Consider the following 53,546-nt stretch of genomic DNA (forward strand, 5'->3'; position numbering starts at 1 on the left):
CACGCCGGCGATGCGGTCGGCGGCGGGCGAAGCGAAGGTCACCGCGCCGTTGCGGGCATGGCGGGTGATCAGGTCGGTCATGTGCTCGGCCAGCAGGCGATAGCGCCGCTCGCCGATGGAATGGACCTCCTCGCCGGCGCGGCTGACCATGGCGGCCGAAAGCGCCAGGCCGAGCGCGTAGATCACCGCCGAGGCGAGCGAAACGAAGGCCGCGAGTTCGACCGTACGCGCGCTGATGCGCGAGACCGGCAGCAGATCCCACAGGCCGAAGAAACCGATGACGCCGACCGCGCCGACGACCATGGCGCCGGAGGCGGCCACGACCTTGCGCGAGCCCGACAGCACGGCCTCCGCCGGAACCAGCGCGAACCAGACCACCACGAAGGAGGTGACGCCGCCGGACAGCGCGGCGACCAGCGCGACGATGCCCGTGAGCGCCGCCGCCGAGAACAGGTGCGCATTGTCGTAGCGGCCGGTGCGCGACAGGTAGAAGGCAATCGCGATGGGCAGGACCAGCCAGCCGAAGGTGATCGCCTCCAGCGGCCCCGGCACGCCCTGGAAGGCGAGATAGAGCGGCAGGGCGGACAGCGCGATCAGGCCCGGCATCAGGCGCGTGGCGATAAAGGCGCGATGGCGCGTGAACACGACGGGATCGACCGTCGCGGCCGGGTGGACCAGGCCGTCGAGGTACGATCTCACCGAACCGATCAACGCGCTTTCACGCAACGCACTCACCCCATTCGCGGCCGACGCCGTTCTGAATGCCGAGAGGATCGCACCCGGCCGTGAAGGAAACCCTAAGTCGGGTCTGGCTCCCGGGCCGGTTCAGCCGCCCGGCGGCGTTTTGCCCGGCATGGTGAACGAAGGCTTAGCCAGGGCTGGGGTCGGCGCCGGCCGGGCGAGGGCGATCGTTACAATTCGCGTAAACCTTAATTCAATTGCATGCGGGTTTGCGGCGGATTCACCTTGTTCGCCAAGGCCCTGTTCATGGCCTCGCGGGATGATCGGCACGACCGGAGCAGCGCCCGTCGAGGCGGCAAGACTGCCCGGCACAGGGTTCGACAAGACCGGAAACGGCGTCATGCGCTTTCTCTTCAAGGCCGCCTTCTGGCTCGGCCTCGTGTTCCTCCTGCTCCCCGACAACTCGCCGCCTCCGGCGGGCGGGCGGACGGCTGCCAGCGCCGCCCAGACGCCGGGTACCGAAACCCTCGCGGGTGCGGCGATCGAGGCCGCCGCCGCGCTCTGCCGCTCCCATGTCGAGACCTGCGCCCGGGGGGCTGCGGCCATCGGCGAGACGGCCCAGCGCGAACTGATCCGCGCGGTCGTCGCGCCGACGACGGACCATCGCGCGCCCGCCACCGGCTCGGCTAGCCGAGACACGCTGACCCCGGCCGACCTCGCGACGCCCTTCGGCGGCGTCGCGGCTCCCGCCGGCAATGCGCCGCGCCGCGCGCCGCTGCCGCCGCGCCGGCCGGCGTGACACCGCGACAAACCGACCGTCCCGGCTTTGTTTCGGGCCGACCGCGGCTTATATCGGGCTCATGACCGACACCATCGTCCCGCCCATCGACGAGATCACCGACGCCTTCGCCCTGATCGACGACTGGGAGGAGCGCTACCGCTACGTGATCGAACTCGGCAAGCAGTTGCCCGCCCTGCGGCCGGACCAGCGCAACGAGGACAATCGCGTGCGCGGCTGCGCCAGCAATGTCTGGCTCGTCACCCATGTCCGCGACCCCGGCCCCGACGCCGTCGTCAGCTTCGAGGGCGAGAGCGACGCCCATATCGTCAAGGGTCTGGTGGCGGTCACCCTCGCCTATTATTCGGGCCAGCGCGCGCGCTGGATCGTCGATCACGACGCCTTCGACCTGTTCCGCTCCTTCGGCTTCGAGCAGCACCTGACGCCGCAGCGTTCCAACGGCGTGCGCTCGATGATCGACCGGATCCGCAAGGATGCGATCAGGGCGCTCGCCGCCTGACGATCCCTTGTCAGCCTCCGAGGAAGGCCGTGGCGAGACCGGAGAGATCGGGCAGCGCCGCGACGGGATCGCGACCCGGATATTCGTTCGGCATGCCCGTCCGGTTGATCCAGACCGGCACCATGCCGAAGCTCGCGGCGCCCGCTATGTCCCAGCGATTGGACGAGACGAAGACGATCTCGTGCGGCGCGCCGATGCCCACTTTCGTCATGGCGTGGTGATAGACCGCCGGCAAAGGCTTGTAGGCAAGCGCCTCCTCGACGGTCACCACATGGTCGAGCAGTGAGCCGATGCCGGCGGCGGCGATGGCGGCGTCGACCATCGTCTTCGTGCCGTTGGTGAAGACCGCCGTCGTCTTGCCGGCCGCCTTGAGGCGGGCCAGAGCGGGGGCGACATCGGGATAGGCGCCGAGCGTCTGGTAGGCATTCATGAGCGCGGTCTTCAGCGCGGGATCGGCGACGCCGTAGCGGGCGAGCGCGAAATCGAGGCCGCGCTCGGTCAGCGCCCAGAAGTCGTCGAAGCCCTGCATCAGCGTCAGCGTCCAGGAATATTCGAGCTGCTTGGTGCGCCAGAGCTGGGACACCGGTTCGGCCAGCGCGCCGAGCGAGGAGCCGGCCTCGCGCACCGCAGAATGGACATCGAACAGCGTGCCGTAGGCGTCGAACATGAAAGTGTTGGCGGCCATGGGTTCCTCCCGCCGGCGCAGTCTCCGCGCGGTTCCGGCGCGGCGCAACCATCGCTGTGCCTGAAGCTGCCGATCAGCACATTTGATGATGACGGCGGGCGCGGCGGCGCTAGATTTGCCGCCAAACAATGCGGGAGAAACTCATGCCCACCTGGTCGAAGACCTGGACCTATGTCGATGGCGAATGGCTGGAAGGCAATCCGCCCCTCCTTGGGCCGCGCAGCCATTCCTTCTGGCAGGGCTCCAACGTCTTTGACGGCGCGCGGGTCTTCGACGGCCGGATGCCCGACATGGACCTGCACGCGGCGCGGCTCAACCGCTCGGCCGGCGCGCTAGGCCTGAAGGCGACGATGGGCGTCGAGGAGATCGTCGGCCTCGCGCGCGAAGGCGCGAGGAAGTTCGACGGAAAGACCGCGCTCTACGTGCGCCCGATGTACTGGGGCGAGGCCGATGGGCCCAGCGCCATCCTGCCGGACCCGGAGAGCACGCGCTTCCTGCTCTGCCTCTACGAGGCGCCGATGGGCCAGGGCGGCGGCATGTCCGTCACCCTGTCGAAATTCCGCCGGCCAACCCCGGAGAATGCGCCGACCGACGCCAAGGCCGGCTGCCTCTACCCGAACAACGCCCGTGCCCTGCGCGAGGCGCGCTCGCGCGGCTTCGACAACTGCCTCGTGCTCGACATGGTCGGCAATGTCGCGGAAACCGCCTCGTCCAACATCTTCATGGCCAAGGACGGCGTGGTCTTCACGCCGGCGCTGAACGGCACGTTCCTCGCCGGCATCACGCGCCTGCGGACCATCGCGCTGCTCAAGGCGGCCGGCGTCGAGGTGGTCGAGAAGAGCCTTCGCTACGGCGATTTCGAGACGGCGGACGAGATTTTCTCCACCGGCAACTATTCCAAGGTCGTGCCGGTGACGCGGATCGACGACCGGGCGCTGCAACCCGGCCCCTTCGCGCGCAAGGCGCAGGGTCTCTACATGGACTACGCGGCGGCCTCCGCGCCGGTGTGAGCGGCCTCGGCCATGCGTCGGCGGCCCGAGGCCGCCGACATCGCTCGCCGCTCTCACCCCCCGACGTGGGCGCGGAACTCCTTGAGCGAGGTGAAGCGCGTCGTGCCCGCTTCGAGATCGGCCTCGATCGTGCCGTCGCCGTAGAGACGGAACGGGATGTTGGCGATGACGCCCTCGCGCAGCAGCGGCGCGGCCGGCTGGGCGGGAGCTGCCGGCGCCGGCGCTGGCGGAACGACAACCGGTTCCTGGCGCGCGGGCGCGGCTCCCGCCTGCGGCTCGAAAATGCCTTTCAGATCCTCGATCAGCGAATCCGCGGGGTCCACGGCCTTCTTCTTCGGCGCGAGAAGGTCGTTCAGCTCCGGGAAGTCGCGGACCAGCGAAGCCATGGCGTCCTCGCGGCCGCCAGCCGGCTCGGCGCGCTCCACCGTCACCTCGGGAGCCGGCCGCAGGGCGGGCTCGGGGGTCACGCGCAGTTCCGGCGCGGGCGGCGGCATGGGTTCGGTCGCCTGCCGCGAGCCGGGTGAGGCATAGGCCGGCGGTTCGGGCCTGACGCTGCCGACATCCGGCGCGCCGATCGGCTTCTCGTCCAGCGACGCCTTCAGCGCCTTTTCCAGTTCGTCCTCGATGGAGAAGGACGGCTCGGCGGGCTCCGGTTCCACCTCACGATGCGCGGCGGGCACGGGCTCGGGCGCGGCCTCCCCGGCCTTGTCGGCCACGGCCGGCTCCGGCACGTCCTCCGCCGGCGGCGCGGGCGGGCGCGAGAAGGTGTCGCGCAGCCGCGCCATGAAGCCGCCGGGCTCGCGCTCGTCGGCCGGCGCGGGAGCGGGGGTCCGGGCGGGCGTATCCCCGAGCAGCAGTTTCTCCAGCGAGGCCATGGGGTCGTGGGCTTCCGGCGCGGCGGCCTTCGTCTCCGTGTCGGCGGCGGGCGGGGCGATGTCGGCCTCGGCGGCGCGCACCTCCTCCTTCAGGTCCTCGAGCGCCTGGGCGAGATGCTCTTCGAGCGCATCCAGATGCGGCACGGCCGCAGCCTCGGCCACCGGCTCGGCCTCCTCGACATCGCGCCTGCCGTCCACGACGGGTTCGACCGCGACCGGTTCGAGCAGCACGGGTTCCGCGACCTCGACCCTGACCGGCTCCGGCATTTCCTCGCCCTTGCCGGCAGCCTGCTCGGCCGGCGGCGGCGGCAGCGGCGCCTTCTCGCCGGCCGGCACGACGGGAGATGCGGCCGCCGCCGATGCAGAGGCGACGCCCGCGGCAAGGCCGGTGGCCGCGCCGATGGCGGCAGCGGTCCCAAGCGGCCGCAGGCCGAAGCTCTCGCGCGAGGGCGGCGTCACGACGGGACGGGACGGCGGGGCCGGCGAAATCTCCGCTGCGGGAGCCTCGACCTTGGGCGCTTCGACCTTGGGCGCTTCAACCTTGGGTGCCTCGACCCTCGGAGGCTCGACGGCCATTGCGGCCGTCGCCGGCTGCTCCGGCAGGCCCTCGCGCCAGAACGGCGAGGTGTCGGGCGACGGTTCGGCGGGAAGCGCGGCGTGGGCCGGGGCGCCCGCGGGTGCTGCCATCGGCTCTGCGGCGGGCGCATGGCCGGCGGCCCAGCGCAGGTCGTCCAGTTTCGCCGCCAGAACGCCAAGCTGCCCCAGGACAGCAGCCAGACCGAACAGGATGATGCCGGCCGCGGCGATGACCGCGCCGACCACCATGACCGTATTGCCGAGACTGAGGAGGCTGGGCGTCGTGCCCCAATAGAGCGTCCCCGCGCCGAGCACTGTGAGCGCGGCGGCCACAACCTGAAGAATGAGGGCCATGGGACGTCCTTTCACCCCGCGGGACTTCTTGCCCGCTCCCGGCTTTTTCAGAGCCGACAAAAAGCGACCTATCAAAGGCAAGTCGCCAGATTCTCGCAACTACCCTACCCGGGGATGCCCGGGCAATTGCCCAGTCGGAACGGGCGGACTATGTGAGACGGTGTTGGTTCCGCAATGGCAGGTCTGCGCCCCCACAGCGCCGGCTGTCGCACCAGGAGAGTGGTCATGACCTTCAAGCTCGACGATCTTCCCTACGCCCACGATGCCCTGCAGCCCTACATGTCGAAGGAAACGCTCGAGTATCATCACGACAAGCACCACCTCGCCTATGTGAACAACGGCAACAACGCCATCAAGGGCACGGAATTCGAGGGCAAGAGCCTGGAAGAGATCGTCAAGGGTTCCTATGGCAAGAGCCCGGCCATCTTCAACAATGCCGGCCAGCACTACAACCACATCCATTTCTGGAAGTGGATGAAGCCGAATGGCGGCGGCAAGATCCCGGGTGGCCTCGAAAAGGCGATCGTCGATTCGTTCGGCTCGGTCGACAAGATGAAGGAAGACTTCGTCGCGGCCGGCATCGGCCAGTTCGGCTCGGGCTGGGCCTGGCTCGAAGTGAAGAATGGCAAGGTCGGCATCACCAAGACGCCGAACGGCGAGAGCCCGCTGGTTCATGGCGGCGCGCCGATCCTCGGCTGCGACGTGTGGGAGCACTCGTACTATATCGACTACCGCAATCGCCGCCCTGACTATCTGAAGGCCTTCGTCGAGCATCTCGTGAACTGGGAATATGTGGACGAGATGTTCCAGAAGGCGACCGCCTGAGGCGCTCGGATCTGCTGACTGACGGAAACCCCGGCCTAACAGCCGGGGTTTTTCGTTTAGGGGTGTATCGCCAGTCGAACCCGAAGAGGCCGAAGGTCCGCCCTAACCGCGTCATGTCCGGCACAAGGCCGGGCATGACGTACTGTGAGACGGCCCTTCAATATGATCCCCCTCACGCGATCTCGGTCACGATCTTGCGCCTGACCGCCTCCGCGAACGACCGGTTCGCGTCCGCCACCTCCACGAAGGCGCCGGTCCCGCCGATCACCGCGTCGCGGTAATAATCCGACAGCGGCTGGCCCAGCCGGGCGGGCACGTTGCCGCCCGGCCTGACGATGGCCAGCGCATTGACGGTGATGCCCTTGGCCACCGCATCGTCCCGCGCCGCCTCCACGGCCCGGCCGCCGATATTCGGGCCGTCGCCGGACACGTCGATGACCCGCCTGAGGCCCGCATAGGCATTGGTCTCGATCAGGTTGACGCAGAAGTCGATGGCCGCCGAAATGGAATTGTAGCCCCGCGCCGCGCACGGGCTTGTGATGAGCTTTTCGCCGAAGGCGCGGGCGCTGGCCTCGTCGCGGATCAGAGCCCAGTCGGCGATGACATGCTGGGAGTGCGGCCCGCCCCATTCCGTATAGATCACCGCGAGGGAGCCATGCGTGCCGTTGCGGATGGCCGAGAGCACTTCAGGCGCGGCGAGCGCGGCCGCATAGCCCTCGCGCTGGAGCCTCAGCTCGTCGTCGTCGATGGAGCCGGAGCCATCCGCCGCCAGCGCCAGTTCAACGTCCACGGGCTCGCGCCGCTGGGCCCAAGTCGGAGAGGGTAAGGCCAGCGACGGCGCCGCCAGTCCAAGCCCGACCGCCAGCCGCCGTGTCCACCGCATCGCAGCCATGACGCCCCCTGCCTGTCCTGCCATGTTGCGGGCAGGCAGCCGCTATGACCAGCGACAAGATCGTGAGCGGGCATCTGCTCGTATAGGGTGCGCCTCCCGTCCCGAACCCTGAAATGGCATGCCCCTTCTCGTTCTGCTCTCCGTCGGCACGCTGATCGTCGGTTTCGGCGCTTTCAGCGTCATCGGCGTCATCTCGCCCATGACGCGCGACCTCGCGCTGACGCCGGTCGGCGCGGGCTGGATCGTCAGCGCCTATGCGCTCGCCTATGCCATAGGCTCGCCGCTTGGCACCTCGCTCACCGGGCGCTTCGACCGCCGCACCGTTCTCGTCTTCGGCATGGTGCTGCTCTCCCTGGGCGCGCTGCTGACGGCGATCGCCACCTCCCCGGTCCTGCTCTATGCCGGCCGGGTCGTGCTCGCCTGTGGCGCCGGCATCTATTCGCCGACGGCGGCCGGCGTCGCCATGGCCACCGTCGCGCCCGCCATGCGCGGCCGGGCGCTGGCCACCGTCTATGCCGGCCTGACCATCTCGCAGGTCATCGGCATTCCCGCCGCCAGTTCCATCGGCTTCACCATCGGCTGGCCCTGGCTGTTCCATGGCATAGCCGTGGCGGGAGTCTTGATGGCGATCGCGCTCGCGCTGCGCGTGCCCGCGCGCATCGCCGTCGCGCCTGCCACGCTTGGCGACCTGTTCCGCGCCATGGCCGATCCCCGGCTGGCGCTGGCCGTATCGGTGACGCTGACGGTGATGGGCGCGGCCTGGATTCCCTACACATTCCTTGCGCCGATCATCGAGGAACGGACCGGCGGCGGCGCCGGCATCGTCGGCACGCTGCTGATCGTCTACGGGATCGGTTCGGTCGCCGGCAACGTTCTGGGCGGTTTCCTGGTCGACCGGATCGGCGCGGGGCGCACGCTGCTGCTCTCCGCCACCGGGCCGCTGCCGTTCATGGCGGCGCTGTGCTTCCTCGCCTGGGATGCCTGGCTCGGCGGTTTCCTCTTGTTCATGTGGGGCCTGCTCGGCTGGTCCATCGGCGTCTCGCAACAGGCGCGGCTCGTCGCGCTCGATCCCGCCCGCACGCAGGTCCTGCTCTCCCTGAACGCCGCCTGCATGTATATCGGCGCCGCCTTCGGATCGGCGGTGGCGGGCTTCGCCAAGGCCATCGGCGGGACGCCGGCCATCGGCGTCGCCACGCTGGCGCTCGGCCTCGCCGGCGTCGCGCACGTCCTCCTGTCGCTGCGCGTCGGCGGGCGGCGGCGGAGCTAGGCGAGCTTCTCCGGCGCGCCCGTCACCGCCACGGCGAAGGCATAGGAGCGCGCCACCTCGGCGAGCCGGTCGAAGCGGCCGGCCGCGCCGCCATGGCCGGCATCCATGTTGGTGACCAGCAGCACGGGATTGGCGTCGGTCTTGGCCGCGCGCAGCCTCGCCGCCCATTTGGCGGGCTCCCAATAGGTGACGCGCGGGTCCGAGACGCCGCCGAGCGCGAGGATCGGCGGATAGGCCTGGGCCGCGACATTGTCGTAGGGCGAATAGGCCAGCATCCGCCTGAAAGCCTCGGCATCCGCGATCGGATTGCCCCATTCGCGCCACTCCGGCGGGGTCAGCGGCAGGGTGTCGTCGAGCATGGTGTTGATCACGTCGACGAAGGGCACCTCCGCAAGGATGCCGGCGAACAGTTCGGGGCGCATGTTGGCGACCGCGCCCATCAGCATGCCGCCGGCCGAACCGCCCTGCGCGACAATGCGGCCCTTGGCGGTGAAGCCCTTGGCGATCAGGTGCTCGGCGGCCGCGATGAAGTCGGAGAACGTGTTGACCTTGTATTCGCGCTTGCCCGTCCGGTACCAGCGATAGCCCTTCTCCATGCCGCCGCGGACATGGGCGATGGCGTAGACGAAGCCGCGGTCGACCAGCGACAGCCGGGCGGTCGAGAAGGATGCCGGCAGGGAATGGCCGTAGGAGCCGTAGCCGTAGAGCAGAACCGGCGCGGTGCCGTCGAGCGGCGTTCCCTTCGCATAGACCAGCGACACCGGCACGGTCTCGCCATCGGGCGCGGGCGCCATCAGGCGGCGGGTGACATAGGCTTCCGGGTCGTGGCCGGAGGGCACTTCCTGGCGCTTCCTGAGCGTGCGCGTGCGGGCGCGCATGTCGTAGTCCCACGTCTCGTTCGGCGTGGTCATCGAGGAATAGACGAAGCGCAGCGTGTCGGTGTCGAACTCGTAGCCCGAGATGACGCCGAGCGAATAGGCTTCCTCGTCGAAGGCGATGGCATGTTCCTCGCCGCTCGTCAGATTGCGGATGACGATGCGCGGCAGGGCGTTCTCGCGTTCTAGACGCACCAGCCAGTCCCTGAGGACCGTCGCGGACAGCACCAGCACACCCGGCCGGTGCGGCACGATCTCGGTCCAGTTGGCCTTAACCGGGTCTGCGAGAGGCGCCGCGACGATGCGGTAGTCCTCGGCCTCGTCATTGGTGCGGATGAACAGCGTCGGCCGCCCCTGCCAGCCCGGGTGGTAGTCGGGATAGGACTTCACGTCGTCCGCGCGCGGCAGGATCAGGCGCGGCCTGGCGCTCGCATCCGCAAGGTCCAGCACCCAGGTCTCGGTGGAATCGCTCTGTGCGCCCGAAATGATCGCGAGGCCGCCGGCCGTCGTCTCGCCCATGCCGACGAAGACCGTCGTGTCGGTCTCCTCGAAGACCAGCGCGTCCGCCGCCTGCGGCGTGCCGAGGGCGTGGCGGAAGATCTTCAGGGGACGATGGTTGTCGTCGAGGCGGATGTAGAACAGGCGAGAGGCGTCGCTCGACCAGACCGCGTCGCCACCGGTCTCGGCGAGTTCATCGGCCAGATCCTCTCCCGCCGCGAGATCGCGCACCTTCAGCGTGAAGAATTCCGATCCCTTGTCGTCGTGGCTCCAGGCCAGCAGCCGATGGTCGGGGCTGTGGACCGCGCCGCCGAGATCGAAGAACGGCCGGCCCTCGGCCAGCGCGTCGCCGTCGAGCATGATCTGGTCGGCGCCGCCGCCGCGCGGGCGGCGGCTGACCAGCGGATGCTGTCCGCCCTCGCGATAGCTCTCGAAATATTCCCACGGCCCGTCGGGCGAGGGCACCGATGCATCGTCTTCCTTGATGCGGCCGCGCATCTCGCCGACCATCGCCTCGATCAGCGGCTTGACCGGCGCCAGCACGGCGTCGGAATAGGCATTCTCGGCGAGGAGATGCGCCCGGATGTCGGCCGGCAGGACCGCCGGGTCGCGAAGCGCCTCCTGCCAGTTCGCCGCGCGCATCCAGTGGAATTCGTCGGACAGTTCGGTGCCGTGAACTGTCATCTGCTGGACACGGCGCTCGGCGGCGGGCGGGACTGCGGCGGCGGGATCGAGACGCATGAAGGGGTATCCGGCGCTATCGGGAAACGGCTTTCAGTCCGTGGCAGAACGGCGAGGCCGCGCGGCGGCCTTGTCAGAGTGCCGCATGGAGCCCGTCAGTTAAGGGCACGCCGATGCCAGCGCAATGGCGGCAACTGGCATACAAGTCGCAGCTACCGCAGAGAACTATGGTTGCAAATCGTTTCAAGCCGCACGTTTTCGGAAACTGTGAAACGAAAAATGCACAATGGCCTGCATCACAACTCGGCATACAGCATCATTTTTACTTTCCGCTCATGTGAATGGCCTTGCAAGTCCAGTTCAACGGCAGTATCTGCCTCGCACAGACGGTTTTCCGAGTCGCACCGCCTCTGGGTGATGCCGCTCGGGCCAGCGTCGAATTCAGCAAATCGAGCTGATCGCTCAAGTGTCGCGGCCTCTTCAGAAGGCCGCCTGTCAGAGGATTTCCGGACCATGGCCGACTCGTCGAACGCCAACAACTATATCGAGCTCGCCGCCGATATTGTCTCGGCTTACGTCAGCAACAATTCGGTTTCCGCCAATGACCTGCCGGGCCTGATCAACAGCGTCCACAACGCCCTGCTCAATGTCACGACTGGCAAGGTCGAGGTTCCGGCCGAGCCGCTGAAGCCGGTCGTGCCGATCAAGAAGTCGATCACGCCCGACTACATCGTCTGCCTCGAGGACGGCAAGAAGTTCAAGTCGCTGAAGCGGCATCTGCGCACCCAGTACAACCTCTCGCCGGAGGATTACCGCGAGAAGTGGGGCCTGCCGGCCGACTATCCGATGGTGGCCCCGAACTATGCCGCCGCCCGCTCGCAGCTCGCCAAGCAGATGGGCCTCGGCCAGCAGCGCCGCCGGAGCAAGGGCCGCTAAGCCCAGCCGACACGGCACGGGACAAGAGGCGCCGCGCGGTCATTCGCGCGGCGCTTTTTCTTTGCCCGGCGCATTCTCTTTGTCCGGCCGTTTTCTGCCCGGCGGCCGACGCGCGAGCGCTCGCACGAGGGCAGCATGCCGCGCCAGATCGTAGCCCGCCCCCTCGCCCGCGCCGAGCACACGCTCGCGCCGGAGCGCGCGTGCGAGGCGCGGCCCCTCCCCGCTTCCGGCGGACGGAAAGAGGCGCTCGGCCGCCGCCGACGGGCCGTCAATGCCGCCGGGCGTCCCAAGAGAATCCGAGCGCCAGGACCGGATGCGGCCGGAAACCGGCCTGCCTTGGCGCTGCTGCCGGGAATGCGAACCCTTCGGATGGTCCATGACGAGCCTCCTTCGACGAGGCTCGAGCATCGGTTCGCGTGAAATGATGGGGACAACTTTTGCGCTTTATTTTCTCGCAATGGTTGTGGATCGGATGCTGAAGCATTTGAGCCGGCTCGGCTTTTCCGCCTCCTGACACGATAGGGACAGTTCAGAGGAATAAAAACTTATCCTCATTGAGCGCCCGGCATATGAGGATTATTGTCCTCATTCAGGAGGTTCATCCATGTTGCTGCGCCCGTTGCCGTCGCCGCCCGTACCCAGCCGCATGCCCTGCGCTCCCGCGCGCCCGGCAACCATCGACATCGCCATCGCGCTGGCCGCCTGGGACAGCGGCGTCGAACTGGCGGATATCGGCGGCGACCGCCGGGGCGAAGCCCAGGTCGCGGGCGCGCGCCAGCTGGCGATCTATCTTGCCCATGTCGCGCTCGGCCACGATCTCAGCCGCCTGTCGCTGGCCTTCGGGCGCGACCGCGCGACGATCCGCCACGCGCTGCGCCGTGTCGAGGACGACCGCGACGATCCCGATTTTGACCGGCGCGTCTCGCGGCTCGAGGCCATCCTCCTGCTGGTCCGCCCCGTGCTCGCGGGCGAGGTGCGCGCATGAGCCGGAACGCGACCCGCGCCACGGCCGACGATGACAACGACCGCTTCCGCCGCGCCCATCAGGAGCGCGCGCGGATCGAGACCCCGGACGGCCCTGTCGAGATCGACCTCTCGGAAAGCCCGCTGCGCTGGCTCGCCAGCCGGCGCGATGCGGCGGGACGGCCATTCCTCTCGGCGGCGGAGGTGGATGCCGGCGAGCGGTTCCGCCGCGACTTCACGCAGGCGGGGCTTTCTCCGCGTCTCGGCGCCCAGTGGGCGGCGCCAGTGGCGCGCGGCGGCGCGGAAGCCTCGCTCGACTATTCCGACATCGTCGTTGCGGCCCGCCGGCGCCTCGCCCGCGCGAGCGATGCCGTCGGGCCGGACTTCGCCTCGCTGCTGCTCGACATCTGCGGCTTCCTGAAAGGGCTCGAACAGGCCGAGCGCGAGCGGCAATGGCCGGCGCGCACCGCCAAGATCGTGCTCAAGCTGGCGTTGGGGGCGCTCGCCCGGGCCTACGGCCTGGACGAAGCCGCGCAGGGGCCGGCGCAGTCGCGCGGCATCCGCGCCTGGAGCGCCGCGGCGACGGGAGACCCGCCGCCGCGGTGAAGGTCAGGCCGCGATGGCGTCGAGGATGCGCACCCAGGAGCGAATGCCCTTGTGGAAGCTGGTCAGGTCGTACTTCTCGTTGGGCGAGTGGACGCGGTCGTCCTCGAGGCCGAAGCCGACCAGCAGCGAGTCGAGGCCGAGATCGTCCTTGAACGCGCCGACGATGGGAATGGAGCCGCCCGAGCCGATGGTCACTGCCTTGCGGCCCCATTCGGCGGTGAGGGCTTCGCGCGCCTTGCCGAGCACCGGCATGTCCCACGGCAGGGCGATGGCGGGGCTGCCGCGCGAACCGAAGAACTCGGCTCGGCAGTCGACCGGCAGCTGGCAGCGGATATGGGCCCGGAACGCCTCGCGCACCCTGGCCGGGTCCTGCTTGCCGACAAGGCGGAAGGTCACCTTGGCCCAGGCTTCCGACGGAATGACGGTCTTGGAGCCCTCGCCGGTATAGCCGCCCCAGATGCCGTTGATGTCGCAGGTCGGGCGCGAGGAGATCATCTCGATCAGCAGGCGACCCTTCTCGCCGATGGGCTGGGACAGGCCGATGGGGCCGAGATAGTCCTCGGGCGTGAGGTTCAGCGCCTTCCAGTCCGCGAAAATGTCCGGCGGCAGGTCCTCCACACCGTCGTAGAAGCCGGGAATGGCGATGCGGCCGTCCGCGCCGTGGATCGAGGCGATCGCCTTGGCCAGCATGTGGATCGGATTGGCGGCGGCGCCCCCGTACATGCCCGAGTGCAGGTCGCGATTGGCGGCGACGACCTTGAACTCCTCGACGGCGATGCCGCGCAGGGCGGTGGTGATGGCCGGCGTCTGCTTGTCCCACATGCCGGTGTCGCAGACGAGCGCGACATCGGCGGCCAGGTCCGCCTTGTTGGCCTTGACGAAGTCGAACAGGTGTTTCGACCCGCTCTCCTCCTCGCCCTCGATCAGCATGGTGATGCCGACAGGGAGCGAGCCGGTGACCGCCTTCCAGGCCCTGCAGGCCTCGACGAAGGTCATCACCTGCCCTTTGTCGTCGCAGGCCCCGCGCGCGACGATCCGCTTCGAACCATCCTCGGCCACGGCGAGGCGCGGCTCGAAGGGCGGCGTCTCCCACAGATTGAGCGGATCGACCGGCTGGACATCGTAGTGACCGTAGAACAGCGCGTGCGGCCCCGCCCCGCCCGCGCTCTTCGCGACAACGGCCGGATGGCCGCCCGTGGCGCGCGCTTCCGCCGAGAAGCCGAGGCTCTCGAGGTCCTTCACCAGCCAGTCCGCCGCCTCCACGCAGTGCTTTGCATAGGCGCTATCGGTCGAGACCGAGGGAATGCGCAGCAGCGCGAACAGGCGTTCGAGGCTCTGGTCGAGGGTGCTGTCGACAGCGGCGAGCACCTGCTCGACGGGACGCGGTGAGGTCATGGCTGCTGATCCGATTGCTGGAGCGCTGGACGCTAGCAATCCTTCCGCTCTTTGCAACCGCGCGGGCGCCGGTCAGCCGCCCGGCACTGGCACATCGACCGGTTCCGCGGCCCTGGCGCGGCCGAGACGACGCACGCGCTGCATCAGCGCGCCAACGCGGCGATAGATCAGCCGGGGGCCGGAATCGGCCGCCATCACGGCCGCGAAACCCGCCGATGTCGCGGCGCGCGCGCCGGCACGCGACATGCTGGACAGGAGCAGCAGGCAGGGAATGCCGGCCTTGACCGCCTCGGCAGGCGGCTTGACCGCCGCCTCCGCCTCACCGGCGAGATCGGGCGGCAGATGCCTGTCCGCGAGGACGATCACATCGACCTTGTTGTCGGAGATATGCACGGACAGTTCGGCGATGCTGGTGACGCCGAAGACATGCGGCAGCCCGAGACGCTTCAGGCCGGCAGCGGCCTCCTCGGCTTCAGCACCATCCAGACGCAGGACGACCACCCGCGCCGTCTGTATCTGCTTCACGCCCGCCATGCTTCATTCCCGATGCCTGCGGGACCGCACGATGCAGCATTCACCGAACGGATACAATATACCCAGTTACCAGTGAACAACTGCAGGTCCCGGGGGTGGCTCAATACCTGCCGGGCGTTTCGGAGCCTCTACGATTTTCCCTTCAATTGAACGGATTTGGCGCTTTTTTCATCACCGCCTGGTAAAGCCGCCAAGCACGCCACGCATGATGGCCCTGCCGATCTGGGTGCCGACCGAACGGGCGAGCGAGCTGCTCGCATTGCGGATAATCACCTCGGTCGTCGACAGCGGCGGCCGCCCACGGCCCTTGCCGCCCGGCGCGGGTCCGCCGCCGCCGAGGATCGAGCCGAGCAGGCCGCCGAGCCCGCCGCTATCGGCCTGCTGGCTCTGCTGTTCCGCCTGAACCTTCTCCTGCGCGCGCTTCTGGAGGATCTCGTAGGCCGATTCCGAATCGACCACCTCGTCGTATTTGCCCTTGAACGGGCTCTTCGCGAGGATCTGCCGCCGCTCCTGCTCGCTCACCGGGCCGATCCGCGCGAAGGGCGGACAGACCAGCGTCCGTTGCACGATGGAGGGCACGCCGTTGCCCTCGAGGGTGGAGACCAGCGCCTCGCCCTTGCCGAGCTGGGTGATGACCTCCTCGGTGTTGAGGCCAGGATTCTGGCGGAAGGTGGTGGCGGCCGCCTTGACCGCCCGCTGGTCGCGCGGGGTGAAGGCGCGCAGCGCGTGCTGCACGCGGTTGCCGAGCTGGGCAAGCACGGTTTCCGGCACGTCCAGCGGGTTCTGCGTGACGAAATAGACGCCGACGCCCTTGGAGCGGATGAGGCGGACCACCTGCTCGATCTTCTCGACCAGCGCCTTCGGCGCATCCTTGAACAGGAGGTGCGCCTCGTCGAAGAAGAAGACCAGCTTCGGCTTGTCGACATCGCCGACCTCGGGCAGCTCCTCGAACAGTTCGGAGAGGAGCCAGAGCAGGAAGGTCGCGTAGAGCTGCGGGCTCGCCATCAGCTTGTCGGCGGCGAGAAGGTTGATGGTGCCGCGCCCCTCCCGGTCGGTCTTCATCAGGTCCTTCAGTTCGAGCGCGGGCTCGCCGAAGAACATGGAGCCGCCCTGATTCTCCAGCGTCAGGAGCTGGCGCTGGATGGCGCCGACCGAGGCCGGCGAGACATTGCCATAGGCCGCGCGCAGTTCGTTCTGGAGTTCCTTGTTCGAGCCGAGCTCCTGCAGCATGGCGCGCAGGTCCTTCAGGTCGAGCAGCGCCAGGCCGTTCTTGTCGGCATAGTGGAACAGGATGCTGATGACGCCTTCCTGGGTCTCGTTGAGATCCATCAGGCGCGACAGCAGCAGCGGTCCCATCTCGGCGACGGTCGCGCGGATCGGGTGGCCCTGCTCGCCGAACAGGTCCCAGAACACCACCGGAAACTGGTCGGGCGCCCATTTCAGGTCGACCTGCTTGGCGCGTTCGAGAATGAAGGGCTTTTCCTCGCCCATGGCGGCGACACCGGAGAGGTCACCCTTGATGTCGGCGGCGAAGACCGGCACGCCGGCATTCGAGAAGCCTTCGGCGAGGACCTGCAGCGACACGGTCTTGCCGGTGCCGGTGGCGCCGGTGATCAGGCCGTGGCGGTTGCCGAATTTCAGCGCCAGCCATTCCTGCTTGGTGCTCTTGCCGATGAGAATGTCGCCGTCGGCCATGGTCCGTCCCTGCGCTGATCTGCTGCGGTGCAAGGTTGTAGCAACCCGGCGCGCCGCCGCAAAGCCGAGCAGGCAGTTGACGCCGATCAAGGCGGCGGGCCGGCCGCACCGGCAGTCTCCCGCGCGACAATTCGAGGAGACCGCCCATGACCGCCGACCTCTATCTAGCCCTCGTCCTGTTCGTCTTCGTCGCCTTCGGCTCGGTGCTGGCCTGGGTCGACTTCTCCGGGCGCCACCTGCGCCCGAAGCCCGGCTTGCCGAAGAAGGACTGAACCGTCGCGGGCGCTAGTCGCGCGCCCACAATTCCTTCACGACGATGCCCGCCTTCTTCTCGATGGCGACGGCGGCGTCGAGACAGACGTCCTCGCGATAGCGCGAGGCAACGATCTGCACGCCCACCGGATTGCCCTTGACCAGCCCGACCGGCACGACCGCCGCGGGCAGGCCGAGCAGGTTCATGACCGACATGAAGCGCAGGTCGTTCCAGAACAGCTCCTTCACGCGCGCATCGCCCTTCAGGTCCTCGTTGGTCGGCGGCGTCGGATTGACCGACAGCGGCGTCAGCAGCACCGGATAGTCCTCCAGGAAGGCCAGCCAGTTGCGCAGCACGCGCGAGCGCTGGGCGATGGCCTTCATGTAGGCCTCGCCGTCGAGCATGGTCGCCGTCTTCAGGAAGCCTTCCATCGTCTGGACGAAATCCTTGCCGCCGGTCTGGCGCATGACCTTTTCCTGCAACACGTGCAGCTCGGTCATGATCAGGTCGCACCAGAGCTTCCAGGTGCCGTCGAGGTCCGGCACCTCGACCTCACGCACGTCGTAGCCGGCGTCGGCCAGGTGGTCGGCCGCCTTGCGGACCAGTGAAATGACCTGCCGGTCGGCCTGCATGTCCTTCGGGATCTTGGCGACCGCGACCTTGATCGGCCCCTTCAGCTTCGGGCCCTTGAGGGGTGCCGGCACCCACCAGGGGTCGCGCATGTCGCGCTGGGCCATGACCTCCATGCCCAGCCGCACGTCGGCGACGGAGCGCGCCAGCGGCCCCTGCGAGGACATGAACTGCGCCATCAGGCCACGCTCCTCGCCCTTCAGCATGGACGGGTTGAAGGCGGGGATGCGCCCCAGCGTCGGCTTGATGGTGGCGACGCCGTTGCAATAGGCCGGCCAGCGGAGCGAGCCGCCGATGTCGTTGCCGTGAGCGATGCAGCCGATGCCGGCCGCGACCGCCGAGCCCGCGCCGCCGGACGAACCGCCGCAGGTGATCTTGTCGTCCCAGGGGTTCAGCGTCAGCCCGTGCAGCGGGTTGTCGGTGAAGGCGCGCATCGAGAATTCGGGCGTGTTGGTGAGGCCCACGATCACCGCGCCGGCCTTCTTCAGGTTCGCGGTCACCGGCGAATCGCCCGGCGCGATATTGTCCTTGAAGGCGACGACGCCGTTGGAATTGGCCTGCCCCTCGACGTCGAGATTGATCTTGATCGTCACCGGCACGCCGTGCAGCGGCCCGACGTCCTGGCCCTTGGCCAGCGCCTTGTCGGCGGCTCTCGCGGCCTTGATGGCGTCCTTCGACAGGTCGACCACGACGGCATTGAGCTTCGGATTGACCGCCTTCATCCGGTCGATATGGGCCTTGGTCACTTCCTCGGACGAGATCTTGCGACTGCGGATCGCCTTCGCCGTCTCGATTGCGGACCACTGCCAGATCGGTGCTTTTGCCACTGTGCATTCCCCTGCTGCTAGACGGCAGGAGTGAACAGCGAAGGCGGTGCGCCGGGAAGGGCGAAACTGCGGTTCAGCTATGAGCGGCGGCAACATTGGCCCGACCGCCGCCAAGAATGGCCCGCCAGCGCCCCGCTCAGAGGCCCAGAACGCCCGCGATTTCCTCGACGGCCACCATCGGCGCCACCCGGCCGGCCGCGACCTCCGCCTCCAGCGCCGGCAGCCGCGCTTTCAGCTGCGGATCGCGCTTCAGCCGCGCGGCGACCCGCTCCTGCAGCATGGTCCACATCCATTTGACGCCCTGCGCGCGACGCTTGGCGGCGAAATCGCCCGACGCTTCCGTCTTCGCCCGGAAAGCGCCGATCTGCTCCCACAGTCGATCCAATCCATCATTGGCGAGACCGGAGATCATCAGCACGGGCGGCGACCAGACCTGAGACTTCGGCGCCATGATGTGGAGCGCGGCGCGATATTCGGCCGCAGCCGCCTTGGCGCGCAGCGCGCCGTCGCCGTCCGCCTTGTTGACCGCGATGATGTCGGCGAGTTCGAGAATGCCCTTCTTGATGCCCTGCAGCTCGTCGCCGGCGCCGGGCAGCATCAGCACGAGGAACAGATCGGTCATGTCGGCCACCGCCGTCTCCGACTGGCCGACGCCGACCGTCTCGACGAGGATCACGTCGAAGCCGGCCGCCTCGCAGAGCAGCATGGTCTCGCGCGTTTTCGCCGCCACGCCGCCGAGCGTGCCGGACGAGGGCGACGGACGGACATAGGCGCGGTCGTCGTTGACGAGGCGGGCCATGCGCGTCTTGTCGCCGAGGATCGAGCCGCCGGTGCGCGAGGACGAGGGGTCGACCGCCAGCACCGCGACCCTGTGGCCGGCCGCCGTCAGGTTCGAGCCGAACGTGTCGATGGTCGTCGACTTGCCCGCGCCGGGAACCCCGGTAATGCCGATGCGGATGGCCCTGCCCGTCTCGGGCAGCAGTTTCTGCACGAGCGCGCGCGCCACCGCCTGATGCTCGGGCTTGGTGGATTCGACCAGCGTGATCGCCCGCGCCAGCACGGAACGGTCGCCGGCGCGGATCGCCTCGGCCAGCCTGTCGGGATCGGGAGGGGAGCGCATGCCAGCGTGGTATCAAAGCCACAGCCGCGAGGCGAGCGATTCGGCGAACGCGCCGGCCCACGCGCCAGCCGCCTTGCCGCCCCATTCTGGCCATGGCGCGACTTTACGCGGCAGGGACGGTCCGGCGGATATCGGCGCGGCCGTTCATCTTTCGGTAACCCGCGCCGGGCCTTTTCGCCGGGCGTTCCCAAATTCGCCCGTCGAGACCCATGTTCCAGCCGTCGACCCTCACCGTCGCCGTCTTCCCCCGTTCCGTTCGCCTGCTGGCGACGGGCGCGATGGCGCTTGCGCTCGGCGGCTGCCTCGGACCGAGCCTGTCGGGGATTACCGGCTCCGTCGCCTCGCTGGGCGCGTCATCCGGCGCGCCGCAGGTGGTCAACGTCTATGTCGCCTCGACCCGGCCGGCCTTCCAGGGCGACCGGCTCGGCGCGCCCTCGGCGGAGCGCGGGCGCTTCTACCGGCAGGTCGTGTCCATGCCGCCCGGCCGCGCCGCCGGCACGATCCCGCGCCCGCAGATCGGCGGCGAGAACCCGCGCCGCCATGCCGTGCTGACCGGCCGGACGGCGCTGCCGCAGGCGGCCTTCCGCGAGCAGGTCGCCGAGGCCGTCGCCTCGCAGCCGGCCGACCGGCGCGACGTGCTGGTCTATGTCCACGGATTCAACACCGACTATGACGAGGCGGCCTTCCGCCTCGTGCAGGTCGCCGCCGATGCCGGTTTCCGCGGCACCCACGTCCTGTTCACCTGGCCGAGCTACCGGCGCGTGCTCGCCTATTCCGGCGACCGCGAAGTCGCCACCGCCTCGCGCGACGCGCTGGAGAAGCTGCTGACCGATCTCGGCCGGACGCCGGGCGTCGGCCGCATCCACGTCATCGCCCATTCCATGGGCGCGTTCCTGACCATGGAGGGTCTCCGGCAGGCCGCCATCGCCGGTCGGGGCGAACTCGACGGCCGCCTCGGCGAGGTGATCCTCGCCGCGCCCGATCTCGACGTCGAAGTGTTCCGCCAGCAGGTGGCGCGCGTCTCGCGCCCCTCGCGCATCTCGCTGTTCGTGCAGGCCGACGACCGGGCGCTCGCGGCCTCCTCGACCGTCGCCTGGGACCGCCAGCGGCTCGGCTCGCTCGACGTGCGCAACGCCCAGCACCGCGAGATCATCTCGACGCTCGGCGTGCGCGTCTTCACCATGCAGTCGGGTGGCTGGACCGACCTCGTGCGTCACGGCACCTTCGCCGAGGCGCCCGAGATCGTCCGGCTGATCGGCGGCAAGATCGGCCAGCCGCCGGTGATCGAGGATTCCCTGCCCGGCGCGCCGGCGGAAGCCCCTGCCCTACCCGCCGAACTGCGTCCGCCCCACGAGCAATCGCCCATGGCCGGCCAGCCGGAAAGCGCGCGGGCGGTGACGTCAGAGGCGCTGCCGCAGCCGGCGGCAGCCGCCTCCGAGTGATCACGCCGCCGCGGCTGCCCCCTGCGGCCGCTTCCGGTAGAGCCAGACCGCCAGCGGCCAGACCAGGAGGCCGATGGTGATGGCGGCGAGGATGGCCGAGACCGGGCGCTGGAAGAACGGCAGGATCGAGCCGTCCGACTTGATCAGCGACGTGATGAAGTGGGTCTCCACCATGTTGCCCATGACGATGCCGAGCACGAGGGCCGCAACCGGGAAGCCGTTCTTCTCCATCATGTAGCCGATGACCCCGAAGGCGGCGACGGTGACGACGAGGAACAGGTTGTTGCCGGTCGCGAAAGACCCCACCGCGCAGAGCAGCACGATGACCGGCATGATCGCGTAGCGCTTGGCCTTGAGGATGTGCGTCGCGAGCCGGATCATGATGATGCCGAGCGGGATCATGATGATATTGCCGAGCATGAAGATGATGTAGAGCGCGTACATGCTCGACGCCTTCTCGGTGAAGAGCGTCGGGCCGGGATTGAGGCCCTTCATGTAGAGCACGCCGATGGCGATGGCGGTGATCGTGTCGCCGGGAATGCCGAACAGCAGCGAGGGCACCCAGCCGGAGGCGAGCGAGGCATTGTTCGAGGCGCCCGCCTCGATCAGCCCCTCGGGATGCCCGGTGCCGAATTTCTCCGGCGTCTTCGAGAAGCGCTTGGCCATGGCGTAGGACACCCAGGCGGCCATGTCGGCGCCCGCGCCCGGCAGAACGCCGATGATGATGCCGACGATGTTCCCGCGCGTCTGCTGCTTGGGATATTCCTTGGTCAGCTGCCACTGGCCCGCGAGGATCGAGCCGAACTTGCGACGCGCGAGCGGCGGCGGCTCCGGCACCGACATGGCGCGCATGACCTCGGCCACGGCGAAGCAGCCGACCAGCGCCGGGATCACCTCGATGCCGCCGAGCAGATCCGTGAATCCGAACGTGAAGCGCGGCGTGCCTGCCGGGTTCTCGATGCCGATGCAGGCGACGAGCAGGCCGAGCAGCATGGCGGCCAGTGCCTTGATCGGCGAGGATCGGGCGACCACCGTCGCGCACATCAGGCCGAGAAAAGCCAGCCAGAAATATTCGTAGGTCGAGAAGGACAGCGCGAATTCGGCGAGCAGCGGCGCCATGATGATCAGCGACAGCGTGCCGAAGACGCCGCCGAGCGCCGAGAACCACAGGCAGATGCCGAGCGCCAGCTCCGGCTGGCCCTTGCGCGTCATCGCATAGGCTTCGTCCGTATAGGCGGCGGAGGCGGGCGTGCCGGGGATGCGCAGGAGGCAGCCGGGAATGTCGCCGGAGAAGATCGCCATGGCAGATGCGGTGATGATCGTGGCGATGGCCGCGATCGGCGACAGGTAGAAGGTGACGGGCACCAGCAGCGCCGTCGCCATGGTGGCGGAGAGGCCCGGCAGCGAGCCGACGCAGAGCCCGTAAATGGCGGACAGGAGGATGGCGAGCAGCACGTCCGGCGCCAGCACCATCTGCCAGGCTTCGATGAAGGTCGACATCGGCTCACCAGGGCATGGGCAGGAGGCCGGCGGGCAACGGAACCCGCAGCAGCTTGCCGAAAACGAGATGCACGGCCGGCGGCGCGAGGATCGCCAGCCCGATGGCCGTGCGCACCGTGCCGCCGAGGGCGAAGCAGGTCGCGGCCACCATGACCGCCGCGGTCGGGATGAAGCCGAGGCTGTCCACGGTCAGCGCGTAGAACAGCAGCAGGATCGGCGGCACCGCCGTCTTGAGCGCGGCATAGGGAACCGGCGGCGGGGCGGTCTCGGCCGGCGCGTGACTGCCGTCCTCCGCCGCGACCACCTCCTCCGGCTGCTCGAAGGACGAGCCTATGCCGCAGGCGATGGCGATGCCGCAGGCCACCAGCCCGAGGCCGATCAGCACGGGAAAGACGTTCGGCCCGACCTGCTGGCCGGGGACGGGCGGCAGGAGCGATCCGCCATAGGCGGCGGCCGCCCCGAGGACGGCGATGGCGCCGCCCATGATGGGGTTGGGGATGTGCATGGTGCCTCGCGCGGGAGGGGCCCGCGCCTGTCGGCGCGGGCGACCGGGTCAGGTCGGCTTCACGCCGATTTGGCGAGGCCGGCGGCCTTCATGGCGACGCCCATGGCGGCGTTGCCGTCGGCCATGAACTTGGCGAAGCCGCCGGCATCCGCCCATTTGATGCCGAAGCCGCGCGCCGACATGAAGTCGCGGAACTCCTTCGACTCGTTGATCTTCTTGAGCGCGGCGGTATAGCGCTCGGCGATCGGTCCGGGCAGGCCCTTGGGAGCGGCGATGCCGCGCCAGGCGCCGACCGAATAGTCGATGCCCATGGCCTCCTTGAGCGTCGGCACGTTCGGGAATTGCGGATTGCGCTCGCCCGCCATGATCGCCAGCGACCTGGCGCGGCCGGCATCCAGCATGGCCTTGGCCTCCGGCACCGAGCACGTCACGAGATCGATGCCGCCGGCCGCGAGATCCTGCATGGCCGGCGCCGCGCCGTTCGACGGCACCCATGGCACCGCATTGGCCGGCAGGCCCATGGCGCCGAGCCAGCCGACGAGGGCGAGATGCCAGATGCCGCCCTGCCCCGTGCCGGACGCCTTCAGCTTGCCGGGATTGGCCTTGATCGCCGCGGCCAGCGCCTTCACGTCGGCATAGGGGCTGGTGTTGATCACCTGCACGCCGGGCGGATCTTCGTTCATCAGCGCGAGCGGCGTGTAGCTGTCCGGGTTGAGCTGGGTCAGCCCCTGCCAGTGCATCATGGTGATTTCGACGGTGATCATGCCGATCGTGTAGCCGTCGGGCGCGCCGCCCGAGATCGCCTGATGACCGACGACACCCGAGCCGCCCGTGCGGTTCACGACATTGACCGGCTGGCCGAATTCCTTCTCCAGCAGCGCGCCGACGATGCGCGCCGTCGCATCGGTGCCGCCGCCCGCGCCCCACGGCACGATGAGCTGGATCGGCCGCGCGGGAAATGCCTGCGCGATGGCCGGAGCCGACAATTGCGAGACGAGGCCCGCCCCCGCGGCGCCGGCCATGAGATGACGACGAGTGAGTTCTGCCACGATGATCCTCCCTGAGATCGAGCAGGCCGGTTGATCCGGTCCTTGTCTGTGATCACAGAAGGCTGCACTGGAATGGCAGCCAGTTCAACCGTTTCGATTGCCCGAAATGTGGGCGTGTGGGGAGGGTTGCAGGCTTTACACCGAAAACGGTCACGCGCCAGCGAGGATGGCACCGAGCTCATTGTCCGAACCTTCGTAACGCGTTGCGATGGCCCCCGGTCAATTCCCTGGCCGGAGTTCGTCATGCCAACCGCCGCCCAGCGCATGAAGGCGATGCGCGACCGCAGGCGCAGCCATGGCTTGCGCGAGTTGCGTTTGTCGGTACCTGACAGCCGTATTCGCGCCGTGCGGCAGCGCATTGCCGCGCAGGTCGCGAGGCTGAATGCCCGCGACGAGCGGGCGGCAATGGACTGGATCGAAGCCGTTAGCGAGTTTGACGGCGACCATGAGGCGAGGTGACGTTGTTCTGGTCGCCGTCGCCGGCGACTACGGCACGCCACGTCCCGCCGTCATCGTCCAGACCGACGCTTTTCCACTCGGCCACGGATCGATGGTCATCTGCCGGATGACAACCGTGATCGTCGACGCAGCGGACTTCCGGATCACGGTCGAGCCGAGCACGAGCAATGGCTTGCGGTCGATTTCGCAGGTCATGGCGGACAAGCCGGTCACCGTGCGACGCGACCGGCTCGGCGAGACCATAGGACGCCTCGCCCCCAACGAAATGGCGCGCGTCGGCGTTGCTCTGGCCTTCGTGCTGGGCCTCGCCGACTGAATTGCCCTATTCCGCCGCCTGCACGTAACCGAGCTTGGCGTTGAGCTTGTCCATCAGGTCGATGGCGGCATCCGCGATCGGCGTCCCCGGCGGGAAGATCGAGGAGGCGCCGGCCGCGTAGAGCGCGTCGAAATCCTGCGGCGGGATGACGCCGCCGACGACGATCATGATATCCTCGCGGCCCTGCTTCGCCAGCTCCGCCTTCAGCTCCGGCACCAGCGTCAGGTGGCCGGCGGCGAGCGAGGAGACGCCCACGCAATGGACGTCATTCTCGATGGCCTGCTTGGCGGCCTCGGCAGGCGTCGCGAACAACGGTCCGATATCGACGTCGAAGCCGAGATCGGCAAAGGCGGACGCGATGACCTTTTGCCCTCTGTCATGGCCGTCCTGGCCGACCTTGGCGACGAGGATGCGCGGGCGGCGGCCCTCGTTCTCGGCGAAGGTCTCCACCATGTGCTGGACCTTCGAGACATTCTCGTTCATGGCGCCGACCTCGCGCTTGTAGACGCCGGAAATGGCCTTGATCTCGGCCTTGTGGCGGCCGAACACCTTCTCCATCGCATCCGACATCTCGCCGACCGTCGCCTTGGCGCGCGCGGCATTGATGGCGAGCGCCAGAAGGTTGCCGTTGCCCTGCGCGCCTGATGTCAGCGCGTCGAGCGCCGCCTGCACCTCGGCCGGATTGCGCTCGGCGCGCAACCTCTTGAGCTTCTCGATCTGCGAGGCGCGCACGGCCGAATTGTCGACCTTCAGCACGTCGATCGGCTTCTCGCCGTCGGGGCGGAACTTGTTGACGCCGATCACCGACTGGACGCGGGAATCGATGCGGGCCTGCGTCTTGGCGGCGGCCTCCTCGATCCGGAGCTTGGGTATGCCGGCATCGATGGCCTTGGCCATGCCGCCGAGCGCCTCGACTTCCCTGATGTGCTCCCACGCCTTGGCGGCAAGGTCAGCGGTCAGCCGCTCGACATAGAGCGAGCCGCCCCAGGGATCGATGATCCGCGTCGTGCCGCTCTCCTGTTGCAGGAACAGCTGGGTGTTGCGGGCGATGCGGGCGGAGAAGTCGGTCGGCAGGGCCAGCGCCTCGTCGAGCGCATTGGTGTGCAGCGACTGGGTGTGGCCCTGCGTCGCCGCCATGGCCTCGATCTGCGTGCGCACGACATTGTTGAACACGTCCTGCGCGGTCAGCGACCAGCCGGAGGTCTGGCTATGCGTGCGCAGCGGCAGCGACTTGTCGCTTTTCGGCTCGAACGGCTTCAGCAGCTTCGCCCACAGGAGGCGCGCGGCGCGCAGCTTCGCCACCTCCATGAAGAAGTTCATGCCGATGGCCCAGAAGAACGACAGGCGCGGCGCGAACTGGTCCACCGTCATGCCCGCCGCGATGCCGGCGCGGACATATTCGACGCCGTCGGCCAGCGTATAGGCGAGCTCGAGGTCCTGCGTCGCCCCGGCCTCCTGCATGTGATAGCCGGAGATCGAGATGGAATTGTATTTCGGCATCTCCTTCGCCGTATGGGCGAAGATGTCGGAAATGATCCGCATCGAGGGCTTCGGCGGATAGATATAGGTGTTGCGGACCATGAACTCCTTGAGGATGTCGTTCTGGATGGTCCCGGAGAGCTTGGCCTGCGGCACGCCCTGCTCTTCCGCCGCCGCGATATAGAGCGCGAGGATCGGCAGCACCGCGCCGTTCATGGTCATGGACACGCTCATCTGGTCCAGCGGAATGCCGGAGAACAGCGTGCGCATGTCGTAGATCGAATCGATCGCGACGCCGGCCATGCCGACATCGCCGGCGACGCGCGGATGGTCACTGTCATAGCCGCGATGGGTGGCGAGATCGAAGGCCACCGACAGGCCCTTCTGGCCCGCCGCGAGATTGCGCCGGTAGAAGGCGTTGGAATCCTCGGCCGTCGAGAAGCCCGCATATTGCCGGATCGTCCAGGGCTGGTTCACGTACATGGTGGGGTACGGACCACGCAGGAACGGCTTGATGCCCGGATAGGTGTCGAGGAAGTCGATGCCGGCGAGGTCAGCCTCGCCATAGACCGGCTTCACCGCGATGTCCTCGGGCGTCATCCAGGCGTCGCCGCCGGACGCGGACGCGGCGGCATCGGCGAAGGGAACGGTCGTGAAATCGGGGATGCGGGTCATCTAAATCTCCTCACGCATCCAGGGCCGCTGTCGCGGCCTTCAGGAACTCTACCACATCGCCGCCGGCGTGAACGAAACCGCCCACGCCCGCCGCCTTCAGCGCCTCTTCGAGGTCGCCGGGCCGGCCGGCGAGCCAGAGCTGCTTTGCCCCCGCCGCCTTCAGCGCCTCCGCCACATCCACCGCCTCGGACGCGTAGAGTTCGTCGGACGAACAGAGGCAGGCGATGACAGCCCCGCTCGCCCTGAAGGCCGCGACGATCCCAGCAATATCCGCGAAGGGCTCCGGGATCGGCGCATCGAAACCGCCGGCCTCGAACAGGTTGCGCGCGAAGGTCGCCCGCGCCGTGAAGGCCGCCACAGGTCCGATCACGGCGAGGAACACCTTTGGACGGGAGCCGGTCTTCGCCGTCACCGCATCGAGATCGGCGCGCAGCACCTCGAACGGCTCGGCAAGGCGGATCGGCGGCAGCGGATCGACGAAGATCGTATCGTCCTTCAGCCGCGACAGGCTGGAGCGGATGGCGCCGCCAGCAAAGGCCTTCACCTGTGCCTCGAAACGCTCGCCCCTGCCCGCCGCCGGCAGGTCGACGGGCGGCGCGCCGCGCTGCGTCTCGCGCTTTGGCGGGTGCAGCACTTCCGGCACCGTCTCGTGGACGTTCGGGAACTCGGAGGCCCCGGTCAGCGGCTCGCGGCGCTTGGCGATGGCGACGGCGCGCTCCGCGCGCACTTTTGCGACATCGGCTTGCACCGTCCCCGCTGAGAGCGCCGCGACGATGCCGCCGGCCTTCTCCCAGCCCTGGAACAAGCCCCAGGCCCGCCGGCAGAGTTCGTCGGTCAGCGCTTCGATGCCGCCCGCGCCCGCCGCCGGGTCGGCGACGCGGTGCAGGTTCGATTCCTCGATCAGGACAAGCTGGGTGTTGCGCGCGACACGCCGGGCGAAGGCATCCGGCAAGCCGATGGCCGCCGTCCACGGCTCGACCACGACATGATCCGCCCCGCCGACGCCCGCCGCGAAGACGGCCGTGGTGGTGCGCAGCCAGTTCACGGCGGGATCGACCTTCGTCGTCATCCGCCATGCGGTTTCCGCATGCAGGTCGAGATGGGCGGGTTCGAGGCCGCAGGCCTGTTCGAGCCGCGCCCAGAGACGCCTGACGGCGCGCATCTTGGCGGTGCCGAGGAACTGGTCGGCATCGACCGCCAGCACCACGGAGACCGTCCGCCGCGCCTCGTCCGGCGACAGGCCGGCCGCCTCCAGCATGCGCCAGTACTGGACCGCGACGCCCAGCACATAGGCGAGTTCCTGCGCCTCGGACCCGCCGGCATCGTGGATCACCCGGCCGTCGGCGGCGAGCTGCGTGCCGCCGATACCGCGCTTGCGCAGTCCGAGAACCGCATCGGCGGCCTTGGCCGCCGCGCCGTGCCAATTCTCCAGCGTGCCGCGCCGGGCGAAGGCGCCGATGGGGTCGATGCCGAAGGCGATGGTCAGCGCCTTCGGGTCGAGCCTGTCGCGCGCCACTTTGGCCGCCATCATCGCCGCGACATGACCCGCCGAGGTTCCCGCATCGATGCGAACCGGGATCAGATCGAGCATCACGCCGGCGAGCAGCGCGTCGAGATCGGCAAGGTTGTCGATGACAAGCGCATCGCCGCGCCGGTCGCCGATGGCGCCACGCGTGACCACGGCAAGGCCGGACGCGCCGCCAGCGAGGTCTTCCAGCGCCTGCGTATTCGCCTGTTTCGGGTCCGGATGGTCGGCGCGCTGGCTGACGGTCCAGGGCGCGCCCGGCGCACGGCCGGCGAGCGGGGCCGCGCCCGCCTTGCGCGGATAGAGCGGCTGGATGGCGATGCCGTCGGCGGTCCGGTTCACCAGCACCTTGTCGAAGGGCTTGCCCTTCAGCACGGCATCGACGGCCGCGCGCCACTGCGCCTCGGTCGCGGGCGGAAACTCGGAAGCCAGAGGCAGGGCCTCGACGGTCGTGGTCATGGATGTCGTCATGCAGCTTCGATGCCACGGGAGCGCGGCGATCGAAAGGCGTCCTTTGGGCGGATCGGCCGCGACTCAGCCCGGCAGCCGCTTCACGCCCGCCGTATCGATGGCCGTCACCCAGTCCGCAATGGCGCGGCCTTCAAGCACCCAGTCCGGCGCGATCTCCGCCAGCGGCACCAGCACGAAGGCGCGCTCGGTCATGCGCGGATGCGGAATATGCAGGTCCGGCTCGTCCAGCCGGATGTCGCCATAGGCGAGGATATCGATATCGACCGGACGCGGCCCCCAGCGCCGCCCCGTCGCCCGGTCGCGGCCGAGACCCGCCTCCACCGCCAGCGCGCGCTTCAGCAGGTCGCGGGGCGACAGTTCCGTTTCCACCCTGACCGCCAGATTGACGAAGGGCGGCTGGTCGGTGACGCCCCAGGGCGGTGTCTCGTAGTCCGACGAGCGCGCCAGCAACCGCACCGCTTCGCCGTCGCAGAAGGCGGCAACGGCCTTCGCCAGCGTCGCCCTGACGTCGCCGACATTGCCGCCGAGGCCGATCAGCGCCTGCGGCACCGCTCACGCCTCACGCCGGCGGGTGATCACCACGCCGACATCGTCGAATATCGCCGCAATGGGCGCATGCGGCTTGTGGACGGTCACGGTAACGGCGGAAATCAGCGGAAAGGCCGCCAGGATGGCCTGCGCTATCGCTCCGGCCGCCGCCTCCAGCAGATTGAAATTGCGCGCCTTGAAGGTCGAGACGGAGACGGCGGCGACATCGGCATAGGACACGGTATCGGCGAGATGGTCGCTGGCGGCGGCGCGGGACAGATCGACCGCCATGTCCAGATCGATGACGAAGCGCTGGCCGACCTCGCTCTCATGGCTGAGCAGGCCGTGATGGGCATGGACCAGCAGGCCCTTGAGGAAGATGCGGTCGGTCACGATACGGCCCCCCGGGCCCTGATGGCTGCCCAGACCTTCATGGCCTGAACCGTTTCGGCGACGTCATGCGCCCTGATGATCGCGGCGCCGGCCTCGGCGGCGAGGACATGCGCCGCCAGCGAGCCGCCGATGCGCTCGTCGGTCGTCGAGGGCGACACCGTGTCGATGAAGCGCTTGCGCGAGGCCCCCACCAGCACCGGCAGGCCGAGCGCTTTCAGCCGGGCGAGCTTGCCGAGCGTCTCGATGCTCTGTTCCGGCGTCTTGCCGAAGCCGATGCCGGGATCGACGGCGATCCGGTCGCGGGCGATGCCGGCCGCCTCCGCGATCTCGACCGAACGGGCGAGGAAGCCCAGCACATCGGCCATGATGTCGATGGCGTCCGCCGCCTCGCGGTTGTGCATGACGATGACGGGAACGCCATAGTCGGCCGCCAGCGGCGCCATGGCGGCATCCTTCTGAAGGCCCCAGACGTCGTTGAGGATCACCGCGCCCCGGTCCAGCGCCCAGCGCGCGACGTCGGCCTTGATCGTGTCGATCGAGACCGGCAGGCCAAGCTTCACGATATCCGGCAGCACGGAGGCGAGGCGGGCGATCTCGTCCTCCGCCGTCACCGGCTTCTGGCCGCCATAGGGCCGGGTTGATTCCGCACCGATGTCGAGAATGTCGGCGCCTTGCTCGACCATCGCCTCTGCGTGCCGGATGGCGGTCGCCGGGTCGAAGAAGCGCCCGCCGTCGGAAAAGGAATCCGGCGTGACGTTGAGAATGCCCATGACCGCCGGGCGGTCGGCCCTCAGGAAACGGCCGAGCGGCCCGCCTTGGGGCCGCTCGCGCAACTCGATCTTTGCCATGGCGTTGCCTTAGCGACCGCCATCAGCCTGTCAATGGCCGATCAGACGAACTGGGACAGCCCCGGCGTGCCGGCGACGATCTGGCCCATCACGTCCTCGCCCGCCTGCTCGCGGCCGAAAGCCATCAGCTCGCGGCCGACCGTGGAAATCTGGCCCATGTCGAGGCCAGCGCCCATCAGGTTGGCGCCAAGGCCCATGATGCCGCCGCCCATCAGGCCGCCGACCATGCCCATCAGGCCGCCGCCCTCGCCGCTCGATGCCTGGGCGATCAGCCCCTCGGAACCCGGCAGCGCCGCCAGCATCTGCTGCACCTGCTCCTGCGGGCCTTCCTTCTGGAGGAAGCCGAGGATCATGCCGACCGCCTTGGAGGCGAGGCCGGTATCGATGCCGGCCGCCGAAGCGACGCGGTTGATGAGGTCCTCGATCATGGAATTCTCCCGACAAATAGGGCCGAAGGCGATGGCGCCGAGCCTGATGGCGCGCACTATGGCGATGCACCATGCGCCCCGCAAGCGCCACATGCCGGGCTGGCGGTTCCGCCGCCGGGCCGGCTGTGATTTGCTGGTCGGCAATCACAACCATTGGAGGATCGTCATGTCTCAAGCCGCCGTCCGGGAGGCCCCGCGCGCCCTCACCCACGACCGCTCCACCGTCGAAGCGGTGATCAACCTCTATCTCGACGGCCTCTACGAGAGCGATGTCGACAAGCTGGCCGCCGCCTTCCATCCGACCGCGGATCTGCGCTGGCAGGAAAAGGGCGAGTTCCATGTCCTGACGCGCGCCGACTGGCTGGAGCGCGTGAGCAAGCGCCCCTCGGCCAGGTCGCAGGGCCAGCAGCGCCACGACTTCGTCATGACGGTCGACCGTTCCGACGAGTCCACCGTCTTCGTGAAGGTGAAATGCGCCCTGCCGCCGCGCTTCTTCACCGACTATCTCGTGCTGCTGAAGCTCACGGATGGCTGGCAGGTCGTGTCGAAGGCGTATCGGTACGAGATGAGGGAGTGAGCGGGCGGAACCGGCCGCTCTCGACGAGCCCGTCATCGTCATGGCGGGCATGGCCCGACTCCCCGCTCGGCGATCGTTCACCGCACGCCACGCATCGTCATGGCCGGGCCTGTCTCGGCCATGACGACTTGAACACGGCCCTCGAAAGGAATTCGGGGATGCCCGGGACAAGCCCGGGCATGACGTCGGAGGCTCCGGCCCCCTGATTTTGATGCTCAGGTTTTTTCTTCGGGAGTTGCCCGTTTCCCGAAAAGTAGCGGCCGCCCGCCGGGCGCAGCTGTCGAACATGCCTGAAGCCTACCGGACCAGCGTTACGCTGTCAAGGATAAAAATCCTTCTACCGGCAATAATTCCCAAATTCAACACACGTTCGGCTGGCGCGCGCAGGTCGCCCTTGCCCTGATGATGTTCTCCCGCAGACGGTCGAGCCCGACCGCGCCGACCACCACCTCGTCGCCGACGATATAGGTCGGAGTGCCGTTGATGCGCAGCAGTTCGGCGAGACGGGCGTTCTCGGCGAGGGTGTCGCGCACCTGCGGCGACCGCATGTCCCGCTGGAGGCGGTCCATGTCGGCGCCGATCTCACGGGCAACCTCCAGAGCGCGCGCGCCGGTCGCCTGACCGCGGCCGCCGAGCAGTTTCTGGTGGAATTCGTAATACTTCGCCCCCTGGACCTGCATCTTCAGCGCCACCGCCACCTGCGCGGCCTCGACCGATCCGGGTCCGAGCACGGGAAAGTCCTTCAGGACGAGGCGGATGCGCGGGTCGGCGCGCAGCAGCTCGACCGTGTCGGGCAGCGCGCGTTTGCAGAAGCCGCAATTGTAATCGAAGAACTCGACCAGCGTGACGTCGCCGTTCGGGTTGCCGAGCACGACCTGATTGGGCGAGCGGTAGAGCGCGTCGCGATTGGCGTTGAACGCCTCCGCCCGCGCCCGATCCTCGGCCTGCGCCTGCCGCTTCTCCAGTTCGACCAGCGCCTCCTGCAGGATCTCGGGGTTCCGCAGCAGATATTCGCGCACGATGGTCTCGATGCGCTGGCGCTCGTCAGCCGTCGGCGGGGTCGCGGACGATTGCGCCGCCGCCGGGGCAGCAAAGGCCAGGAAGGCGGCAAGGGTCGCGGCGATCATGCGGGTCAGCATGGGGAATATCCTGGCGTTCAGCCCGCATCAGTTGCGCTGCGGGCGCTGATTGACGATGTCCTCGGCGCGCAGCCATCCCGGCGAGCCGTTCGGCAGCGACCCTTGAGCGCGGCGGGCGAGCCCGCGCGCGGTGTTCAGATCGCCGTCGTGAAGCGCGGCCTGGGCGGCGGAAAGGTCCGCCTGACCCCGGTCGTTCTTGCGGCCGTAGGCAATGGCCAGCTGGCGGTAGCCGTCGGCGGCCTCCGGCTCGCGCTGAAGGGCGAGGCGCAGTTCGCGCACGGCCTCATCGAGCTGCGCGGGATTGCCGGTGGCGACCAGCGCATGGCCGAGCATGATGCGAATGAGACCGGCATTGGGCGCCAGCGACACGGCCCGGCGGAGCGAGGGAATGGCCGCCGCCGGCTGGCCGGTCTCCAGCAGAATCTGCCCCTTGATCTCGTGGAAATAGGGGTTGCCCGGCTGGGCGCGGATCAGTTCGTCGGCAAGAGCGGAGGCGCGGTTGCGGTCGCCGAAGCGGAACATCTGGATGGCGCGGGCATAGCGGGCGGGCAGCGAATTGTCGCCCGGCGGGAAGCGTCGGGTGATCGATTCCTGCCGGTCGAGGAAACCGGCGAGCTTGGCGCGCGCGAGATTGTGACGCATCACCCGGTCGGGCGGATCGGCCGCATTGTAGTGCGGGCTCGCCTTGGCCAGCGGCTCGATGATCGCGACGCGATCGGCGGGAATGGGGTGGCTGATCGTGTAGGGATCGGCCCGGCGCGCCGCCAGCATGCTCTCATTCTGCAGCCGCCGGAACGTCTCGACCATGCCCTTGGCCGACTGGCCGGTGGCGTTCAGGTAGTTGATTGCCGCACGGTCGGCCGCCGCCTCCTCGCCGCGCTGGTAGGACAGGAGCGAGCGCATGGCGATGTGCGGGCCGGCCATCAGCACGCCGGGGGCTGCCTCGCCGACGCCGGCGGCGCCGCGTCCCATCGTGGCGCCAGCGGCGACGCCGGCAGCGCCGACGATCATGCCGAGCGCTGCGATGATCTGCGCGCGCTCGACCGCCTCGCGCAGCCTTGCCAGATGCCCGCCGGCGATATGGCCGGTCTCGTGCGCCATCACGCCGATCAGCTCGTTCGGCGTCCGCGAATCGAGGATCGCGCCGGCATTGATGAACATGCGCCGGCCATTGGCGACGAAGGCGTTGAAGCCCCGGTCGTTGACGATGATGACATTGGTCTGGCTGCCGCCGACGCCGGCGGCGCGGAACAGCGGCCGGGCATAGTCGCGGAGCAGGTTCTCGATCTCGGTGTCGCGGATGATCGGCAGGCCACGCGGAACCTGCGCCTCCACGACACCCGTCGGCGCGAGGCTGGTCAGCGCGACGAGGCCGGCGAGGGCCGTCGCGGCCAGGCGGCGCGGAAGGGCATGTGACGTCATCGTTCGCGGAACCTACGGATGGCCTGCCGAGAGGTCAACGCGCGCCGGAATCACGTTCAGGCGAGAACGGTGACCACCCGCCGGACCTGTGATAGGCGCTGTCGCAGCCCCTCAAAGCGCCTCTCTTGGCGACGCAAGGGGGCGAAACCATGACCGCCCTTATCGCCGCGCCCGAGGATGCCGCCATGTCGAGAGAAGCCGCTGCCCGCCGGATTCTGGCCCGCCAGCCGCTCCAGCCGACCCGGCGCGGCTCGGTCGCGCCGTTTCTGGTGATGGACGTGATGACCGCCGCCGCCAGGGCCGAAGCGGAAGGCCGGAGCGTCATTCACATGGAGGTCGGCCAGCCCGCCGCGCCAACGCCGATGAGCATCCGCAAGGCGGCGGCCGATGCGCTGATGAACGGCCAGATCGGCTACACGCTGGCGCTCGGCATACCGGACCTGCGCCAGCGCATCGCCCGCCACTATGCCGAGACCCATGGCGTCGAGGTGCCGATCGGCCGCATCGCCGTTACCATGGGCTCGTCCTCGGCCTTCATTCTGTCCTTCCTCGCGCTGTTCGAGACCGGGGCGCGGGTGGCCATCGCCAGCCCCGGCTACCCCGCCTACAAGAACATCCTGGAGGCGCTGGGCTGCGAGGTGGTCTTCATCGAGACCACCGCCGCGACCCGCTATGCCGTGACGCCCGACATGCTGGCGGCCGAGCATGCGAGGAAGAAGCTCGACGGCATCCTGATCGCCAGCCCCGCCAACCCGACCGGCACGATGATGACGCCGGAGGCGCTGACGGCGCTGATCGAGGCGGCGCAGGATCTCGGCATCCGCTTCATCTCGGACGAAATCTATCACGGCCTCTCCTACGAGATGCCGTGCCATACCGCCTTGGAGACGAGCGACGACGTGGTCGTCATCAACTCCTTCTCGAAATACTACTGCATGACCGGGTGGCGGATCGGCTGGATGGTGGTGCCGGAAAGCCTTGCCCGCTCGGTCGAATGCCTCGCGCAGAACCTGTTCATCTCCGCGCCGCAACTGTCTCAGGTCGCGGCGCTCGCCTCGTTCGACGCAACGACCGAACTGGAGGCGATCAAGGCCGGCTATGCCGCCAATCGCCGCGTGCTGCTGGACGGGCTGCCCAAGGCGGGGCTCGACCGGCTGCTGCCCGTGGACGGCGCGTTCTACGTCTATGCGGATGTCGCCAAATACACCAATGACAGCCTCGACTTCGCCCGCCGCATGCTGGCCGAGACCGGCATCGCCGCGACACCCGGCCCTGATTTCGACCCCTATGGCGGCATGCATGCCGTCCGCTTTTCCTTCGCCGGTTCGACGGCGGACATGGAGGAAGCGGTCAGGCGGCTGGGGAACTGGCTGAAGTGAAGACCCTTCTGGTCACCGGCTTCGGGCCCTTTCCCGGCTGGGAGCGCAACCCGACGCCGGCCATGGTGAAAGCCGTGCAGCGCCTGCGCCTGCCCGGCGTCAGGATCGTCGGCCACGTCTTCAACACTGTCTATGCCGAGGTCGCCCGCGACCTGCCGGCGCTGATCGCCAAGCATCGGCCGGAGGCGATCCTCCTGTTCGGGCTCGCCGGCCGGGCAGGCCATGTCCGTGTCGAGATGCACGCCCACAACGTGACGACACGGCGCACGAAAGACGCTTCCGGCGCTTTCCACGCCTCTCCCGAGATCGCCGAAGGTGCCCCGTGGCGGGTCGCAACCGCCTTCCGCTGCGGGCCGCTCGCCGCGCGCCTGCGCCGGGCCGGGCTCAATGCCCGCCCCTCGCCGACCGCCGGCGAATATCTCTGCAACTTCTCCTACTGGCTGGCGCTGGACGCGGTCGCGCGGCGACAGGCCAAGCGCGCCCTGTTCGTCCATGTGCCGCTGCCCCGTGCGTCGGGGGATCTGATGCGGCCGGGGCTGACCCGTTCTCTCGGCCGGCTGCCGACGCAGGCCGACCTCGACCGCGTCGCCGTCATCGCCGCCCGAGCGATCGCTGGCCGCTGATCATCCTCAGGCCATGAAGCCGGTGGCGAGCGCATGCGCCCAGTCGGCCGACCCGAGGCCGTCGGCCCGCGCAGCGGCCGCACGCCAGTCATAGGCGATGGCCCTCAACTCGACCGAAGCGACCTGCCCGGCCGCAATCGTCACGATTGCGTAGCGCGCATGGGGCGAGCCGGCCTCCGACACATGCGGGCGCGGTGGCGTCGGGTCGGAATAGGCGGGTAGGCCGATACTGCCCGGATTGACCACGAGCGGTCCGCCCGGCAGGGCCAGAACGCGCGCCTGATGGGTGTGGCCGCACAGAACGAGACCGGCCGAACCTGTCGCACCCAGCCCGGCCCTGACCTCGGCTGCGGCGGCCGGAACCATTCCGCCCTCACCAACCCGGTGCATCAGATAGGTGTTGTCGTCTGATGGCGTCGCATGGAAGCAGCGGATCGCAAGCCCCTCGACCTCAAGGTCCAGCACCATGGGCAGCCCGCCCAGCCATTGGCGCTGCGCCTCCGTCAGCTCGTCATGGGCGAAGGCGTCGGACGGATATTGCTCCGCGCGCGGCGTCGCCACGACCCAGCGGTCGTGATTGCCGCGCACGGTCGGCAGGTCGAGCGGCATCAGCCGCCCTGCGGTCTCGCGCGGCCAGAGCGGCCCCGACACCACGTCGCCGAGATTGACGATGCGATCGATGCCGGCGGCGGCGATATCGGCCAGCACGGCGTCGAGGGCGAGAACGTTGCCGTGAATGTCGGCGATGACGGCGAGGCGCATGGTGTATTGACCCATCCTTCAGCCGACGACGGCGGCGATGCCGAGTTCGACGGCAATGGTCGTGAGCTTTCTGTCGCGGCTCCAGAGCGTAGTTTCGGGCATGAGCAAAGCCGACGCGACCAAGTGGACATCGACATAACCGATGCCGCGGCCGTGGAGGCGGTGGTTGTCGATCACGGCGAGCACCTCAGCGGGATCGGCCACGGTCGCTTGCGGCAGGTCCCTGAACGTGTCGATCAACGCTGGCCGGTCCGCCACCATGCCAAGCAGCAGTTCACCCAGCACAAACGGATGGACCAGGGCTTCGCGACGGTTGAGCAACGCAAAAAGCCGTGCATCAGTCGTGCGCAAATGGTCAATCCAGATCGAGCTGTCGATCAGGATCATGCGGCGGCCGAGCGCCGCCGCGGAACCGGCCGAATTTCCGGCTCGCTGCCACCAAGCCTCGCGAGGCGGCGCGATGCCTCAAGCTCGATCAATGTCCTGAGCGCATGGCGAAGCAGCTCCGATCGCTCCTCGATGCCCGTATATTTCATCGCCTTCTCGACCAGCTCGTCATCCAACGTCACGGTGGTGCGCATCGCAACCTCCTGCCTTCTGCATCAAATATCGCATCAGATGATGCGCTTTTCAATGCGGCACGGCATCCCATTCCGGCACATCCGGCGGCGGCATGACCCTTGCGCGGGCCTTGCGCAACCATCGGAGGCATCCATGCTCGCCCGCCGTTCCTTCCTGTTCGCCGCAGCCGCGACGCTGGCCCTGCCCGCTTCCGCCCGCGCCTCCCAGCTCGACGGCCAGTCCTTCGGCCTGAAGCCGGGCGCGGCGGAAGACCAGACCCGCAATTTCCAGCGCGCGGTTGAAACCGCCGCCGGCTCGCGCATGCCGCTGCGCCTCGCGCCCGGCGCCTACAAGGTCGGCGAGATCCGCCTCCCCGCCAATACCCAGATCGTCGGCGTGCGCGGCGCGACGCGCCTGGTGTTCCAGGGCGGGACGGCCTGCCTTTCCGCCCAGCGCGCCGACATGATCACGCTGTCCGGCCTCGTCATCGAGGGCGCGGGCAAGCCGCTGCCCGACAAGCGCGGCCTGATCACGCTCGAACATGGTCGCGGCGTGCGCGTCGAGGACTGCGAGATCGCCGGCTCCAGCCATCACGGCATCGTGCTGGAAGGCATCGAAGGCCTTGCGCGCGGCAACACGATCTCGGGCGTCGCCAAGGCCGCCATCGTCGCGCTCGACAGCCGCGGTCTTACCATCAGCCAGAACACCATCCGCTCGGCCGCCAATAACGGCATCCTCGTCTGGCGCACCATTGCCGGCGACGACGGCACCATCGTCGAGGGCAACCGCATCGAGGAAATCGGCGCGCGCGACGGCGGCTCCGGGCAGAACGGCAACGCCGTCAACGTCTTCCGCGCCGGCAACGTCACCGTTTCCGGCAACCGCATCCGGGGCGCCGCCTTCTCGGCCGTTCGCGCCAACGGCGCGGCCAATGTCGCGATCACCGGCAACAACTGCTCGTCGCTCGGCGAGGTCGCCGTCTATGTCGAGTTCGGCTTCGAGGGCGCGGTGATCGCCAGCAACATCATCGACGGCGCGGCCCTCGGCATCGTCGCGACCAATTTCAACCATGGCGGCCGGCTCGCCAACATCCACGGCAACATCATCCGCAACCTCGTCAACAAGCGGCCTGCCGGCACCGACCCGAACGATGTCGCCGGCATCGGCATCTCGGCCGAGGCTGACGCCGCCATCGCCTCGAATGTCATCGAGGGCGCGCCGACCGCCGGCATCCAGCTCGGCTGGGGCCAGTATCTGCGCGACGTGTCGGTGACCGCCAATGTCATCAAGGGCGCGCCGGTCGGCATCGCCGTCTCGGTCGCGCCGGGCGCCGGTCAGGCGCTGATCGCCGACAATCTCGTGCAGGGCGCGCGGGTCGGCGCTGTCGTCGGCATGGAATGGACGCGGGCGGTGACCGGCGACATGGCCCGCGAGGGCGTCGGCCGGCACGCCCAGCTCAGCGTGTCCGGCAACCGCGTGCGCTGAGGCCGCGCGGCCTCGGCCGGATCAGGGCCTTCGCCACTCCGCCGCGACCATGGTCTTGCCGTCGGTGCCGCGGAACACGCGGTAGCTCATGTCGAAGCGCGCGCCGTCCGGCGTCGACATGCGGGCCGCGCAGCGAATCTCGCTGTCGTCCTTTGAGACTTCGCGCTTGTCGCTCAGCGTCGCGCCGGTGACGTTCTTCTCGCGCAGGATCGACTGGATCGTCGTGTTGGCGGTGGTGCTGGCGCAGCCCGGCAGGCTTGTGTCGAAAAACTTGATCAGCGCGATGGCCGCGATGATGAAGGACGAGCCGGCTGTGATGTAGCTCCAGATGCGGCTCCTGGGCTTGGCCGGCTGGTCAGGCGTCGTCGTGACTGCGTTGGTCATGTCGGGTCCCTCCGAATGAAATGCCTGTCACTGGCCCGCCCAGGCGGCGCTGACGCGCACGCGGCCCGCGTCGTTGCGGAAGATGCGATAGGTGATCTCGCGCCGCGTGCCGTCGGCGGCCGTCACCGTCGCGGCGCAGCCCGTCTCGCGATCCGTGCGGCCGACCTCGCGATGGGCGGAGACCGAGCCGCCGCCATTGGCGCGCGCAATGGTCTTCAGCGTGCGGTCGATCCGGGCGCCGTCGCATGCCGGCAGGCCGGTATCCATGAAGCGCGCGAGGCCCGCCACCGCGCCGAGCGCGATCACCGCTCCCGCGGTGTACTGGACCAGAATGCCGAGGCGCGCGGCGAGGGCGTCGATGCCGCCGGCCGTAGCGGTCGCGAAGGTCATATGGGTCATGTCGCTCTCCCCCTGTCCGATGGAGAGATACTCGCGCAATGCCCGCCGCCGGCCCATTGCGGCGGGTTGCAGCCTGTTGCGCGAGGGTTGCGGAACATGTGCCTCCAATTGATTTGCTCACTGAGCTTATCAATCCATCACGGCGCTGTCACCCCGCCGTTAACCACTGGTTAACCGGATCGGTCCACGGTTCCGTACCGGGTCAGCCCTGATCGGAACCGCCATGCGCGCGCTCGTTCCCGCCCTTCTCGCCTCGCTTCTGCTCGCCGCGCCCGTCGCGGCGCAGGAGACCTGCGCTCCCGCGCAGCTCGACCGTTTCAGGACCGACGCCATGGTCGCGGATGCCGACATGCGCGCCGAAGCGCAGGTCGCGCTCGAAACCTGCGCCGCCTTCGCGCAGGAACAGCAGCGCAACACCGGCGAGATCGAGGAGCGCGTCCTCGCGCAGGTCGCGGCGCTCGCCGGGCGCACCGCCTACGCGGCCTATGCCGCCGACGACATTCCCCATGCTTCGCCGGCCCTGATCGGCCTGCTCGTCACCTCCTTCCGCGCGCTCTATCCGCATCTGCGCGCGCTGCCGGAGGACGAGAACGCGGCGGCCATGCGGACCATCGTCTTCCATCTCGTCGAGCAGGCCGGCCCGCGCGCCACCGGTTCGATCCGGACACCCCAGACCGAAGGCAGCCGCCCGTGAAACCCGAGGACCAGACCCTGCCCGAAACGCTGGCCCCGCCGTTGTCGCCCGACGCGACCTTCGACGCGGATGTCGCAGCCGCGTTCGGCGTGGACCGGCTGGCGCCAGCCTCCCTCGTCCGAAAGGACTGACCCCCCCATTGATGGCCGCGCCTCGCCCGGCCATGGTTCCGGGCAACCGCGCGTCCGACGCGGGCGAGGACATGCCATGCTCAAGGGTTCCGACGCGATCCGCACCGGACCGCTGGTCGCCATCGACGCCGACGCCTTCATCCATCCCACCGCGCAGATCTACGGCCGGGTCAGCCTCGCCGCGGGCGCGTCCGTCTGGCCGAACGCGGTCATCCGCGCCGAGGTCTACGAGGTGGTCATCGGTCCGCGCAGCAATGTGCAGGACTTCGCGATGATCCATATCGGCAACGGCACGGGCGTCACCGTCGGCGCCGACTGCTCGATCACCCATCGCGTCACGCTGCACGGCTGCACGCTCGGCGACAACGTGCTGGTCGGCATCGGCGCGACCATCATGGACGGCTGCGTCATCGGCGAGAACTCGATCATTGCCGGCGGCTCGTTCCTGAGGGAAAACACCGTCGTGCCGCCGAACTCGATCGTCGCCGGCGTGCCGGGCGTCGTGAAGGCGACGCGCAATTCCGGCGACGCCAACCGCTTCAACGCCTGGATCTACACCCAGAACGCCGCCGCCTATGCTCGCGGCGAGCACCGCGCGTGGAACGAGATCGACCTGAAGGCGGCCGCCGCGCGGTTCGGGCTCAAGCGGGACTGACGTCCAGTCGGCATCGGGAACATGACCCTTCCCGAAGACCCGTTCCCACTGTTCGGGATCATGCTCTAGCGCAACACGCATCGCATGCTCCCGCCGCCAGATCTGTTCAACCTGTGGCTGCTGATCTACCCTCCGCTCTTGGGGGAGAAGTGTTTATGTTGGCCGGCCTTAGCTCAATCATTGCAGTGATTTGGCGCGACATGAAGTCCACGCTGCGCTTGCTGGTGCTGCTTCTCAGGGCTCCTGATCTGTCGAGGCCACGACACGGGCGCACCGCCGGCAGTCTCGCCGTATTTGTCGCAGCTGCTCTTCCCACAGTAGCAAATGCAGCCGAAATCACCGTCGTGCCACCCCGAGAGAACATGCCCGCGATCATTGCTGTCAGCGGCGCGTTCGAGTTCGGAGACGAGAAGCGATTTGTCGATGCCGTACTTGGGATAAGCAGGGCAATCGTCATCCTGAACAGCGAAGGCGGAAACCTTCACGCTGCCCTCGAGATCGGTCGAGCGATCCGCCTCAAAGGCTTCGAGACGATCGTGGGCGACAATGTCATCTGCGCCTCGGGCTGCGCGCTGGTCTGGCTAGCCGGCACGCCGCGCACGATGGCCCCGCGCGCGATGATCGGCTTCCATGCCGCGTCCGATCGCGAACGGAACATTGCGTCGTCTGGCAACGCACTGGTCGGCTCCTACCTCAACCAGCTTGGGTTATCGTCCAATGCCGTAATCTTCATCACGGCGGCGCGGCCGGAATCGATGTCTTGGCTAACCTTCGATCTAGCGAGCCAATTGGGGATCGACATACGCCGGTTCGACCTGACTCCGTCAACGCCCTCGCCGCCGATCGCGCGCCAACCTGCCCCAACCCCTGCTCCGCCGCCCGCGAATGTGAGCCTGCGCGATACGGTAGTGACCTTTCTGAACAGGCACTATCAATCGTTCAATCAAGACTCCTACGCCGTTTCCGCCTACATCAATCGGACTTATTCCGATGTTGTCACATATTTTGGCAATCCGAGAACGAGGCAGCAGATTGTCGACGAGAACATGAGCTTCATATCACGTTGGCCGGCCCGCTCGTATTCTGTCCGACCTGCGCAGACACATGTATCCTGCACGGATTACCCTAACCAGTGCACGATCAATGCCGTGGTGGACTGGACGGCCTACAGCGCCGAGCGAAAGATCAGTTCGACTGGCGCCTCGTCGATCGAGATGGTGATCGACTTCTCGACGCGAACTCCGCGCATCGTCAGGGAAAAGGGCACTGTGCTGCATCGAAACGTGTCTCGACACTAGCCGAGCTGCACCGGAGCGATTGCGATCGACCGCCGCGTGGTTCGGCCCCTCGCGGAACCGAGGTTCAGCGCAGCACGCGCCGGTCGATGCGGAAGCGCATCTCGACCGTCTCGTCACGTCTGTCCTCCGCGCCCGGGACCGCCCGGTCGGCGGCGAGCCACTGGGTGAAATCGGCGGTGGACGGCGGGTCCGACGGCAGGTTCAGGCTGAAGCGGATTTCCGGCTTGCCGCGCCGCTGGAGGCGCACCCAGTCGACCGGCATCAGGCTCGACATCGGGAAACTGCCGTGCACCACGTCGCGCCCGCCGGCATCCTTGGCGACCTTCATGCCCGAGGCGTCCCGGCCCTCGGCGCGCGAGTGAATCGACAGGGCCGTGCCGTCCTCGCCGAGCGGCGTGCCGGTTCCGGACGAGACGCGGACCTCGACCAGCAGAAGCGGCGTCAACGGCGGCGGCGTCGTGGTGGCCGAGAAGGCAAAGGCGTGAAAGGCAAAGCCGCCGAGGCCGGCCCATGCGGCAATGGCCAGCGATGCGTGCAGGCCGGTGCGCCTCGGCCGGCGGGCGCGCAGGATCGGCCACAGCGCCGCGGCAAGACCGGTGGGCGCGCCGATCAGCGCAGCGGTGACGACGAAGGACGCGCGGTCCCGGACCTGGCCGAGATCGAGGCCATCCGCGAGCATCGCGGCGGCCGAACCGCCGAGCACGGCGCCGAGCAGCGCCCCTCCGAGAGCGCCGGTCGCCATCAGCACGAGGAACAGGCCGCCGGCGACGGCCTTCGGGGCCATGCCTGCGGCAATTGTGGGCTCGTTCAGGGCGCTCATGGCTCCGGACGCGGTTCGACGGGACGCCGCAATGCGGCACGTCCCGTGGGTCGCGGTTCGGAGCGGAAAGGTTCAGGCGGGGCCGTTCATGCCCCGCGGCTCACTTCTCGACGAAGGCCTTCTCGACGACGAAATGGCCGGGCTTGGAGATCGCGCCTTCCTCGAAGCCGTGCTCCTCCAGCATCTCCACCATGTCCTTCAGGAAGGCCGGCGAGCCGCAGATCATCACCCGGTCGTTGTCCTTGTCGAGCGGGGCGAGGCCAAGATCGGCCTGCAGCTTGCCGGAGGCGAGCAGGCTGGTGATCCGGCCGTTGTGGATATAGGGCTCGCGCGTCACGGTCGGATAGTATTTCAGCTTTTCGCGGACCAGTTCGCCGATCAGCTCGTCGTTCGGCAGCGCCTCGGCAATGAAGTCGCCATAGGCCTGCTCGTTGATGAACCGGGTGCCATGGATCAGCACCACCGTATCGAAGCGCTCATAGACGTCGGGGTCCTTGACGACGCTCATGAACGGCGCGAGGCCGGTGCCGGTGCCGCAGAGATAGAGCGTCTTGCCGGGCACCAGCGCGTCCTGGACCAGCGTGCCGACCGGCTTGCGGCCGACCAGCACATTGTCTCCGACCTTGATGTTCTGGAGGCGCGAGGTCAGCGGACCGTTCTGAACCTTGATCGAGAAGAATTCGAGGTTCTCCTCGTAGTTCGACGAAACCATGGAATAGGCGCGCAGGAGCGGGCGGCCCTCCACCTCCATGCCAATCATCGTGAACTGGCCATTGACGAAGCGGAACGAGGGATCGCGGGTCGTCTTAAAGGAAAACAGACGGTCCGTGTAGTGACGGACCTCGAGAACGCGCTCGGTATTCAGGTTGGACATTGCGACCCTCAGGGGAAGGAATGCGCTGCGCCGAAGTTCATTCGTATACGAATGATACTGCATTGCAGGATTGTGACAAGGGATATCACGCAGGGCGCAGCGAAGAAGACGGTATTTTTGGCCCGGCCATAGTTTGGCAGGCGGATGACGCCCGGGAACGCCGGCAGAGAGAATCAATCCATGAAATGGGGACGGCGCGAAGAAATCGATTTCCGGCCAACTGATGGGAATGGGCTTGCGGGGACGCTCCTGCACCCCCGCCGAAACCCATCCAGCTTCACTTCTTGAAGTTGGTGTTGACCTTGTTGAAGGCGCTGAGCGTGTTCGAGCCCATCGTGTTGACAGCAACGATCACGACGGCGGCAATGCCGGCGGCGATCAGGCCGTACTCGATGGCGGTGGCGCCCGAATTGTCCTTGGCGAAGCGAGCGATAAGCGTCAAGGCGGTCCCCTTTGCTGGTTGGCCGATGGACTTCACGTAACGGCAGGCTCCGCTAAATCCGGTTAAGCGGAGGTCCGAAACTGCGGAAGATTTTTGGAAAATCGGCACGGTAGTTAAGGAGAGATGACGTGCCACGGCAACCCGTTACCGGTGCTTGCTCTGGGCGCGCGCGCCCCTATTCTGCGGCGCGATCGGTCCCTGGCGGCCGATCCTCCTGCCTCGCGACCCGGCTCGTGCTCATGCCCCCTGACATCCTCTGCTTCGGCGAACCGCTCGGCGAGTTCAACCAGACCCGGCCAGGCGAGCCGAGCTACCTGTTCGGCTTCGGCGGCGACACGTCGAACTGCGCGATTGCCGCCGCGCGGTCCGGCGCCAGCGTCGGGGTGATCGGGGCTGTCGGCGACGACACGTTCGGCCGCGACTTCTTCCGGCTCTGGCAGGCCGAGGGCATCGACATATCGGCCATGCGGATGGTCGAGGGCCGGCAGACCGGCCTTTACTTCGTCACCCACGGGCCGGACGGCCACGAATTCAGCTACCGCCGCGCAGGCTCGGCGGCGGCGCTGGTTCAGCCGGAGGACGTGCCCCTCGACGCGATCCGGCGGGCGAAGGTGCTGCACGTCTCGGGCATTTCGCAGGCGATCTCGCCGAACGCGAGCGATGCGGTGCTTGCCGCGATCCGGGCGGCGAAGGCGGCCGGCGTCACGGTCTCCTACGACACCAACCTGCGCCTCCGGCTCTGGCCCATCGAGCGGGCGCGCGAGGTCACCAATGCCGCGATGCGCGAGGCCGACATCGCCCTGCCCGGCCTCGACGACGCCCGTCAGCTCACCGGCCGCGACACGCCGGACGCCATTGCCGACTTCTATCTCGAAGGCGGATCGAGGATCGTCGCGCTGACCCTCGGCAAGGAAGGCGCGCTGATCGCGACGCCGGACGCGCGGCGCATCGTGCCGTCGATCACGGTGGCCGCCGTCGATGCGACGGGTGCCGGCGACTGTTTCGACGGGGCCTTCCTCGCGGAGTGGCTAAGGACGGGCGATCCGTTCCGCGCCGGGCGCTATGCCTGCGCCGCCGCCGCGTTCTCCACCACCGGCTACGGCGCGGTGGCTCCGCTGCCGCGGCGTGAGGCCGTGCTCGCGGCCATGGAAAAGGCGGGCTGACCCACGGGGCCGCCGCCTCTCCCGACTTGCGAAAGCCGCCCTTGGCTTACTGGCTGACGCCGCTGGCGCGGATCGGACCGGCCCATTTGGCGATCTCGCTGCGGACGAGATTGCCGAGATAGGCCGGGCCGCGACGGTCCGGGGTCGCCATGATCGCGCCGAGCCCTTCGAGCCGCTGCTTGACGGCCGGGTCGTCCATCGCCTCGACGGTGGCGGCGCGCAGGCGCTCGACGATGGCGGGCGGCGTGTCTTTGTGGAAGAAGAAGGCGTTCCAGGTATAGGCCTCGAAGCCCTGCAGGCCCTGTTCCTGCGCCGTCTGCAGGTTGGGGAACACGGTCGAGCGGGCGGCCGTCAGGGTCGCCAGCGCCTTCACGGCATTGCCCTGGATATGCGGCATGGCGGTCGAGGAAATCTCGCACATGTAGTCGACGCGGCCGCCGATCAGATCCTGGATCGCGGGAGCCGAGCCACGATAGGGCACGTGGGTCACGTCGTTCGTGCCGATCACCGAGTTGAGGTAGAGGCAGCCGAGATGCACCGCCGAGCCGGCGCCGGCCGAGGCGAACTGCAGCTTGGCCTGGTTCGCCTTCACATAGGCGATGAACTCCTGGAGATTGGTCGCCGGGAAGTCCTTGCGGGTGATCAGGATCAGCGGCACCTCGGCGATCAGCGTCACCGGCGCGAAGTCGGTGGCGGCGTTGTAGAGCGGCTCCTTGTAGAGCGTCTGGTTCACCGCATGGGTGCCGACCGTACCCAGCACGAAGGAATAGCCGTCAGCCGCGCCGCGCGAGACGCGGGCCGTGCCGGTCATGCCGCCGGCGCCGCCGACATTCTCCACCACCACCTGCTGACCGAGGATCTGCGACATCCGCTCGGCCATGATACGGCCGAGCACATCGGTCGGGCCACCGGCGGCGAAGGGGATGATCATGGTCACGGGGCGGGTCGGCCAGGCCTGCGCGGAGACGGCTGCGGGCGCGAGGACAGAGAAGGCTGCGGCTGCGAGCGCAGCCATCGTGCGACGGGTGAAAGACATCAAAACTGATCTCCTGACTTCATGTCGAACACTGATTTCAATGTGATATTGAGCTTTAGCGACGCTTTAGGCGGACAGTCGTAACGGCATGGCCGCCATGAAGGCAAGGGGTGGCGGCGCGGCGGATCGGCGCTAGAACTCAGCTCCCCGCCATGGAGTTCCGCATGACCCCCACCCGTATCGCCATTGCCGGCCTCGGCGCCATCGGCAAGGCTCTCGCCACGCGCATTGCCGCCGGATCGATCCCCGGAACCACGCTTGCCTGCGTCGCCGCGCGCGATGCGGCCAAGGCGCGCGCCTGGCTGGACGAAGCCGGTATCAGCGCGCCGGTGGTGGCGCTCGACGCCTTCCCCCACCATGCCGATCTCGCGGTGGAATGCGCCCCGGCGGCGATCATCGAGGAGATCTGCGGGCCGATGCTCAAGGCGGGCAAGAAGGTGATGGTGCTGTCCTGCGGCGCGCTGCTGCCGCGCCCGCAGATCCTCGAACTCGCCAAGGCCCATGGCGGCCAGATCATCGTGCCGACGGGCGCGCTGCTCGGCCTCGACGCCGTGACCGCGGCCGCCGAGGGCACGATCCATTCGGTGCGCATGACCACCCGCAAGCCGCCAAGGGGTCTCGTCGGCGCGCCCTATCTCGCCGAGAAGGGCCTCGACATGGACAAGATCACCGAGCCGACGCTGATCTTCTCCGGCACGGCGCGCGAGGCGGCCAGGGGCTTCCCCGCGAACGTCAACGTCGCCGCCGCGCTGTCGCTCGCCGGCATCGGCCCGGACCGCACGACCATCGATATCTGGGCGGACCCGGGCGTGACCCGCAACTGCCACTCGATCGAGGTGGATGCCGACTCGGCCAAGCTGACGCTCGCCATCGAGAACATCCCGTCCGAGAACCCCAAGACCGGCCGCATCACCGCGCTGTCGGTGATCGCCGCGCTGCGCAAGCTGAACGCGCCGCTGCGTGTCGGCACCTGAGGAACGGCCGCGAGCCGCCGGCAAGGCCGCACGCCGGCCTTGCCGGGCCACGCCTTGAAACCCCGGATCGACGCGCTAGTCTTCCTGCAACCGGCACAGCAAGCCGGACCAGCAGCGGCAGATGCCAACAAGGCCGCGTCGAGGACACGGATCCGGGGAACCCCAATGCGCTCATTCATCGCGGCCGGTGCGGCCGCATTGTCCATGCTGCTGTCCGGCGCGCCTGCCGACGCGCAGACCTGGCCGCAGCGGCCGATCACCTTCATGGTGCCCTTCGCGGCCGGCGGCGGCACCGACGCCTTCGCAAGGCCTCTCGCCGCCGAGCTCGAAAAGCGCCTCGGGCAGGGCATCGTCATCGAGAACCGCGCCGGTGCCGGCGGCACGGCGGGCGCGCTGGTCGCCTCGCGGCAGACGCCCGACGGCTACTATTTCTTCGTCGGCGCGGCGCACCACACCATCGCGCCGTCGCTCTATCCGCGGCTCGACTACAATATCGAGACCGACTTCATCCCGGTCGCGATCATCGCCCAGCCGCCGCAGATCATCGTGGTCAATCCGCGCCGCGTGCCCGCGCGCACGCTGGCCGAGTTGATCGCCCTCGCCAAGTCCAAGCCGGACAGTCTCGTCTACGGCTCGGCCGGCATCGGCACGACCCACCACCTCTCGGCCGAGCTGTTCAAGCTTCTGACCGGCACGCAGATCCGCCACGTGCCCTATCGCGGAGCGGGACCGGCCATGGCCGACCTCGTCGCCGCACAGGTGGACATGGTGTTCGACGGCCTCGGCACCTCGGCCCCGCAGATCCAGGGCGGCCAGATCCACGGCATCGCGCTCGCGGCGCCGCAGCGCAACCCGGCCATCCCCAACGTGCCGACGACGGGCGAGGCCGGCCTTCAGAATTTCGAGGTGTCGACCTGGTACGCCGTCTTCGCGATCAAGGGCACGCCGCAGCCGATCGTCGACCGCATGCGTCAGGAGATCCGGGCCGTGCTCGGCCTGCAGAACATCCGCGAGGCCTGGGCGCGCAATGGCTCGGACATCCCGACCGTCGAGGGCGAGGCCTTCGGCCGCTTCGTTTCCTCCGAGGTGCAGCGCTGGCGCAAGGTGGTGACCGACGCCAATATCAAGCTGGAGTGACCGGGCACGCCGGTCCTGCCGATCACGAAGGCCCGCCTCGCCCGGCGGGCCTTTTTCTATCGGCCCGCGGCATCGAGGCTCATGGCCAGAACCCGCGCGACATGGATCGCCTCGCGCCCCGCCCCGTCGGCGATCTGGTGGCGGCAGGAGGTGCCGTCAGCGACGATGATGGCATCGTCCGGCGCCTTGCGGACAGCCGGCAACAGCGACAGTTCGGCCATGGCGAGAGAGGTGTCGATCGTGTCGGCGTGATAGCCGAAGGCGCCGGCCATGCCACAGCACGAACTCTCCACCGTCTGAACCTCCAGCCCGGGAACGAGGCGCAGCGTGCCCTCGACCGCGCCCATGGCACCGAAGGCCTTCTGGTGGCAGTGGCCGTGCAGCAGGGCCTTCACCTTCATCTCGCCGAGCGGCAGCGACAGGCGGCCGGCCCTGGCCTCGGCGGCGACGAATTCCTCGAACAGGACCGCAGCCTTGCCGACCGCCGTTGCCTCCGGCGTGCGCAGCAGGGCGGGTATCTCGTCGCGGAACGAGAAGAGGCAGGACGGCTCCAGCCCGACGATCGGCACGCCGCGCGCCGCGAAGGGGTGCAGCGCCTCGACCGAGCGCTCAGCCTCCCGGCGCGCCTCGGCGATCATGCCGGTGGAGAGATAGGTGCGCCCGCAGCACAGTCCCCGGCGGCCGCCATCCGCAGCCCTGACGTGGTGGACGCGACAACCGGCCGCGACGAGAACACGAACAGCCGCCTCCAGCGTTTCCCGCTCGAAGGCGCGATTGAATGTATCGGCGAACAGCACCACCTCGCGGCCGCCCTCCGGCCCCTCCGCGGCGGGAGGCGCGAAGACATCGGAACGCCATTTCGGCAACGAGCGCCGCGCCGAGAAGCGCGCCAGCTTTTCCGACAGCGCCGCAAGGCCCGGCACGCGGTCGCGCAGGTTCATCAGCCACGGCGCTTTCGCGGCGAGACCGGCATAGCGCGGCAGGTGGGCGACGAGGCGGGCATGCAGGTCGGTCCCGAAGCGCTGCACGCGCTGCGCGGTGACCTCGATCTTCATGCGCGCCATGTCGACGCCGGTCGGGCATTCGCGCTTGCAGGCCTTGCAGGAGACGCAGAGGGACAGGCTCTCGGCCATGGCGTCTGACGTCAGCGCATCCGGGCCGAGCTGGCCGGTCATGGCGAGGCGCAGCGTATTGGCCCTGCCTCTCGTCACATGCTGCTCGTCGCGTGTCACCCGGTAGCTTGGGCACATGGCGCCGCCATCGAGCTTTCGGCAGGTGCCGTTGTTGTTGCACATCTCGATGGCGCCGAGAAAACCCTTGGAGGCGCCGGGGTATTCGGACCAGTCGAGCGCGGGCGCAATCTCGATGCCGCGATAGTCCGGCGGGTAGCGGAACAGGGTCCGGTCATCCATTCTCGGCGCGCGGGTGATCTTGCCCGGATTGAACAGTCCCTGCGGGTCGAAGCGGTCCTTCACCTCCTCGAAGGCGCGGACGAGCCGCTCCCCGAACATCTCGCCGTGGAACTCCGAGCGGACGATGCCGTCGCCATGCTCGCCGGAATGCGAGCCCTTGTACTTGCGGACGAGCGCGAACGCCTGCTCCGCCATGGAGCGCATGCGCCTGGCATCGACATCCAGCTTCATGTTGAGCACGGGGCGCACATGCAGGCAGCCGACGGAGGCATGCGCATACCAGGTGCCCTCCGTCCTGTGGGCACGGAAGATCTCGGTCAGCCCGGCGGTATAGGCGGCGAGGTCCTTCAGCGGCACCGCGCAGTCCTCGACGAAGGAGACCGGCTTTCCCGCCTCCTTCATCGACATCATGATGTTGAGGCCGGACGAGCGCATCTCGGTGACCGCTGCCTGCCAGGCGGGTTCGACCACCGGCACGACGCCGCCGAAATGCGCGCCGGCGCGATCCCAACCAAAGCCGAGATCGCCCATCAGGGCTTCGAGCTCCTTCAGCTTCTGGAGGTTCTCCGCCTCGCTCTCCTCGGCGAATTCCACCACAAGCAGGGCATCGGGGTCGCCGCGCACCACGCGCTCGATGGTCGGGCGGAACATGGCGATGTCGCGGGCAAGGCCGATCATGGTGCGGTCCACGAGTTCGACCGCGATGGGTTTCAGCGTGACGAGATGCTGGGCGGCGTTCATCGCTTCATGGAACGCGCCGAAATGGCAGATGCCGAAGACCTTCGGACCGATGAGCGGCCAGAGCTTCAGGTCCACCGCCGTCGTGAAGGCGAGCGTACCCTCGGAGCCTACGAGGATATGCGCCATGTTGTTGGCGGCCCCCTTCGGCACGAGCGCGTCGAGGTTGTAGCCGCCGACCCGGCGCTGGACCTTCGGGAAGCGCGCCTCGACCTCGGCAACCTCGCGCTCGCCGAGGGTGAGAAGGTCGCGGGTGAGCAGGTCGGCGTCGTTGCGCAGGGCATCCGCACGAGACACCTCGCCGAACCAGCGGCGGGAGCCGTCGGCCAGCGCCGCCTCCACCTGAAAGACGTTGTCGCGCATCGTGCCGTAGCGCAGCGATCGGCCGCCGCAGGAATTGTTGGCGGTCATGCCGCCGATGGTGGCGCGCGACGCCGTGGAGACGTCCACGGGGAACCAGAGCCCGTGTTTCCTGAGCTGGCGGTTGAGGTCGTCGAGGACGATGCCGGGCTCCACGCGCGCGCGCCGGCCCGCGACGTCGAGGTCAAGGATGCGGTTGAGGCGCTTCGAGCAGTCGACCACCAGCGAGGTATTGACGGTCTGCCCGCATTGCGAAGTGCCACCGCCGCGCGGCAGGACGGTGACGCCCTCCTCGCGCGCCAGCGCCACGGCCCTGATCGCATCGTCCATCGTCTCAGGCACGACCGCGCCTACCGGCATGATCTGGTAGATCGACGCGTCGGTGGCATAGCGCCCGCGCGCGAAGATGTCGAAGAGAACGTCCCCCTTCACCTCGGACGCGAGGCGGCGTTGAAGGGTGGTGTCGGGCATCAGTACGACTCCTGCACAGGCGCGGAACCGCAAGCCAAAGCGCCGTCAAAAGCACTGCGCTCACCTCTCCCCGGCGGGGAGGGGTCGGCCGAGGGCCGGGAGATGGGGCGCAGCTCTTTGAAGCAAGCACTCCCCCCCTCTCCCGCTCCTCGGCCAGCGCCTCGGATCGACCTCTCCCCGCCGGGGAGAGATGAGCGGCGAGGCTCGGTCGCCCTGATTGTGTCAGTCATTGGCGCCCCTCCATCTTGCGATTACTCTTGACTTGAATTTTGCATTCATTATTCATTTTGACAAGAGACGCCTGCCGGAGATCGCCATGACCGCCAACGCCCCCCGCACTGCCGGCCGGCACTTCCTCCAGATCCCCGGCCCCTCGCCCGTGCCGGAGCGCATCCTGCGCGCCATCGCCATGCAGACCATCGACCATCGCGGCCCGGATTTCGGCAAACTGGGCCTGCGCGTCCTCGACGGCATGCGCTCGATCTTCAAGACCCAAGGGCATGTCGTGATCTATCCGGCGTCGGGCACCGGAGCGTGGGAGGCGGCGCTGGCCAACACGCTCTCGCCCGGCGACAAGGTGCTGATGGTCGAGACCGGCCATTTCGCGACGCTCTGGAAGACCATGGCCGGCAAGCTCGGCATCGAGCCGGTCTTCCTTTCCTCCGACTGGCGGGCGGGCGCCGATCCCGTCGCCATCGAGGCGGCGCTGCGCGCGGACAAGGGCCATGCGTTCAAGGCGGTCTGCGTCGTCCACAACGAGACCTCGACCGGGGCGACCTCGCGCATCGACGAGGTCCGCAAGGCCATCGACGCGGCCGGCCACCCCGCCCTGCTGATGGTCGACACGATCTCCTCGCTCGCCTCCGCCGACTACCGCCACGACGAATGGGGCGTCGACGTCACGGTGGCCGGCTCGCAGAAGGGCCTGATGCTGCCGCCTGGCCTGTCGTTCAACGCGGTGTCGGATAAGGCGCTGGCGGTGTCGAAGCAGGCGAAGTTGCCCAAGAGCTTCTGGGGCTGGGACGAGATGATCGCCTCGGGCAAGTCCGGCTATTTCCCCTATACGCCCGCGACCAACCTGCTTTACGGCCTCGATGAGGCGATCAAGATGCTGCACGAGGAAGGCCTCGACAACGTCTTCGCCCGCCACACCCGCCACGGCGAGGCGACGCGCCGGGCGGTGGCCGCCTGGGGCCTCGAGAATCTCTGCACCAATCCGCGGCACTTCTCGCCGGTGCTGACGGCCGTGGTCATGCCCGAGGGCCATGACGCCGACCGTCTGCGCGGCATCATCCTCGACGCCTTCGACATGTCGCTCGGCACGGGCCTGTCGAAGGTCGCCAGGAAGGTGTTCCGCATCGGCCATCTCGGCGACATCAACGACCTGACCCTGGTCGGCACCCTCGCGGGCGTCGAAATGGGCCTTGGCCTCGCCGGCGTGCCGCACGAGGCGGGCGGCGTGGCCGCCGCCATGGCCCATCTGGCGGAAACGAAGAAGGAGGCGGCGAAGGCCGCG

57 protein-coding genes (2 of these 57 cut by a window edge) are annotated in these 53,546 nt (G+C 68.4%); 24 read left to right on the forward strand and 33 right to left on the reverse strand.

Annotated elements, in window-relative coordinates; translation table 11 throughout:
* Both JNK84_RS06735 and JNK84_RS06740 read right to left on the reverse strand, forming a co-directional pair.
* Positions 1 to 699: the start of a PAS domain-containing sensor histidine kinase gene (locus JNK84_RS06735; RefSeq protein WP_293421874.1), read on the reverse strand. Its footprint begins 1,092 nt before the window's first position; 699 of the gene's 1,791 nt are visible here — the first part of the coding sequence; its start codon is at positions 697 to 699; its stop codon lies off the left edge, out of view.
* 126 nt (positions 700 to 825) lie between these two features.
* Positions 826 to 1,083: a hypothetical protein gene (locus tag JNK84_RS06740; RefSeq protein WP_293421877.1), complete on the reverse strand. Its 258-nt coding sequence runs from the start codon at positions 1,081 to 1,083 to the stop codon at positions 826 to 828.
* On the opposite strand from JNK84_RS06740, the gene JNK84_RS06745 reads away from it, so the two are divergent.
* Both JNK84_RS06745 and JNK84_RS06750 read left to right on the forward strand, forming a co-directional pair.
* Complete coding sequence (locus tag JNK84_RS06745) at positions 1,082 to 1,480, forward strand: hypothetical protein (protein WP_293421880.1); 399 nt, start codon at positions 1,082 to 1,084, stop codon at positions 1,478 to 1,480. The two genes, JNK84_RS06740 and JNK84_RS06745, sit on opposite strands and share 2 nt — an antisense overlap.
* A 61-nt stretch (positions 1,481 to 1,541) precedes the next feature.
* Positions 1,542 to 1,979, forward strand: coding sequence for a SufE family protein (locus tag JNK84_RS06750; protein WP_293421883.1), 438 nt, complete (start codon positions 1,542 to 1,544; stop codon positions 1,977 to 1,979).
* Positions 1,980 to 1,989: 10 nt separating this feature from the next.
* Here JNK84_RS06750 and JNK84_RS06755 read toward each other — a convergent pair whose 3' ends face one another.
* Positions 1,990 to 2,664: a haloacid dehalogenase type II gene (locus tag JNK84_RS06755; protein ID WP_293421886.1), complete on the reverse strand. Its 675-nt coding sequence runs from the start codon at positions 2,662 to 2,664 to the stop codon at positions 1,990 to 1,992.
* Between the two features lie 143 nt (positions 2,665 to 2,807).
* On the opposite strand from JNK84_RS06755, the gene JNK84_RS06760 reads away from it, so the two are divergent.
* Positions 2,808 to 3,674 carry a branched-chain amino acid aminotransferase gene (locus JNK84_RS06760; RefSeq protein ID WP_293421889.1) on the forward strand — a complete coding sequence of 289 codons (867 nt, stop codon included), beginning with the start codon at positions 2,808 to 2,810 and terminating at the stop codon, positions 3,672 to 3,674.
* 53 nt (positions 3,675 to 3,727) lie between these two features.
* On the opposite strand, the gene JNK84_RS06765 is transcribed toward JNK84_RS06760, so the two are convergent.
* Entirely contained in the window at positions 3,728 to 5,479 is a 1,752-nt protein-coding gene (locus tag JNK84_RS06765) for a hypothetical protein (protein WP_293421892.1), read from the reverse strand.
* 225 nt (positions 5,480 to 5,704) lie between these two features.
* Here JNK84_RS06765 and JNK84_RS06770 point away from each other — a divergent pair, with 225 nt between their 5' ends.
* The gene (locus JNK84_RS06770; protein ID WP_293421895.1) at positions 5,705 to 6,304 is read left to right on the forward strand and encodes a superoxide dismutase; all 600 of its coding nucleotides are present in this window, start codon (positions 5,705 to 5,707) and stop codon (positions 6,302 to 6,304) included.
* 172 nt (positions 6,305 to 6,476) lie between these two features.
* Here JNK84_RS06770 and JNK84_RS06775 read toward each other — a convergent pair whose 3' ends face one another.
* Entirely contained in the window at positions 6,477 to 7,094 is a 618-nt protein-coding gene (locus tag JNK84_RS06775) for a DUF1194 domain-containing protein (RefSeq protein ID WP_293421898.1), read from the reverse strand.
* A gap of 220 nt (positions 7,095 to 7,314) precedes the next feature.
* Between JNK84_RS06775 and JNK84_RS06780 the strand changes: the two genes are divergently transcribed.
* On the forward strand, positions 7,315 to 8,463 hold the full coding sequence (locus JNK84_RS06780; protein WP_293421901.1) for an MFS transporter: 1,149 nt from the start codon (positions 7,315 to 7,317) through the stop codon (positions 8,461 to 8,463).
* On the opposite strand, the gene JNK84_RS06785 is transcribed toward JNK84_RS06780, so the two are convergent.
* Entirely contained in the window at positions 8,460 to 10,577 is a 2,118-nt protein-coding gene (locus tag JNK84_RS06785; RefSeq protein WP_293421904.1) for a S9 family peptidase, read from the reverse strand. The genes JNK84_RS06780 and JNK84_RS06785 overlap by 4 nt on opposite strands.
* A 453-nt stretch (positions 10,578 to 11,030) precedes the next feature.
* On the opposite strand from JNK84_RS06785, the gene JNK84_RS06790 reads away from it, so the two are divergent.
* Positions 11,031 to 11,453 carry a MucR family transcriptional regulator gene (locus tag JNK84_RS06790; RefSeq protein WP_293421907.1) on the forward strand — a complete coding sequence of 141 codons (423 nt, stop codon included), beginning with the start codon at positions 11,031 to 11,033 and terminating at the stop codon, positions 11,451 to 11,453.
* A gap of 39 nt (positions 11,454 to 11,492) precedes the next feature.
* Here JNK84_RS06790 and JNK84_RS06795 read toward each other — a convergent pair whose 3' ends face one another.
* A complete protein-coding gene (locus tag JNK84_RS06795; protein WP_293421910.1) occupies positions 11,493 to 11,831 on the reverse strand; it encodes a hypothetical protein in 339 nt (112 codons plus the stop codon).
* A 226-nt stretch (positions 11,832 to 12,057) separates the two neighbouring features.
* Here JNK84_RS06795 and JNK84_RS06800 point away from each other — a divergent pair, with 226 nt between their 5' ends.
* Both JNK84_RS06800 and JNK84_RS06805 read left to right on the forward strand, forming a co-directional pair.
* The gene (locus tag JNK84_RS06800; RefSeq protein ID WP_293421913.1) at positions 12,058 to 12,438 is read left to right on the forward strand and encodes a helix-turn-helix domain-containing protein; all 381 of its coding nucleotides are present in this window, start codon (positions 12,058 to 12,060) and stop codon (positions 12,436 to 12,438) included.
* Positions 12,435 to 13,022, forward strand: coding sequence for a DUF6456 domain-containing protein (locus JNK84_RS06805; protein ID WP_293421916.1), 588 nt, complete (start codon positions 12,435 to 12,437; stop codon positions 13,020 to 13,022). The genes JNK84_RS06800 and JNK84_RS06805 overlap by 4 nt, the downstream gene beginning before the upstream one ends.
* Before the next feature lie 3 nt (positions 13,023 to 13,025).
* Here JNK84_RS06805 and JNK84_RS06810 read toward each other — a convergent pair whose 3' ends face one another.
* From JNK84_RS06810 to JNK84_RS06820, 3 genes are all read right to left on the reverse strand, one after another.
* On the reverse strand, positions 13,026 to 14,417 hold the full coding sequence (locus tag JNK84_RS06810) for a M20/M25/M40 family metallo-hydrolase (protein WP_293421919.1): 1,392 nt from the start codon (positions 14,415 to 14,417) through the stop codon (positions 13,026 to 13,028).
* Positions 14,418 to 14,489: 72 nt separating this feature from the next.
* Positions 14,490 to 14,951: a hypothetical protein gene (locus JNK84_RS06815; protein ID WP_293421922.1), complete on the reverse strand. Its 462-nt coding sequence runs from the start codon at positions 14,949 to 14,951 to the stop codon at positions 14,490 to 14,492.
* Positions 14,952 to 15,122: 171 nt separating this feature from the next.
* Positions 15,123 to 16,646 (reverse strand): helicase HerA-like domain-containing protein, encoded by a 1,524-nt coding sequence (locus JNK84_RS06820; protein WP_293421925.1) that lies wholly within the window; start codon positions 16,644 to 16,646, stop codon positions 15,123 to 15,125.
* Positions 16,647 to 16,792: 146 nt separating this feature from the next.
* Here JNK84_RS06820 and JNK84_RS06825 point away from each other — a divergent pair, with 146 nt between their 5' ends.
* The gene (locus JNK84_RS06825; protein WP_293421928.1) at positions 16,793 to 16,918 is read left to right on the forward strand and encodes a hypothetical protein; all 126 of its coding nucleotides are present in this window, start codon (positions 16,793 to 16,795) and stop codon (positions 16,916 to 16,918) included.
* A gap of 13 nt (positions 16,919 to 16,931) precedes the next feature.
* On the opposite strand, the gene JNK84_RS06830 is transcribed toward JNK84_RS06825, so the two are convergent.
* Positions 16,932 to 18,356 (reverse strand): amidase family protein, encoded by a 1,425-nt coding sequence (locus JNK84_RS06830; RefSeq protein WP_367272255.1) that lies wholly within the window; start codon positions 18,354 to 18,356, stop codon positions 16,932 to 16,934.
* Positions 18,357 to 18,492: 136 nt separating this feature from the next.
* Positions 18,493 to 19,476, reverse strand: coding sequence for a methylmalonyl Co-A mutase-associated GTPase MeaB (meaB, locus tag JNK84_RS06835; protein WP_293421933.1), 984 nt, complete (start codon positions 19,474 to 19,476; stop codon positions 18,493 to 18,495).
* A gap of 209 nt (positions 19,477 to 19,685) precedes the next feature.
* Here meaB and JNK84_RS06840 point away from each other — a divergent pair, with 209 nt between their 5' ends.
* On the forward strand, positions 19,686 to 20,918 hold the full coding sequence (locus tag JNK84_RS06840; protein ID WP_293421936.1) for an alpha/beta hydrolase: 1,233 nt from the start codon (positions 19,686 to 19,688) through the stop codon (positions 20,916 to 20,918).
* Here JNK84_RS06840 and JNK84_RS06845 read toward each other — a convergent pair whose 3' ends face one another.
* Genes JNK84_RS06845 through JNK84_RS06855 form a run of 3 tightly spaced genes read right to left on the reverse strand, consistent with a single transcriptional unit; the run spans position 20,919 to position 23,972 of the window.
* Positions 20,919 to 22,391: a tripartite tricarboxylate transporter permease gene (locus JNK84_RS06845; RefSeq protein ID WP_441343222.1), complete on the reverse strand. Its 1,473-nt coding sequence runs from the start codon at positions 22,389 to 22,391 to the stop codon at positions 20,919 to 20,921.
* A gap of 31 nt (positions 22,392 to 22,422) precedes the next feature.
* A complete protein-coding gene (locus tag JNK84_RS06850) occupies positions 22,423 to 22,923 on the reverse strand; it encodes a tripartite tricarboxylate transporter TctB family protein (protein WP_293421942.1) in 501 nt (166 codons plus the stop codon).
* 59 nt (positions 22,924 to 22,982) lie between these two features.
* Positions 22,983 to 23,972 carry a Bug family tripartite tricarboxylate transporter substrate binding protein gene (locus JNK84_RS06855; RefSeq protein ID WP_293421945.1) on the reverse strand — a complete coding sequence of 330 codons (990 nt, stop codon included), beginning with the start codon at positions 23,970 to 23,972 and terminating at the stop codon, positions 22,983 to 22,985.
* A 243-nt stretch (positions 23,973 to 24,215) separates the two neighbouring features.
* Here JNK84_RS06855 and JNK84_RS06860 point away from each other — a divergent pair, with 243 nt between their 5' ends.
* Entirely contained in the window at positions 24,216 to 24,431 is a 216-nt protein-coding gene (locus JNK84_RS06860) for an antitoxin MazE-like protein (protein ID WP_293421947.1), read from the forward strand.
* Positions 24,418 to 24,747: a type II toxin-antitoxin system PemK/MazF family toxin gene (locus JNK84_RS06865; RefSeq protein WP_293421950.1), complete on the forward strand. Its 330-nt coding sequence runs from the start codon at positions 24,418 to 24,420 to the stop codon at positions 24,745 to 24,747. Before JNK84_RS06860 ends, JNK84_RS06865 begins: the two co-directional genes overlap by 14 nt.
* A 6-nt stretch (positions 24,748 to 24,753) precedes the next feature.
* Here JNK84_RS06865 and scpA read toward each other — a convergent pair whose 3' ends face one another.
* The 6 genes from scpA to JNK84_RS06895 all read right to left on the reverse strand — a co-directional run bounded on the left by scpA (position 24,754) and on the right by JNK84_RS06895 (position 31,091).
* A complete protein-coding gene (scpA, locus tag JNK84_RS06870; RefSeq protein WP_293421953.1) occupies positions 24,754 to 26,901 on the reverse strand; it encodes a methylmalonyl-CoA mutase in 2,148 nt (715 codons plus the stop codon).
* A gap of 10 nt (positions 26,902 to 26,911) precedes the next feature.
* On the reverse strand, positions 26,912 to 28,885 hold the full coding sequence (locus JNK84_RS06875; RefSeq protein WP_293421956.1) for a methylmalonyl-CoA mutase family protein: 1,974 nt from the start codon (positions 28,883 to 28,885) through the stop codon (positions 26,912 to 26,914).
* 75 nt (positions 28,886 to 28,960) lie between these two features.
* On the reverse strand, positions 28,961 to 29,446 hold the full coding sequence (gene folK, locus JNK84_RS06880; protein ID WP_293421959.1) for a 2-amino-4-hydroxy-6-hydroxymethyldihydropteridine diphosphokinase: 486 nt from the start codon (positions 29,444 to 29,446) through the stop codon (positions 28,961 to 28,963).
* Positions 29,447 to 29,449: 3 nt separating this feature from the next.
* Complete coding sequence (gene folB, locus JNK84_RS06885; protein ID WP_293421962.1) at positions 29,450 to 29,818, reverse strand: dihydroneopterin aldolase; 369 nt, start codon at positions 29,816 to 29,818, stop codon at positions 29,450 to 29,452.
* Positions 29,815 to 30,588, reverse strand: a complete 774-nt coding sequence (gene folP / locus JNK84_RS06890) for a dihydropteroate synthase (RefSeq protein ID WP_293423512.1) — start codon at positions 30,586 to 30,588, stop codon at positions 29,815 to 29,817. The genes folB and folP overlap by 4 nt, the downstream gene beginning before the upstream one ends.
* Before the next feature lie 119 nt (positions 30,589 to 30,707).
* Complete coding sequence (locus JNK84_RS06895) at positions 30,708 to 31,091, reverse strand: DUF2267 domain-containing protein (RefSeq protein ID WP_293423514.1); 384 nt, start codon at positions 31,089 to 31,091, stop codon at positions 30,708 to 30,710.
* Positions 31,092 to 31,260: 169 nt separating this feature from the next.
* Here JNK84_RS06895 and JNK84_RS06900 point away from each other — a divergent pair, with 169 nt between their 5' ends.
* Entirely contained in the window at positions 31,261 to 31,671 is a 411-nt protein-coding gene (locus tag JNK84_RS06900) for a nuclear transport factor 2 family protein (protein WP_293421965.1), read from the forward strand.
* A gap of 359 nt (positions 31,672 to 32,030) precedes the next feature.
* Here the strand turns inward: JNK84_RS06900 and JNK84_RS06905 are convergent, their stop codons facing one another.
* Positions 32,031 to 32,810, reverse strand: a complete 780-nt coding sequence (locus JNK84_RS06905) for a DsbA family protein (RefSeq protein ID WP_293421968.1) — start codon at positions 32,808 to 32,810, stop codon at positions 32,031 to 32,033.
* A gap of 27 nt (positions 32,811 to 32,837) precedes the next feature.
* Complete coding sequence (locus tag JNK84_RS06910; protein ID WP_293421971.1) at positions 32,838 to 34,232, reverse strand: M48 family metalloprotease; 1,395 nt, start codon at positions 34,230 to 34,232, stop codon at positions 32,838 to 32,840.
* Positions 34,233 to 34,417: 185 nt separating this feature from the next.
* Between JNK84_RS06910 and JNK84_RS06915 the strand changes: the two genes are divergently transcribed.
* Together JNK84_RS06915 and JNK84_RS06920 are read left to right on the forward strand one after the other, a co-directional pair.
* Complete coding sequence (locus JNK84_RS06915; protein WP_293423516.1) at positions 34,418 to 35,611, forward strand: pyridoxal phosphate-dependent aminotransferase; 1,194 nt, start codon at positions 34,418 to 34,420, stop codon at positions 35,609 to 35,611.
* Positions 35,608 to 36,234, forward strand: coding sequence for a pyroglutamyl-peptidase I family protein (locus JNK84_RS06920; RefSeq protein ID WP_293421974.1), 627 nt, complete (start codon positions 35,608 to 35,610; stop codon positions 36,232 to 36,234). Before JNK84_RS06915 ends, JNK84_RS06920 begins: the two co-directional genes overlap by 4 nt.
* A gap of 6 nt (positions 36,235 to 36,240) precedes the next feature.
* On the opposite strand, the gene JNK84_RS06925 is transcribed toward JNK84_RS06920, so the two are convergent.
* Genes JNK84_RS06925 through JNK84_RS06935 form a run of 3 tightly spaced genes read right to left on the reverse strand, consistent with a single transcriptional unit; the run spans position 36,241 to position 37,577 of the window.
* A complete protein-coding gene (locus JNK84_RS06925) occupies positions 36,241 to 36,996 on the reverse strand; it encodes a metallophosphoesterase family protein (RefSeq protein WP_293421977.1) in 756 nt (251 codons plus the stop codon).
* 18 nt (positions 36,997 to 37,014) lie between these two features.
* Positions 37,015 to 37,383, reverse strand: a complete 369-nt coding sequence (locus JNK84_RS06930) for a type II toxin-antitoxin system VapC family toxin (RefSeq protein ID WP_293421980.1) — start codon at positions 37,381 to 37,383, stop codon at positions 37,015 to 37,017.
* Complete coding sequence (locus JNK84_RS06935; RefSeq protein WP_293421983.1) at positions 37,380 to 37,577, reverse strand: type II toxin-antitoxin system VapB family antitoxin; 198 nt, start codon at positions 37,575 to 37,577, stop codon at positions 37,380 to 37,382. The genes JNK84_RS06930 and JNK84_RS06935 overlap by 4 nt, the downstream gene beginning before the upstream one ends.
* Before the next feature lie 133 nt (positions 37,578 to 37,710).
* Here JNK84_RS06935 and JNK84_RS06940 point away from each other — a divergent pair, with 133 nt between their 5' ends.
* Positions 37,711 to 39,042, forward strand: a complete 1,332-nt coding sequence (locus JNK84_RS06940) for a TIGR03808 family TAT-translocated repetitive protein (RefSeq protein ID WP_293421986.1) — start codon at positions 37,711 to 37,713, stop codon at positions 39,040 to 39,042.
* A 21-nt stretch (positions 39,043 to 39,063) separates the two neighbouring features.
* Here the strand turns inward: JNK84_RS06940 and JNK84_RS06945 are convergent, their stop codons facing one another.
* Together JNK84_RS06945 and JNK84_RS06950 are read right to left on the reverse strand one after the other, a co-directional pair.
* Positions 39,064 to 39,426, reverse strand: a complete 363-nt coding sequence (locus JNK84_RS06945) for a hypothetical protein (protein WP_293421989.1) — start codon at positions 39,424 to 39,426, stop codon at positions 39,064 to 39,066.
* A gap of 27 nt (positions 39,427 to 39,453) precedes the next feature.
* Positions 39,454 to 39,825: a hypothetical protein gene (locus tag JNK84_RS06950; protein WP_293421991.1), complete on the reverse strand. Its 372-nt coding sequence runs from the start codon at positions 39,823 to 39,825 to the stop codon at positions 39,454 to 39,456.
* 223 nt (positions 39,826 to 40,048) lie between these two features.
* On the opposite strand from JNK84_RS06950, the gene JNK84_RS06955 reads away from it, so the two are divergent.
* The 4 genes from JNK84_RS06955 to JNK84_RS06970 all read left to right on the forward strand — a co-directional run bounded on the left by JNK84_RS06955 (position 40,049) and on the right by JNK84_RS06970 (position 42,603).
* Positions 40,049 to 40,519 carry a hypothetical protein gene (locus JNK84_RS06955; protein ID WP_293421993.1) on the forward strand — a complete coding sequence of 157 codons (471 nt, stop codon included), beginning with the start codon at positions 40,049 to 40,051 and terminating at the stop codon, positions 40,517 to 40,519.
* Positions 40,516 to 40,650 carry a hypothetical protein gene (locus JNK84_RS06960; protein WP_293421996.1) on the forward strand — a complete coding sequence of 45 codons (135 nt, stop codon included), beginning with the start codon at positions 40,516 to 40,518 and terminating at the stop codon, positions 40,648 to 40,650. The genes JNK84_RS06955 and JNK84_RS06960 overlap by 4 nt, the downstream gene beginning before the upstream one ends.
* Before the next feature lie 76 nt (positions 40,651 to 40,726).
* Positions 40,727 to 41,305, forward strand: a complete 579-nt coding sequence (locus JNK84_RS06965) for a gamma carbonic anhydrase family protein (RefSeq protein WP_293421999.1) — start codon at positions 40,727 to 40,729, stop codon at positions 41,303 to 41,305.
* A gap of 200 nt (positions 41,306 to 41,505) precedes the next feature.
* Positions 41,506 to 42,603, forward strand: a complete 1,098-nt coding sequence (locus tag JNK84_RS06970) for a hypothetical protein (RefSeq protein WP_293422002.1) — start codon at positions 41,506 to 41,508, stop codon at positions 42,601 to 42,603.
* A 64-nt stretch (positions 42,604 to 42,667) separates the two neighbouring features.
* Here the strand turns inward: JNK84_RS06970 and JNK84_RS06975 are convergent, their stop codons facing one another.
* The 3 genes from JNK84_RS06975 to JNK84_RS06985 form a co-directional block, all read right to left on the reverse strand.
* Complete coding sequence (locus JNK84_RS06975; protein ID WP_293422004.1) at positions 42,668 to 43,423, reverse strand: hypothetical protein; 756 nt, start codon at positions 43,421 to 43,423, stop codon at positions 42,668 to 42,670.
* Positions 43,424 to 43,523: 100 nt separating this feature from the next.
* Positions 43,524 to 44,297: a ferredoxin--NADP reductase gene (locus tag JNK84_RS06980; RefSeq protein ID WP_293422006.1), complete on the reverse strand. Its 774-nt coding sequence runs from the start codon at positions 44,295 to 44,297 to the stop codon at positions 43,524 to 43,526.
* Positions 44,298 to 44,574: 277 nt separating this feature from the next.
* Entirely contained in the window at positions 44,575 to 44,739 is a 165-nt protein-coding gene (locus JNK84_RS06985; protein WP_293422008.1) for a Flp family type IVb pilin, read from the reverse strand.
* A 239-nt stretch (positions 44,740 to 44,978) separates the two neighbouring features.
* On the opposite strand from JNK84_RS06985, the gene JNK84_RS06990 reads away from it, so the two are divergent.
* The gene (locus tag JNK84_RS06990; RefSeq protein ID WP_293422012.1) at positions 44,979 to 45,902 is read left to right on the forward strand and encodes a sugar kinase; all 924 of its coding nucleotides are present in this window, start codon (positions 44,979 to 44,981) and stop codon (positions 45,900 to 45,902) included.
* A gap of 46 nt (positions 45,903 to 45,948) precedes the next feature.
* Here JNK84_RS06990 and JNK84_RS06995 read toward each other — a convergent pair whose 3' ends face one another.
* Positions 45,949 to 46,938 carry a Bug family tripartite tricarboxylate transporter substrate binding protein gene (locus JNK84_RS06995; RefSeq protein WP_293422015.1) on the reverse strand — a complete coding sequence of 330 codons (990 nt, stop codon included), beginning with the start codon at positions 46,936 to 46,938 and terminating at the stop codon, positions 45,949 to 45,951.
* 164 nt (positions 46,939 to 47,102) lie between these two features.
* On the opposite strand from JNK84_RS06995, the gene JNK84_RS07000 reads away from it, so the two are divergent.
* Both JNK84_RS07000 and JNK84_RS07005 read left to right on the forward strand, forming a co-directional pair.
* Positions 47,103 to 47,912, forward strand: coding sequence for an aspartate dehydrogenase (locus JNK84_RS07000; RefSeq protein WP_293422018.1), 810 nt, complete (start codon positions 47,103 to 47,105; stop codon positions 47,910 to 47,912).
* A gap of 165 nt (positions 47,913 to 48,077) precedes the next feature.
* Positions 48,078 to 49,049: a Bug family tripartite tricarboxylate transporter substrate binding protein gene (locus JNK84_RS07005; protein WP_293422021.1), complete on the forward strand. Its 972-nt coding sequence runs from the start codon at positions 48,078 to 48,080 to the stop codon at positions 49,047 to 49,049.
* A 56-nt stretch (positions 49,050 to 49,105) separates the two neighbouring features.
* Here the strand turns inward: JNK84_RS07005 and JNK84_RS07010 are convergent, their stop codons facing one another.
* Positions 49,106 to 52,030, reverse strand: a complete 2,925-nt coding sequence (locus JNK84_RS07010) for an FAD-binding and (Fe-S)-binding domain-containing protein (protein WP_293422024.1) — start codon at positions 52,028 to 52,030, stop codon at positions 49,106 to 49,108.
* A gap of 316 nt (positions 52,031 to 52,346) precedes the next feature.
* Between JNK84_RS07010 and JNK84_RS07015 the strand changes: the two genes are divergently transcribed.
* Positions 52,347 to 53,546: the 5' portion of a pyridoxal-phosphate-dependent aminotransferase family protein gene (locus JNK84_RS07015; protein ID WP_293422027.1), read on the forward strand. The gene runs 3 nt beyond the window's last position; 1,200 of the gene's 1,203 nt are visible here — the first part of the coding sequence; its start codon is at positions 52,347 to 52,349; the stop codon falls past the right edge of the window.

The organism is Phreatobacter sp. (assembly GCF_016793595.1).
In the GTDB taxonomy this organism is placed as follows: Bacteria; Pseudomonadota; Alphaproteobacteria; order Rhizobiales; family Phreatobacteraceae; genus Phreatobacter.

What these genes read in the sequence shown, in the direction of transcription:
- JNK84_RS06825 (WP_293421928.1), top strand. Translation starts at nt 16,793, where the DNA reads ATGACCGCCGACCTCTATCTAGCCCTCGTCCTGTTCGTCTTCGTCGCC.
- JNK84_RS06965 (WP_293421999.1), top strand. Translation starts at nt 40,727, where the DNA reads ATGCTCAAGGGTTCCGACGCGATCCGCACCGGACCGCTGGTCGCCATC.
- JNK84_RS06950 (WP_293421991.1), bottom strand. Translation starts at nt 39,825, where the DNA reads ATGACCCATATGACCTTCGCGACCGCTACGGCCGGCGGCATCGACGCC.
- JNK84_RS06975 (WP_293422004.1), bottom strand. Translation starts at nt 43,423, where the DNA reads ATGAGCGCCCTGAACGAGCCCACAATTGCCGCAGGCATGGCCCCGAAG.
- JNK84_RS06795 (WP_293421910.1), bottom strand. Translation starts at nt 11,831, where the DNA reads ATGGACCATCCGAAGGGTTCGCATTCCCGGCAGCAGCGCCAAGGCAGG.
- JNK84_RS06805 (WP_293421916.1), top strand. Translation starts at nt 12,435, where the DNA reads ATGAGCCGGAACGCGACCCGCGCCACGGCCGACGATGACAACGACCGC.
- scpA (WP_293421953.1), bottom strand. Translation starts at nt 26,901, where the DNA reads ATGACCCGCATCCCCGATTTCACGACCGTTCCCTTCGCCGATGCCGCC.
- JNK84_RS07010 (WP_293422024.1), bottom strand. Translation starts at nt 52,030, where the DNA reads ATGCCCGACACCACCCTTCAACGCCGCCTCGCGTCCGAGGTGAAGGGG.
- JNK84_RS06750 (WP_293421883.1), top strand. Translation starts at nt 1,542, where the DNA reads ATGACCGACACCATCGTCCCGCCCATCGACGAGATCACCGACGCCTTC.
- JNK84_RS06955 (WP_293421993.1), top strand. Translation starts at nt 40,049, where the DNA reads ATGCGCGCGCTCGTTCCCGCCCTTCTCGCCTCGCTTCTGCTCGCCGCG.
- JNK84_RS06970 (WP_293422002.1), top strand. Translation starts at nt 41,506, where the DNA reads ATGAAGTCCACGCTGCGCTTGCTGGTGCTGCTTCTCAGGGCTCCTGAT.
- JNK84_RS06785 (WP_293421904.1), bottom strand. Translation starts at nt 10,577, where the DNA reads ATGCGTCTCGATCCCGCCGCCGCAGTCCCGCCCGCCGCCGAGCGCCGT.
- JNK84_RS06860 (WP_293421947.1), top strand. Translation starts at nt 24,216, where the DNA reads ATGCCAACCGCCGCCCAGCGCATGAAGGCGATGCGCGACCGCAGGCGC.
- JNK84_RS06900 (WP_293421965.1), top strand. Translation starts at nt 31,261, where the DNA reads ATGTCTCAAGCCGCCGTCCGGGAGGCCCCGCGCGCCCTCACCCACGAC.
- JNK84_RS06755 (WP_293421886.1), bottom strand. Translation starts at nt 2,664, where the DNA reads ATGGCCGCCAACACTTTCATGTTCGACGCCTACGGCACGCTGTTCGAT.
- JNK84_RS06980 (WP_293422006.1), bottom strand. Translation starts at nt 44,297, where the DNA reads ATGTCCAACCTGAATACCGAGCGCGTTCTCGAGGTCCGTCACTACACG.
- folP (WP_293423512.1), bottom strand. Translation starts at nt 30,588, where the DNA reads ATGGGCATTCTCAACGTCACGCCGGATTCCTTTTCCGACGGCGGGCGC.
- JNK84_RS06850 (WP_293421942.1), bottom strand. Translation starts at nt 22,923, where the DNA reads ATGCACATCCCCAACCCCATCATGGGCGGCGCCATCGCCGTCCTCGGG.
- JNK84_RS06845 (WP_441343222.1), bottom strand. Translation starts at nt 22,391, where the DNA reads ATGGTGCTGGCGCCGGACGTGCTGCTCGCCATCCTCCTGTCCGCCATT.
- JNK84_RS06810 (WP_293421919.1), bottom strand. Translation starts at nt 14,417, where the DNA reads ATGACCTCACCGCGTCCCGTCGAGCAGGTGCTCGCCGCTGTCGACAGC.
- JNK84_RS06945 (WP_293421989.1), bottom strand. Translation starts at nt 39,426, where the DNA reads ATGACCAACGCAGTCACGACGACGCCTGACCAGCCGGCCAAGCCCAGG.
- JNK84_RS06940 (WP_293421986.1), top strand. Translation starts at nt 37,711, where the DNA reads ATGCTCGCCCGCCGTTCCTTCCTGTTCGCCGCAGCCGCGACGCTGGCC.
- JNK84_RS06790 (WP_293421907.1), top strand. Translation starts at nt 11,031, where the DNA reads ATGGCCGACTCGTCGAACGCCAACAACTATATCGAGCTCGCCGCCGAT.
- JNK84_RS06780 (WP_293421901.1), top strand. Translation starts at nt 7,315, where the DNA reads ATGCCCCTTCTCGTTCTGCTCTCCGTCGGCACGCTGATCGTCGGTTTC.
- JNK84_RS06770 (WP_293421895.1), top strand. Translation starts at nt 5,705, where the DNA reads ATGACCTTCAAGCTCGACGATCTTCCCTACGCCCACGATGCCCTGCAG.
- JNK84_RS06990 (WP_293422012.1), top strand. Translation starts at nt 44,979, where the DNA reads ATGCCCCCTGACATCCTCTGCTTCGGCGAACCGCTCGGCGAGTTCAAC.
- JNK84_RS06745 (WP_293421880.1), top strand. Translation starts at nt 1,082, where the DNA reads ATGCGCTTTCTCTTCAAGGCCGCCTTCTGGCTCGGCCTCGTGTTCCTC.
- JNK84_RS06760 (WP_293421889.1), top strand. Translation starts at nt 2,808, where the DNA reads ATGCCCACCTGGTCGAAGACCTGGACCTATGTCGATGGCGAATGGCTG.
- JNK84_RS06815 (WP_293421922.1), bottom strand. Translation starts at nt 14,951, where the DNA reads ATGGCGGGCGTGAAGCAGATACAGACGGCGCGGGTGGTCGTCCTGCGT.
- JNK84_RS06995 (WP_293422015.1), bottom strand. Translation starts at nt 46,938, where the DNA reads ATGTCTTTCACCCGTCGCACGATGGCTGCGCTCGCAGCCGCAGCCTTC.
- meaB (WP_293421933.1), bottom strand. Translation starts at nt 19,476, where the DNA reads ATGCGCTCCCCTCCCGATCCCGACAGGCTGGCCGAGGCGATCCGCGCC.
- JNK84_RS06930 (WP_293421980.1), bottom strand. Translation starts at nt 37,383, where the DNA reads ATGATCCTGATCGACAGCTCGATCTGGATTGACCATTTGCGCACGACT.
- JNK84_RS06840 (WP_293421936.1), top strand. Translation starts at nt 19,686, where the DNA reads ATGTTCCAGCCGTCGACCCTCACCGTCGCCGTCTTCCCCCGTTCCGTT.
- JNK84_RS06935 (WP_293421983.1), bottom strand. Translation starts at nt 37,577, where the DNA reads ATGCGCACCACCGTGACGTTGGATGACGAGCTGGTCGAGAAGGCGATG.
- JNK84_RS07000 (WP_293422018.1), top strand. Translation starts at nt 47,103, where the DNA reads ATGACCCCCACCCGTATCGCCATTGCCGGCCTCGGCGCCATCGGCAAG.
- JNK84_RS06740 (WP_293421877.1), bottom strand. Translation starts at nt 1,083, where the DNA reads ATGACGCCGTTTCCGGTCTTGTCGAACCCTGTGCCGGGCAGTCTTGCC.
- JNK84_RS06820 (WP_293421925.1), bottom strand. Translation starts at nt 16,646, where the DNA reads ATGGCCGACGGCGACATTCTCATCGGCAAGAGCACCAAGCAGGAATGG.
- JNK84_RS06765 (WP_293421892.1), bottom strand. Translation starts at nt 5,479, where the DNA reads ATGGCCCTCATTCTTCAGGTTGTGGCCGCCGCGCTCACAGTGCTCGGC.
- JNK84_RS06875 (WP_293421956.1), bottom strand. Translation starts at nt 28,885, where the DNA reads ATGACCACGACCGTCGAGGCCCTGCCTCTGGCTTCCGAGTTTCCGCCC.
- JNK84_RS06915 (WP_293423516.1), top strand. Translation starts at nt 34,418, where the DNA reads ATGTCGAGAGAAGCCGCTGCCCGCCGGATTCTGGCCCGCCAGCCGCTC.
- JNK84_RS06865 (WP_293421950.1), top strand. Translation starts at nt 24,418, where the DNA reads ATGAGGCGAGGTGACGTTGTTCTGGTCGCCGTCGCCGGCGACTACGGC.
- JNK84_RS06910 (WP_293421971.1), bottom strand. Translation starts at nt 34,232, where the DNA reads ATGACGTCACATGCCCTTCCGCGCCGCCTGGCCGCGACGGCCCTCGCC.
- JNK84_RS06925 (WP_293421977.1), bottom strand. Translation starts at nt 36,996, where the DNA reads ATGCGCCTCGCCGTCATCGCCGACATTCACGGCAACGTTCTCGCCCTC.
- JNK84_RS06800 (WP_293421913.1), top strand. Translation starts at nt 12,058, where the DNA reads ATGTTGCTGCGCCCGTTGCCGTCGCCGCCCGTACCCAGCCGCATGCCC.
- JNK84_RS07005 (WP_293422021.1), top strand. Translation starts at nt 48,078, where the DNA reads ATGCGCTCATTCATCGCGGCCGGTGCGGCCGCATTGTCCATGCTGCTG.
- JNK84_RS06905 (WP_293421968.1), bottom strand. Translation starts at nt 32,810, where the DNA reads ATGCTGACCCGCATGATCGCCGCGACCCTTGCCGCCTTCCTGGCCTTT.